General features: G+C 64.4%; 56 protein-coding genes and 1 pseudogene (2 of these 57 only partly in view). 37 read left to right on the top strand and 20 right to left on the bottom strand.

Translation table 11 applies throughout. From position 1 onward, the window contains the following. The 9 genes from AC1DIO_RS18280 to AC1DIO_RS18240 form a co-directional block, all read left to right on the top strand. On the top strand, window positions 1-694 hold the final stretch of the coding sequence (locus AC1DIO_RS18280; protein WP_476853803.1) for a DUF6212 domain-containing protein. 887 nt of this gene lie to the left of the window's left edge; only the last 694 of its 1,581 coding nucleotides appear in the window; its start codon lies off the left edge, out of view; it ends in the stop codon at window positions 692-694. Window positions 695-1,212: 518 nt separating this feature from the next. Beyond that, a complete protein-coding gene (locus AC1DIO_RS18275) occupies window positions 1,213-1,953 on the top strand; it encodes a FadR/GntR family transcriptional regulator (RefSeq protein ID WP_441491230.1) in 741 nt (246 codons plus the stop codon). Then, complete coding sequence (locus tag AC1DIO_RS18270) at window positions 1,880-2,872, top strand: NAD(P)-dependent oxidoreductase (RefSeq protein WP_476853802.1); 993 nt, start codon at window positions 1,880-1,882, stop codon at window positions 2,870-2,872. Before AC1DIO_RS18275 ends, AC1DIO_RS18270 begins: the two co-directional genes overlap by 74 nt. 14 nt (window positions 2,873-2,886) lie before the next feature. Then, a complete protein-coding gene (locus AC1DIO_RS18265; RefSeq protein ID WP_441491228.1) occupies window positions 2,887-3,570 on the top strand; it encodes an amino acid ABC transporter permease in 684 nt (227 codons plus the stop codon). Between the two features lie 5 nt (window positions 3,571-3,575). Then, window positions 3,576-4,244, top strand: coding sequence for an amino acid ABC transporter permease (locus AC1DIO_RS18260; protein ID WP_476853801.1), 669 nt, complete (start codon window positions 3,576-3,578; stop codon window positions 4,242-4,244). Window positions 4,245-4,261: 17 nt separating this feature from the next. Beyond that, window positions 4,262-4,999 (top strand): amino acid ABC transporter ATP-binding protein, encoded by a 738-nt coding sequence (locus AC1DIO_RS18255; RefSeq protein WP_441506783.1) that lies wholly within the window; start codon window positions 4,262-4,264, stop codon window positions 4,997-4,999. 51 nt (window positions 5,000-5,050) lie between these two features. Then, on the top strand, window positions 5,051-5,818 hold the full coding sequence (locus tag AC1DIO_RS18250) for a transporter substrate-binding domain-containing protein (protein ID WP_476853818.1): 768 nt from the start codon (window positions 5,051-5,053) through the stop codon (window positions 5,816-5,818). A gap of 66 nt (window positions 5,819-5,884) precedes the next feature. Beyond that, complete coding sequence (rpiB, locus tag AC1DIO_RS18245) at window positions 5,885-6,331, top strand: ribose 5-phosphate isomerase B (RefSeq protein ID WP_476853800.1); 447 nt, start codon at window positions 5,885-5,887, stop codon at window positions 6,329-6,331. A 12-nt stretch (window positions 6,332-6,343) separates the two neighbouring features. Beyond that, the gene (locus AC1DIO_RS18240; protein WP_441506781.1) at window positions 6,344-7,255 is read left to right on the top strand and encodes a ribokinase; all 912 of its coding nucleotides are present in this window, start codon (window positions 6,344-6,346) and stop codon (window positions 7,253-7,255) included. 204 nt (window positions 7,256-7,459) lie between these two features. On the opposite strand, the gene AC1DIO_RS18235 is transcribed toward AC1DIO_RS18240, so the two are convergent. From AC1DIO_RS18235 to hisD, 7 genes are all read right to left on the bottom strand, one after another. Then, window positions 7,460-8,692 (bottom strand): anion transporter, encoded by a 1,233-nt coding sequence (locus AC1DIO_RS18235; protein ID WP_476853799.1) that lies wholly within the window; start codon window positions 8,690-8,692, stop codon window positions 7,460-7,462. Between the two features lie 5 nt (window positions 8,693-8,697). Continuing rightward, window positions 8,698-8,904 (bottom strand): hypothetical protein, encoded by a 207-nt coding sequence (locus AC1DIO_RS18230; RefSeq protein WP_441491223.1) that lies wholly within the window; start codon window positions 8,902-8,904, stop codon window positions 8,698-8,700. A 178-nt stretch (window positions 8,905-9,082) separates the two neighbouring features. Continuing rightward, window positions 9,083-9,919 (bottom strand): ABC transporter permease, encoded by an 837-nt coding sequence (locus AC1DIO_RS18225; protein ID WP_441491222.1) that lies wholly within the window; start codon window positions 9,917-9,919, stop codon window positions 9,083-9,085. Continuing rightward, on the bottom strand, window positions 9,916-11,085 hold the full coding sequence (locus AC1DIO_RS18220; protein WP_476853798.1) for an ABC transporter permease: 1,170 nt from the start codon (window positions 11,083-11,085) through the stop codon (window positions 9,916-9,918). The genes AC1DIO_RS18225 and AC1DIO_RS18220 overlap by 4 nt, the downstream gene beginning before the upstream one ends. Continuing rightward, a complete protein-coding gene (locus AC1DIO_RS18215) occupies window positions 11,082-12,146 on the bottom strand; it encodes an ABC transporter ATP-binding protein (protein ID WP_441491367.1) in 1,065 nt (354 codons plus the stop codon). The genes AC1DIO_RS18220 and AC1DIO_RS18215 overlap by 4 nt, the downstream gene beginning before the upstream one ends. A gap of 204 nt (window positions 12,147-12,350) precedes the next feature. Then, window positions 12,351-13,403 carry an ABC transporter substrate-binding protein gene (locus AC1DIO_RS18210; RefSeq protein WP_441491220.1) on the bottom strand — a complete coding sequence of 351 codons (1,053 nt, stop codon included), beginning with the start codon at window positions 13,401-13,403 and terminating at the stop codon, window positions 12,351-12,353. A 125-nt stretch (window positions 13,404-13,528) separates the two neighbouring features. Further along, a complete protein-coding gene (gene hisD, locus AC1DIO_RS18205) occupies window positions 13,529-14,836 on the bottom strand; it encodes a histidinol dehydrogenase (RefSeq protein WP_476853797.1) in 1,308 nt (435 codons plus the stop codon). 374 nt (window positions 14,837-15,210) lie between these two features. Between hisD and AC1DIO_RS18200 the strand changes: the two genes are divergently transcribed. Then, window positions 15,211-15,519: a cupin domain-containing protein gene (locus AC1DIO_RS18200; RefSeq protein WP_476853796.1), complete on the top strand. Its 309-nt coding sequence runs from the start codon at window positions 15,211-15,213 to the stop codon at window positions 15,517-15,519. 187 nt (window positions 15,520-15,706) lie between these two features. Here AC1DIO_RS18200 and AC1DIO_RS18195 read toward each other — a convergent pair whose 3' ends face one another. The 3 genes from AC1DIO_RS18195 to AC1DIO_RS18185 form a co-directional block, all read right to left on the bottom strand. Further along, on the bottom strand, window positions 15,707-16,417 hold the full coding sequence (locus AC1DIO_RS18195; RefSeq protein WP_476825608.1) for a formylglycine-generating enzyme family protein: 711 nt from the start codon (window positions 16,415-16,417) through the stop codon (window positions 15,707-15,709). Between the two features lie 311 nt (window positions 16,418-16,728). After that, entirely contained in the window at window positions 16,729-17,205 is a 477-nt protein-coding gene (locus tag AC1DIO_RS18190; protein ID WP_476853795.1) for an NUDIX hydrolase, read from the bottom strand. A 64-nt stretch (window positions 17,206-17,269) separates the two neighbouring features. Further along, window positions 17,270-18,331 carry an NAD(P)H-dependent flavin oxidoreductase gene (locus AC1DIO_RS18185; protein ID WP_476853794.1) on the bottom strand — a complete coding sequence of 354 codons (1,062 nt, stop codon included), beginning with the start codon at window positions 18,329-18,331 and terminating at the stop codon, window positions 17,270-17,272. An 88-nt stretch (window positions 18,332-18,419) separates the two neighbouring features. Here AC1DIO_RS18185 and AC1DIO_RS18180 point away from each other — a divergent pair, with 88 nt between their 5' ends. From AC1DIO_RS18180 to AC1DIO_RS18165, 4 genes are all read left to right on the top strand, one after another. Beyond that, window positions 18,420-19,337: a LysR family transcriptional regulator gene (locus tag AC1DIO_RS18180; protein ID WP_476826867.1), complete on the top strand. Its 918-nt coding sequence runs from the start codon at window positions 18,420-18,422 to the stop codon at window positions 19,335-19,337. Next, window positions 19,321-20,490, top strand: coding sequence for a YbfB/YjiJ family MFS transporter (locus AC1DIO_RS18175; RefSeq protein WP_476853793.1), 1,170 nt, complete (start codon window positions 19,321-19,323; stop codon window positions 20,488-20,490). The genes AC1DIO_RS18180 and AC1DIO_RS18175 overlap by 17 nt, the downstream gene beginning before the upstream one ends. Before the next feature lie 314 nt (window positions 20,491-20,804). Then, complete coding sequence (locus AC1DIO_RS18170) at window positions 20,805-21,644, top strand: amino acid ABC transporter substrate-binding protein (RefSeq protein ID WP_441491212.1); 840 nt, start codon at window positions 20,805-20,807, stop codon at window positions 21,642-21,644. 86 nt (window positions 21,645-21,730) lie between these two features. After that, on the top strand, window positions 21,731-22,447 hold the full coding sequence (locus AC1DIO_RS18165; RefSeq protein ID WP_441506769.1) for a glutathione S-transferase: 717 nt from the start codon (window positions 21,731-21,733) through the stop codon (window positions 22,445-22,447). 157 nt (window positions 22,448-22,604) lie between these two features. Here the strand turns inward: AC1DIO_RS18165 and AC1DIO_RS18160 are convergent. Together AC1DIO_RS18160 and AC1DIO_RS18155 are read right to left on the bottom strand one after the other, a co-directional pair. Beyond that, a pseudogene (locus tag AC1DIO_RS18160) lies at window positions 22,605-23,808 on the bottom strand (NAD-dependent formate dehydrogenase). Window positions 23,809-24,267: 459 nt separating this feature from the next. Further along, on the bottom strand, window positions 24,268-25,302 hold the full coding sequence (locus tag AC1DIO_RS18155) for an IS110 family RNA-guided transposase (RefSeq protein WP_476853792.1): 1,035 nt from the start codon (window positions 25,300-25,302) through the stop codon (window positions 24,268-24,270). A 446-nt stretch (window positions 25,303-25,748) separates the two neighbouring features. Between AC1DIO_RS18155 and AC1DIO_RS18150 the strand changes: the two genes are divergently transcribed. Then, complete coding sequence (locus tag AC1DIO_RS18150) at window positions 25,749-26,042, top strand: HdeA/HdeB family chaperone (protein WP_476776229.1); 294 nt, start codon at window positions 25,749-25,751, stop codon at window positions 26,040-26,042. Between the two features lie 312 nt (window positions 26,043-26,354). On the opposite strand, the gene AC1DIO_RS18145 is transcribed toward AC1DIO_RS18150, so the two are convergent. Both AC1DIO_RS18145 and AC1DIO_RS18140 read right to left on the bottom strand, forming a co-directional pair. Continuing rightward, window positions 26,355-26,990 (bottom strand): hypothetical protein, encoded by a 636-nt coding sequence (locus AC1DIO_RS18145; RefSeq protein ID WP_476853791.1) that lies wholly within the window; start codon window positions 26,988-26,990, stop codon window positions 26,355-26,357. Window positions 26,991-27,340: 350 nt separating this feature from the next. Then, window positions 27,341-28,162 carry a universal stress protein gene (locus tag AC1DIO_RS18140; RefSeq protein ID WP_476776148.1) on the bottom strand — a complete coding sequence of 274 codons (822 nt, stop codon included), beginning with the start codon at window positions 28,160-28,162 and terminating at the stop codon, window positions 27,341-27,343. A 722-nt stretch (window positions 28,163-28,884) separates the two neighbouring features. On the opposite strand from AC1DIO_RS18140, the gene AC1DIO_RS18135 reads away from it, so the two are divergent. Both AC1DIO_RS18135 and AC1DIO_RS18130 read left to right on the top strand, forming a co-directional pair. Continuing rightward, entirely contained in the window at window positions 28,885-29,121 is a 237-nt protein-coding gene (locus tag AC1DIO_RS18135; RefSeq protein WP_476776149.1) for a hypothetical protein, read from the top strand. Window positions 29,122-29,352: 231 nt separating this feature from the next. Then, entirely contained in the window at window positions 29,353-31,692 is a 2,340-nt protein-coding gene (locus AC1DIO_RS18130; protein WP_476853790.1) for a xanthine dehydrogenase family protein molybdopterin-binding subunit, read from the top strand. 39 nt (window positions 31,693-31,731) lie between these two features. Here AC1DIO_RS18130 and AC1DIO_RS18125 read toward each other — a convergent pair whose 3' ends face one another. Then, the gene (locus tag AC1DIO_RS18125) at window positions 31,732-32,367 is read right to left on the bottom strand and encodes a DUF1062 domain-containing protein (RefSeq protein ID WP_441506804.1); all 636 of its coding nucleotides are present in this window, start codon (window positions 32,365-32,367) and stop codon (window positions 31,732-31,734) included. A gap of 892 nt (window positions 32,368-33,259) precedes the next feature. Here AC1DIO_RS18125 and ehuB (AC1DIO_RS18120) point away from each other — a divergent pair. The 4 genes from ehuB (AC1DIO_RS18120) (at window position 33,260) to AC1DIO_RS18105 (ending at window position 37,044) form a co-directional block, all read left to right on the top strand. Continuing rightward, on the top strand, window positions 33,260-34,150 hold the full coding sequence (gene ehuB / locus AC1DIO_RS18120; protein ID WP_476853789.1) for an ectoine/hydroxyectoine ABC transporter substrate-binding protein EhuB: 891 nt from the start codon (window positions 33,260-33,262) through the stop codon (window positions 34,148-34,150). A gap of 93 nt (window positions 34,151-34,243) precedes the next feature. Beyond that, window positions 34,244-34,942, top strand: a complete 699-nt coding sequence (locus AC1DIO_RS18115; protein WP_476853788.1) for a GntR family transcriptional regulator — start codon at window positions 34,244-34,246, stop codon at window positions 34,940-34,942. A 66-nt stretch (window positions 34,943-35,008) separates the two neighbouring features. Next, window positions 35,009-36,265, top strand: a complete 1,257-nt coding sequence (locus tag AC1DIO_RS18110) for a peptidase dimerization domain-containing protein (protein WP_441491201.1) — start codon at window positions 35,009-35,011, stop codon at window positions 36,263-36,265. Window positions 36,266-36,291: 26 nt separating this feature from the next. Beyond that, the gene (locus tag AC1DIO_RS18105; RefSeq protein ID WP_476776153.1) at window positions 36,292-37,044 is read left to right on the top strand and encodes an SDR family oxidoreductase; all 753 of its coding nucleotides are present in this window, start codon (window positions 36,292-36,294) and stop codon (window positions 37,042-37,044) included. Between the two features lie 8 nt (window positions 37,045-37,052). Here AC1DIO_RS18105 and AC1DIO_RS18100 read toward each other — a convergent pair whose 3' ends face one another. After that, entirely contained in the window at window positions 37,053-37,721 is a 669-nt protein-coding gene (locus tag AC1DIO_RS18100) for a GntR family transcriptional regulator (protein WP_476776154.1), read from the bottom strand. Window positions 37,722-37,874: 153 nt separating this feature from the next. On the opposite strand from AC1DIO_RS18100, the gene AC1DIO_RS18095 reads away from it, so the two are divergent. From AC1DIO_RS18095 to AC1DIO_RS18055, 9 genes are all read left to right on the top strand, one after another. Next, a complete protein-coding gene (locus AC1DIO_RS18095) occupies window positions 37,875-38,252 on the top strand; it encodes a RidA family protein (RefSeq protein WP_441491198.1) in 378 nt (125 codons plus the stop codon). A 27-nt stretch (window positions 38,253-38,279) separates the two neighbouring features. Continuing rightward, complete coding sequence (ehuB, locus tag AC1DIO_RS18090) at window positions 38,280-39,182, top strand: ectoine/hydroxyectoine ABC transporter substrate-binding protein EhuB (RefSeq protein ID WP_476776155.1); 903 nt, start codon at window positions 38,280-38,282, stop codon at window positions 39,180-39,182. 27 nt (window positions 39,183-39,209) lie between these two features. Further along, complete coding sequence (gene ehuB, locus AC1DIO_RS18085) at window positions 39,210-40,100, top strand: ectoine/hydroxyectoine ABC transporter substrate-binding protein EhuB (RefSeq protein WP_441491196.1); 891 nt, start codon at window positions 39,210-39,212, stop codon at window positions 40,098-40,100. 24 nt (window positions 40,101-40,124) lie between these two features. Beyond that, complete coding sequence (locus AC1DIO_RS18080; protein ID WP_162768001.1) at window positions 40,125-40,790, top strand: amino acid ABC transporter permease; 666 nt, start codon at window positions 40,125-40,127, stop codon at window positions 40,788-40,790. Next, complete coding sequence (gene ehuD / locus AC1DIO_RS18075; RefSeq protein WP_476776157.1) at window positions 40,763-41,446, top strand: ectoine/hydroxyectoine ABC transporter permease subunit EhuD; 684 nt, start codon at window positions 40,763-40,765, stop codon at window positions 41,444-41,446. The genes AC1DIO_RS18080 and ehuD overlap by 28 nt, the downstream gene beginning before the upstream one ends. Window positions 41,447-41,463: 17 nt before the next feature. After that, on the top strand, window positions 41,464-42,288 hold the full coding sequence (gene ehuA / locus AC1DIO_RS18070) for an ectoine/hydroxyectoine ABC transporter ATP-binding protein EhuA (protein WP_476853787.1): 825 nt from the start codon (window positions 41,464-41,466) through the stop codon (window positions 42,286-42,288). Between the two features lie 82 nt (window positions 42,289-42,370). After that, window positions 42,371-43,369 carry a bifunctional Delta(1)-pyrroline-2-carboxylate/Delta(1)-piperideine-2-carboxylate reductase gene (gene lhpI / locus AC1DIO_RS18065; RefSeq protein WP_441491366.1) on the top strand — a complete coding sequence of 333 codons (999 nt, stop codon included), beginning with the start codon at window positions 42,371-42,373 and terminating at the stop codon, window positions 43,367-43,369. Between the two features lie 62 nt (window positions 43,370-43,431). Then, a complete protein-coding gene (locus tag AC1DIO_RS18060; protein WP_476776231.1) occupies window positions 43,432-44,469 on the top strand; it encodes a trans-3-hydroxy-L-proline dehydratase in 1,038 nt (345 codons plus the stop codon). Between the two features lie 114 nt (window positions 44,470-44,583). After that, entirely contained in the window at window positions 44,584-44,988 is a 405-nt protein-coding gene (locus tag AC1DIO_RS18055) for a RidA family protein (protein WP_441506753.1), read from the top strand. A gap of 366 nt (window positions 44,989-45,354) precedes the next feature. Here AC1DIO_RS18055 and AC1DIO_RS18050 read toward each other — a convergent pair whose 3' ends face one another. Next, window positions 45,355-46,335 (bottom strand): alpha/beta hydrolase family protein, encoded by a 981-nt coding sequence (locus AC1DIO_RS18050; RefSeq protein WP_476853786.1) that lies wholly within the window; start codon window positions 46,333-46,335, stop codon window positions 45,355-45,357. A 248-nt stretch (window positions 46,336-46,583) separates the two neighbouring features. Here AC1DIO_RS18050 and AC1DIO_RS18045 point away from each other — a divergent pair, with 248 nt between their 5' ends. From AC1DIO_RS18045 to AC1DIO_RS18020, 6 genes are all read left to right on the top strand, one after another. Beyond that, window positions 46,584-48,170: an ABC transporter substrate-binding protein gene (locus AC1DIO_RS18045; RefSeq protein ID WP_476853785.1), complete on the top strand. Its 1,587-nt coding sequence runs from the start codon at window positions 46,584-46,586 to the stop codon at window positions 48,168-48,170. Window positions 48,171-48,215: 45 nt separating this feature from the next. Next, on the top strand, window positions 48,216-49,235 hold the full coding sequence (locus AC1DIO_RS18040) for an ABC transporter permease (RefSeq protein ID WP_441491365.1): 1,020 nt from the start codon (window positions 48,216-48,218) through the stop codon (window positions 49,233-49,235). Beyond that, entirely contained in the window at window positions 49,232-50,149 is a 918-nt protein-coding gene (gene nikC / locus AC1DIO_RS18035) for a nickel transporter permease (protein WP_476853784.1), read from the top strand. Before AC1DIO_RS18040 ends, nikC begins: the two co-directional genes overlap by 4 nt. An 11-nt stretch (window positions 50,150-50,160) precedes the next feature. Further along, window positions 50,161-51,030, top strand: coding sequence for an ABC transporter ATP-binding protein (locus tag AC1DIO_RS18030; protein WP_441491187.1), 870 nt, complete (start codon window positions 50,161-50,163; stop codon window positions 51,028-51,030). Continuing rightward, the gene (locus AC1DIO_RS18025) at window positions 51,027-51,797 is read left to right on the top strand and encodes an ABC transporter ATP-binding protein (protein WP_441491186.1); all 771 of its coding nucleotides are present in this window, start codon (window positions 51,027-51,029) and stop codon (window positions 51,795-51,797) included. Before AC1DIO_RS18030 ends, AC1DIO_RS18025 begins: the two co-directional genes overlap by 4 nt. A gap of 92 nt (window positions 51,798-51,889) precedes the next feature. Then, window positions 51,890-52,828, top strand: a complete 939-nt coding sequence (locus AC1DIO_RS18020; RefSeq protein ID WP_476853783.1) for a LysR substrate-binding domain-containing protein — start codon at window positions 51,890-51,892, stop codon at window positions 52,826-52,828. A gap of 30 nt (window positions 52,829-52,858) precedes the next feature. Here AC1DIO_RS18020 and AC1DIO_RS18015 read toward each other — a convergent pair whose 3' ends face one another. The 3 genes from AC1DIO_RS18015 to AC1DIO_RS18005 all read right to left on the bottom strand — a co-directional run bounded on the left by AC1DIO_RS18015 (window position 52,859) and on the right by AC1DIO_RS18005 (window position 56,221). Next, window positions 52,859-54,766 carry a potassium transporter Kup gene (locus tag AC1DIO_RS18015; RefSeq protein ID WP_476853782.1) on the bottom strand — a complete coding sequence of 636 codons (1,908 nt, stop codon included), beginning with the start codon at window positions 54,764-54,766 and terminating at the stop codon, window positions 52,859-52,861. 346 nt (window positions 54,767-55,112) lie between these two features. Further along, complete coding sequence (locus AC1DIO_RS18010) at window positions 55,113-55,826, bottom strand: riboflavin synthase subunit alpha (protein ID WP_476853781.1); 714 nt, start codon at window positions 55,824-55,826, stop codon at window positions 55,113-55,115. A 176-nt stretch (window positions 55,827-56,002) separates the two neighbouring features. Next, window positions 56,003-56,221: a hypothetical protein gene (locus AC1DIO_RS18005; RefSeq protein ID WP_441491182.1), complete on the bottom strand. Its 219-nt coding sequence runs from the start codon at window positions 56,219-56,221 to the stop codon at window positions 56,003-56,005. Window positions 56,222-56,377: 156 nt separating this feature from the next. Between AC1DIO_RS18005 and AC1DIO_RS18000 the strand changes: the two genes are divergently transcribed. Beyond that, a protein-coding gene (locus tag AC1DIO_RS18000) for a MerR family transcriptional regulator (RefSeq protein WP_476853780.1) crosses the window boundary here: on the top strand, window positions 56,378-56,758 show its start. 426 nt of this gene lie beyond the right edge of the window; only the first 381 of its 807 coding nucleotides appear in the window; it begins with the start codon at window positions 56,378-56,380; its stop codon lies off the right edge, out of view.

The following is a 56,758-nucleotide window of genomic DNA, read 5'->3' as shown; positions in this document are numbered from 1 at the left end:
CGGTGTCATGCACGAATACCGGCTTGCCCCGCAAAGCCTGGCGCAGCCGGACGAGCGAGACGCAGCGACCATGCTTGCGATGAAACTATGGGGCGGACTGCCGGGAATCCGGTCTCTTTCATCCGAAGATGATGGCGAATTCCGACATGAAGCAGGAGCGATGATCCCGGTCCCCGACTCCGTCGTCGGCAAGGCGCATCTTACCCGGGAACAATCTGCTGCTTACCCGGTGTTCGGCTATATCGAGCAGGGAAAGGTCCTCCTGCGCCCCCTGAAGACAACGTCATCTGCGGCTGTCATCAGCCTGCCTGCCACGCCGGGCCTGATCGAGATTTCATGCGAGGTCATGATCGACGACAAGCGCTGCCAGACGCGCCGCCTCGGAGCCCGGCTGGTCGTCACTCCGCACGGGATCGGCCCAGACGACGCAGAAAGCGGCCAGAATGTCCTTGCTGCGACCGAATGGACAGAACTGAACGAGCCGCTTGCACCGTCGCGACTGGTTGCACGGCTGCCATTTGCAGAGAACAGACCGGTTGACCTTCATCTGTTCACGCGTTTGCCCGAACCGGGTCCAATCCCACCGCACGGCCGGGTGGTGTTTGGTCGGTTCGAAGCAGAGATTCATGCCGCATCAGCCTGGGGCATGGCCGCCGTGCTGCCTGTCGCAGATGGTCGAACGGCCCGGCTATGAGGCGGCAAAGCTCCTCCGGGCTCCCGGTGCGACACCCCTGCACATCGCTTCGAGACAGCGCGATGGTGCGACACAACCACGTTCCCGAACGCGATCCGGAGGCGCGCAACTCACGCCGTCCGATGCGCGCCGACTGGTGTCAGTCCGCCGCCTGACCCGAACCGACACAGCCGGGCGAAGCGAACGCGGGACCGTGGCCGGCGCGGAGAACCTCCGCGCATGGTCGAGGTCGATCCGRCCGCTGGCCGCCATAGGCGAACGAGGCAGGCCTCACCACAGCGACGGCCCCGCGGCCGGCAGGAAGCTTCCGCAGGGCTGAGCCTTCCACCGAGACGGCAGCCACGATGCGACCATGTCGGCTGGCGTTTCCAACTCGCGTGGTCGCCGCCGCCACGGCACGCCCTCCCCCTCGCCTTTCCCGCGATCGCCGTTCCACAGGCGGCTGCAAGGCCCGGCGTTGACGTCCGGCTCTGGTCATCGTATTGGTCTGACCAGAATAAAAAACAAATGATCTTGGGATGGACGCTCAGGCTGCAGAAGACCCGAAAGGGTTCGAGAAGGTTTTTGCGTTTTTGCGCGAACAGCTTCTCGACGGCACACTCAAGCCCGGCGACAGGTTGATCGCCGAGCGCGAACTCGCCGTGCAACTCGGCGTCAGCCGGCCGATCGTGCGCGAGGCGCTGCGAGCCCTGCATATGCTGGGCATCGTCGAGATCCGCGATCGCATCGGCACGATCGTCAAGCGCCCCGACATCTCGATGCTGAAGGATTTCTTCGCGCTGGCGCTCGCTCAGCAGGCCGACCTGATCGACGATGTCATGGAGGCGCGCATCGCGATCGAATGCCAGGCGATCCGCCTGGCCTGCGAGCGCGCGATGATCGCCGATTTCGAACGCCTGCAGCGCGCGCTCGTCCGCATCGGTGCGACGATCGACGAGGCCGAGGCCGGGAGCCTGGCCGATTACGATTTCCACCGGGCGATTGTGCTGGCCTCGCGCTCGCAGACGCTCGCCGTCCTGCACGATTCGATGTCGACCTTGCTCGCCCGCTCGCATCGCAGCCGGCGCGAGCTGGTGCAGATGTTCGGCTCGATGAAGACCTACCTGATCGACGACCATAAGAGGGTCTTCGACGCCATCGTCGCGCGCGATCCCGATCGCGCCGAAGTCACCTTGCGACGGCATTTTGCCATCGGCGACGAATATCGGCGCCGCGCGGCGCTTGGCGACGGGGACAGCGGCGAACCGGCCACCGGCTAGAGCCTTTCAGAAGAAGAGAAGCGCTATGGGACGAAACGACAAGGGGCACGTCGGCTTCATCGGCCTCGGCACGATGGGGCGGGAGATGGCGCGCAACCTCCTGAAGGCCGGGCACAGCGTCACGGCCTTCGACATCGTCGGCAGCGCCGTCGAAGAACTCGCCTCCGCCGGCGCGGTCGCGGCGACAAGCCCGGCGCAGGCCGCCGCGAGCGCGGATATCGCCATCACGATGCTGCCCGACACGCCGCAGGTCGAGGAGGTCGTCTACGGCGCGCAAGGGCTGCTCGCCTCGCCGCCCGCCGGCCGCCTCATCGTCGACATGAGCACGATCTCGCCTGTCGCCGTGCGGCGCATTCATGCCGATCTCAAGGCGACGGGCACCGATTTCATCGATGCGCCGGTGTCGGGCGGGCCGATCGGCGCCAAGAACGCGGCCCTGTCGATCATGGCCGGCGGCGAGGCCGAGGCCTTTGCCCGCGCCGAGCCCTATTTCAGGGCGATGGGCACGACGATCGCCCATGTCGGTGCGCCGGGAGCCGGCCAGGCGGTCAAGCTCTGCAATCAGCTGATCTGCGGCATCAATATACAGGCGATCTGCGAGGCGATCGCGCTTGGCCGGGCCTCGGGCGTCGATCTCGAGCAGCTCCGCAATGTCCTGCTCGGCGGCTCGGCCGCGTCCTGGATGCTCGAAAAACTCGGCCCGGCCATGATCTCCGGCGATGTCGGGGCGGGCTTCCGCATCGACCTGATGCTGAAGGACCTCAGGCTGGTCCAGGAGCAGGCCCAGGCCCTTTCGGTGCCCCTGCCCGGAACCGCGCTGGTTACCAGCCAGTACATCGAAGCCCGCGCCCATGGCGAAGGCGCCAATGGCAACCAGGCGCTTTTCCGCGTCTATGACCGCATGACGAACAGAGCCTGAGGCGGGCGGCGGCGATGGGCCTGAACCTCGACTTTTCCGTCGTTCTGGAGCGCTGGCCCCTGTTCTGGGACGGCGCGGTCATGACGCTGAAGCTCGCCGCTCTCGCGATCCTGTTCGGCGGGGTCATCGGCACCTTCTGCGCCGTCGGCCGCAACAGCGGAAACCGCCTGATCGCGCGGGTCTGCACGCTCTATGTCGAGGCGATCCGCAACACGCCGTTGCTCGTCCAGATCTTCCTCGTCTATTTCGGCCTCGCCAGCGTCGGCTTCAAGTTCTCGGCCTTTTCCGTCGCGGCCGCCGCGCTCGCGATCAATGTCGGCGCCTATACCGCGGAAATCATGCGCGCGGGCTTCGAATCCATCCCCGTCGGCCAGATCGAGGCGGCCGAGGGCCTCGCCCTGTCGCGCTTCCAGATCTACTGGCATGTCATCCTGCTGCCGGCCACCGAGAAGGTCTATCCGGCACTGACCAGCCAGTTCGTGCTGCTGATGCTGGCCTCGTCCGTGACCTCGCAGATCTCGGCGGAAGAGCTGACCGCCGTCGCCAACTACATCCAGTCTGACACCTATCGCGCCTTCGAGACCTATATCCTGGTCGCGATCGCCTATGTCGTGCTCTCGCTCGTGCTGAGAGCCGGCTTCTGGGCGCTGGGGCTTGCGCTGTTTCCGCGCCGCCGGCGCCTCGGCACGGCGTTGTGACGGCGATGGGTGGGTCTCTCAACGCCAATCACCTGTTGTTCCTCGGCCATGGCGCACTGTGGACGATCGGCCTGTCCACGATCGCCCTGGTCGGCGGTGGTCTGCTCGGCTTCCTGATCGCGCTGGCGCGGGTGTCGCCGAGCCGCACGATACGCCTGCTCAGCGGCGGCTACGTCCAGCTGATCCAGGGAACACCGCTGCTGGTGATCATGTTCCTGGGCTATTTCGGCCTTTCGGCGCTGGGCTTCTCGATCTCGGCGCTGATGGCGGCCAGCGCCTCGCTGACGATCTATGTCGGCGCCTATTTCGGCKAGATCTGGCGGGGCTGCATCCAGTCCGTGCCGAAGCCGCAATGGGAAGCGGCCGAAGGCCTGGGCTTGAGCCGGACGCAGCGGATKATCAAGGTCATCCTGCCGCAGGCGATGCGGATCGCGACGCCGCCGACGGTCGGCTTCATGGTGCAGATCATCAAGAACACCTCGCTGGCCTCGGTCGTCGGCTTCGTCGAACTCGCCCGCGCCGGCCAGATCATCAACAACTCGCTGTTCGAGCCCTTCCTGATCTACGCGATCATCGCGGTGATCTATTTCGCCCTCTGTTTCCCGATCTCGGCGCTCAGCCGTCGCCTGGAGCGACGCATGGGCAATGGTCGCACGAAACTGATGCCGGCTTGACCAGGCAGGAGACGCAGATGACCCAGGACAGCCCGGTCGTTTCCCTCAGGGATGTTCACAAGAGCTTCGGCAGCCTGAAGGTGCTGGACGGCGTCGATTTCTCGGTGGCGCGCGGCGATGTGCTCGTCCTGATCGGCCGTTCCGGTTCCGGCAAGAGCACCGCACTGCGCTGCATCGACCGCTTCGAGACGATCGACAGTGGCGAGATCCATGTCTGCGGCCACCGTGTCGATGCCCCCGACATCGATCTGCGCGCGCTGCGCCAGGATGTCGGCATCGTCTTCCAGAGCTACAATCTCTTCCCCCATCTGACGATCGAGCAGAACATCACGCTGGCGCCGGTCTCGGTGAAGCGGATGGCCAAGGCCGAGGCCCGCGAACGCGCCCAGGCGGTGCTGGCGCAGGTCGGCCTGGCGGAAAAGCTCCATGCCTATCCCGAACAGCTTTCCGGCGGCCAGCAGCAGCGCGCGGCGATCGCGCGCTCGCTCGCCATGCAACCGAAGGTGATGCTGTTCGACGAAGTGACCTCGGCGCTCGACCCCGAACTGACCGGGGAAGTGCTGAAGGTCATCGAAGCGCTCGCTGCGGACGGCATGACCATGGTGATGGTCACGCACGAGATGGGATTTGCCAGGGGCATCGCCGACAAGGTGGTGTTCATGCATGCCGGCAAGGTTCACGAGACGGGAACAGCCTCGATCCTTGCCGCCCCGGCGACGCCGGAACTCGCCCAGTTCGTCGGAACGGGCTTTTAAAAAATCCAAGGCAAGGGAGATCCAGGGATGAAACGCAATGCAATCGCCACCATGCTGCTCGCGGCTGGGCTGGCAACGCTGTCCGGGCACGGCGCACGCGCCGATGTGTTCGACGACATCATGAAGGCGAAGAAGATCCGCATCGCGACGGATCTGGCGATACCGCCGTCCGGCATGATGGACGGCACGATGAAGCCGACGGGCTCGGATGTCGAAACCGCCGAGCTTCTCGCCAAGGACTGGGGCCTGCGGCTCGAATTCGTGCAGACGACCGGCGCGACGCGCATTCCCAATGTGCAGACCAACAAGGCCGACATCATCATCTCGACGCTGTCGGTCACGCCCGAACGCGCCAAGGTGATCGACTTCTCCAAGCCCTATGCCGCCCTGCAATCGGTGGTCGGCTGCCTGAAGTCCGATCAGGTCAAGAGCTGGGACGATCTCAAGGGCAAGACGATCGGCGTGTCGCGCGGCACCACGCAGGACACCACGCTCACTAACATGAAGGAACGCGACCTCAAGCTCGCGCGCTATGACGACGATGCGACCATGGTCACGGCAGCGATCTCCGGGCAGGCCGACTGCATCGCGACATCGGCGACGATCGTCAGCCAGATCGGCGTCAAGGCGCCGGCCCGCGCCTTCGAGCCGAAGGTCTCGATCACCAATTTCGATCTCGCCATCGGCGTGAAGAAGGGTGAGCCGAAGCTGCTCGAAAAGCTCGATGCCTGGGTTCAGGAGAACCTCAAGAACGGCAAGCTCAACGCCATCTACAAGAAGTTCCACGGCACCGAACTGCCCGAGAATATGCGGGGCTGACGTCAGACAGGCCGGCGGTGTGCACGTGCGGCCGCCGGCTCCCACTTCGAAACAAGGATACTACCCATGCGCCTCGTCATTGGCTCGGACCACGCCGGATGGTCTCTCAAGAAGCACGTCATCGACCACATCATGACGCTCGGGCACGATGTGCTCGATGTCGGATCCTTCGATGACCAGCCGGTCGACTTCCCCGACATCGCACGCGAGGTGGCGCGCAAGGTCACGTCCGGCGAGGCCGAACGCGGCATCATGGTCTGCGGCACCGGTGTCGGCGCCTCGATCGCGGCCAACAAGATGAAGGGCATCCGCGCGGCCGTCTGCCATGACGTTCACTCGGCCCATCAGAGCGTCGAGCATGACGATGTCAACGTCATGTGCATCGGTGCCAAGATCATCGGCCCGTGGCTGGCGAGCGACCTGATCGACGCCTATCTGGCGGCAGAGTTCTCCACCGACGAGGACTTCCGCCGCCGCGTCGACAAGCTGCACGCGATGGACGCGGAAGGCTGAGCGAACCCGCCGATGATCCTGGTCTTTGGCTCCATCAACGTGGATCTGGTGGCAAGGGTCGCCACCATTGCGGGACCGGGCATGACGGTGCTCGCCCGCTCCCATGAGCAGCATTTCGGTGGCAAGGGCGCCAATCAGGCGGTGGCTGCGGCGCGCCTCTCGGCGCCCGGCACCTTGGTGATGGCGGCTTGCGTCGGTGCCGATGCCTTCGGGCGGGATTCGACCGAAAACCTCGGTCGCAACGGCGTATCGACGGAGCTGGTCCGTGTCTGCGACACCCCGACCGGCTGCGCCTTCATCTCGGTCGATGCGCAGGCGGAGAATGCGATCACCGTCGCGAGCGGCGCCAATGGCGCGTTGTCCGCGGGGGATGTGCCGGACGCCATGCTCAGGAGCGGCACCGTTCTCGTGCTGCAGATGGAAGTGCCCTTCCCGGCCTCGCTCGACGTGGCGCGCCGCACCCGCCAGGCCGGCGGCCGCGTCATCTGGAACTGCGCCCCGGTTCCTCCCGCGATGACAGGCGACGAGGCCACGGCTCTGCTGGAAGCGAGCGATATTCTCGTCGTGAACGAGCATGAGGCCAGCGACATCGCCCTGATCCTGGGCGTTGCCGCCGACGACATCGCGCAGCTCGCGACGCGCTCCGCCACGACCTGCATCGTCACGGCCGGTGCGCGAGGCGCCTTCGCCTATACGGCCGATGGACAGGTTTGCACGGCAACGACGCCAGCCATCGTGCCAGTCGACACCACGGGAGCCGGCGACACCTTCGTCGGCGCGATTGCGGTTGCCCTTCACGAAGGCTCCCCCCTCGCCGATGCCCTTCGTTTCGGCTGCAAGGCGGCCGCGCTCTCCTGCCTGTCGGCCGGCGCGCAAGGCGGAATGCCAGTCCGCGACGCGCTCCACGTGGTGCGCGCACTCTGAGCGCGCCCTCATGGCAATCGCTTACATCATTGGCTACCCAGCGGCTTCGCGGGAAGCTGCATCATCGTCGGCCGGTAGAGTTCGCCTTTCTTGATATCGTCGTCCTTAGCGGCAAACCCTTTGATAGGCCTGGCGCGCCCCGGTCCGTGTCGGAGATCTGCGGCTTCTCGAAGCGACCCAAGCGGCCCCGACTGCTTTCTGAAGTCAGGACAGCATGTAGAGGCCGATCGCTAGCGTGGCGATGGTCAGTGGCGCGCCGATCTTGAAATAGGTCCAGAAATCGATCGAGATGCCCTCCTTGGCAGCGCGCTCGGCGACGATGAGGTTGGCGACGGAGCCGAGGAGCGTGAAATTACCCGCGAGCGTCGAGGCCATCGCCACGACGAGCCAGGCGCGCTGCGGATCCTGCAACTGCTCGACGAAGGGCTTCAGCACCAGCACGGCCGGGACATTGCTGACGAGGTTGGACAGGACAGCGGTGACCCCGGTAAGCGCCGCGACATTGCCGAGGTCGAAATGCGCGGCCTGGGCCAGGACCTCCTTGGTCAGCACCGCGTGCTCCAGCCCGCGCACGACGACGAAGAGGCCTGCGAACATCAGCAGGAGCTGCCCGTCGATATCGCCATAGACTTTGCGCGGCTCGATGCGCCGCGTCAGCAGCAGCAAGGCCGCCGCGCAGATCGCGACCTTGGCGACCGGCTGGCCGAGGAAGAACAGCACGATCATTGCCAGGGAGATGAGCGCCGATTTGAGCGCCAACCAACTATGGAAATGCGCGGGGATCGAGACCGTCGGCAGCCTCTGGCGGGTGAAGTACTMGCGCGGGTTGAGGAGGAGCACGAGCAGGATCGTGACGATTAGTCCGAGTGCTGCCACCGGCGCCAACGCCGCAGTGAAGGCGCCGTAGGAGATCCCCGAGAGATTGCCGATGATCATGTTCTGGGGGTTACCGGTGATCGTCGCGGTCGAGCCTACGTTCGAGGCGAGCGCGACTGCGATGAGATAAGGCACCGGGTTGCGGTCGAGCGCGCGGGTCAGCGTGATGACGATGGGCGTCATCACCAGGCAGATCGCGTCGTTGACGAGAAACGCCGAGAGCACGCCGGTCGTCACCACGACGGCCGCGAGCAGCAGCGCCGGGTGGTACGCCTTGCCGACGGCCCAGCCGGCTACCATGCGAAAGAAACCCGATAACCGCAGATTGGCGACGACGATCATCATGCCGAGCAGGAGCGTGATGGTGTCGAGGTCGATCGCGCGATAGGCGTCCTCCAGCGAGAGCACGCCGCAGCCGACCATGAGCGCGGCCCCGACCAGCGCCGCCCCGGCCCGGTCGACGCGCAGGCCCGGCATCCGGCCGATGGCGATCGCGACATAGGTCGCGACGAAGATCGCGATCGCGAGGAACTGCGTCGCGTTGAGCCCCCAGCCCGTCATGAAGGTTACGCCGCTCTTTCGCCCGTCATCGCCGGCGCCGGAATGGCGCGGTGGTCGGTCGGCGGCTCATAGCCGCGGGTCTCCGGCATGGCAACGAGATAGAAGACGAGGCCGCAGGCGGGGAGCCTGACGAAGGCCGTTGAGTAACCGGCGTTGACGATGATCACGCCCGCCAGCGAAGCGGAGATCGAGGCGCCGACGCCCCAAGCCATTCGAAGCCCGAAGCAGACATGCCCCAAGCGGGAAATGGCTCCGGCTATCGGGCGCGTCGCCTTTCAACCTCAATAAGCGCATCCGATCGATTCCACGCCATTCCCTTGGCAGAAGGGAGCCGGGAGCTACCAAACGAGCGCAACCAGATCTGGTGGTTTTTGCGACCTGATGCCGGCCTCACGCCTCACTCGGCTGAACCTTCTGCCTCTTGCGCAGCGCCTGGAAGAGCGAGGCGCCCTTCACGGCAAGCAGCAAGGCGAAGGTCAGGATCATGATGATGAAGGCTGCGGCCGCGATCGCCGGGCTGATGTTCTCGCGGAGCGAGGAGAACATCTGACGGGCGAGCGTTGTCTGGTTGGGGCCCGCGACGAAGAGCGTGATCACCACCTCGTCGAGGGAGGTCGCGAAGGCAAAGACCGCGCCGGTCAGAATGCCGGGCATGGCCAGCGGCAGCGTCACGCCGCGGAAGACCTTGACCGGCGAGGCGCCGAGACTGGCTGCGGCACGCTCCAGCGCCGGGTCGATGCTGGCCAGCGAGCTCGCAACATTGACGAGCACGAAGGGCACGCAGAGCACCGCATGCGCAATGATGACGCCGAGATAGCTCGAGGCCAGCCCCATGCGGGCGTACAGGATCTGCATGCCGACGCCGAGCACGACCGCCGGCACCACCATCGGCAGCAGGAAGACCGAGCGCAACAATCCGGAAAACGGCAGGAGCTCGCGCCTGAGCCCAAGCGCGGCAAGCGTTCCGACCACCGTCGCGACGACGGTCGCGCCCGTGCCGATGATCAGCGAATTGACGATCGCACGGGTCCAGGCCTGGCTTTCGGCCAGCGCGCCGAACCAGCGCAGCGAGGGGCCGCTGATCGGATAGACCAGGAAGACGCTGTCGGTGAAGGCGAGCGGCAGGATCGCGACGAGCGGCAGTAGCAGGAAGGCGACGGCGAGCGCGGCGAAAGCGAGCCGCACGGCGTTGAAGGCCGCAGCGCCGGGGCGAGACACGCCGCTCATGTCTGCACCAGCGGCGTGCGCGAGAGCCGGCCGTAAAGGATGTAGAGCACGGTCGTCGGCACCAGCAGGAACAGGCCGAGCGCGCCCGCCATGCCCCAGTTCGCCGTTCCCGTCGCATAGAAGGCGATGACCGAGCTGATCATCTGGTCGCCGGCCCCGCCTGTCAAAGCCGGGGTGATGTAGTAGCCGAGCGCCACCAGGAAGACGAGCAGCGAGCCCGAGAGCAGGCCCGGCATGGCGAGCGGTAGCAGGACATGGCGGAAGGCCTGCAGCGGGGCTGCGCCCAGCGCCGCGGCGGCCGGCATCAGGTTGCGCGGGATCGCGATCAGGCTGGCATAGATCGGCAGCACCATCAGCGGCAGCAGGACATGCGTCATGGCGATCAGCACGCCGGTGCGATTGTAGATCAACGAGAGCGGCGTCTCGATCAGCCCGAGCGCGCGCAGCGTCTGGTTGATCAGCCCGTTATCCTGCAGCAGGATCAGCCAGGCCGCCGTGCGCACCAAAAGCGATGTCCAGAGCGGCAGCAGCACGGCGATGAGCAGCGCATTGCGCTTCCAGCCCGACACGCTCGCCGCCAGCATCGCGAAGGGCAAGCCGATCGCCGCGCAAAGCAGCGTGACCTGGCCGGCAATGACGAAGGTGCGCAGCATGATCGCGCGGTTGACGGCGAAATCGGCTTCGACGGGCTCGATCCGCGCCTCGTCATTGCGCTTGAGGTCGACCGCCGCCAGCAGATTGGCATCCGTATAGGCCGGCATGCTGCGCTTCAGCGCCAGCCAATAGCCCTGCTCGCTCCAACGCGGGTCGAGGGCGACGAGATCGACCGCGTCCGCTTCGCCGGCCTCGCGCACGGCCCGCGCCGTGCGGGGCAGCAGCGTGCGGAAACCGGCCTGCTGGCTGTTCAGCGTGCGCACCGCATCGCCGAAGCGCTCCTGCGGCGTGTCGGTCCGCAGATCCCGGACGAGCGCCGCCTGCAGGGCAGCCGACGGCGGGCCTGCTCCATCCCAGTTCGCGATCGCGGTCGCCGTCTGTGGAAAGGCGAGGCGCACCGTGCCGCCCTGCACCGCCGTGGAGACCATCATCCAGAGCGGCCAGAGGAAGAACAGGCCGAGGAAGACGACCAGCGGCAGGACCAGGAGCAGAGCCTTGAGGCGCGCGCTCATGGCGCCACCAGCGAGCAATCGCCGGGCGCGAAGCTGGCGAAGGCCGTGCTGCCGACAGGTGGTGCCGCATCGCGCCGCCCGGCCCGTGCGACCAGACGGCTCTCCCCGAAAGCGAGATGCAGGCGGATATGATCGCCATGATAGACATGGTCCTCGACCGTCACCGGCAAGGCGTTGGCGGCAGCAGCATCCTGCACGAGATGCAGCATTTCGGGACGAACCGAGACCATCACCTCGCTGTCGGGTTCAAACGACCCTGCCCTGTCGCAGGTCACGCTCCCACCGGATGCGAGCGCCACCGTCGTGGCCTCGCCCTGGCGCTGCGCGACGCGCCCCGCCAGCAGATTGGTCTCGCCGATGAATTCGGCGACGAAGCGCGTCCGCGGCCTGTCATAGAGGCCAGACGGCGTATCGAACTGCTCGATCTTGCCGCGGTTCAGCACCGCGACGCGGTCCGACATGGTCAGCGCCTCGCCCTGATCATGCGTCACGAAGATCACGGTGAGCCCGAGCTCGCGATGCAGCGCGCGGATCTCGAGCTGCATATGCTCGCGCAACTGCTTGTCGAGCGCGCTCAGCGGCTCGTCCATCAGCACGACCTTGGGCTCGTAGACGAGGGCGCGCGAGAGCGCGATGCGCTGCTGCTGGCCGCCGGAGAGCTGCGAGGGCCGGCGGTCGGCGAGATGGCTCAGGCGCACCAGATCGAGCGCGCGCTTCACCCTCGCCTCACGCTCCGCCCTGGCGACGCCACGCATCTTGAGGGGAAAGCCGACATTCTCGGCGATCGTCATATGCGGGAAGAGCGCGTAATTCTGGAAGACGACGCCCATCTCGCGCTTGTGCGGCGGCAGATGCTCGACGCGCCGCCCGTCGACATGGATGCGCCCGCCGGACGGCGCCTCGAACCCGGCGAGCATCATCAGGAGCGTCGTCTTGCCCGAGCCCGACGGGCCGAGAAGGCTGACGAACTCGCCCCGCGCGACATGGAAGTCGAGCGCGTCAACCACCGTGACCGTGCCGAATACCTTGCTGATGGCCTCGAAATGAATGAACGGATCCAGATCTCGCAAATGATCAATCTTCCCGTGAGGATGAGGCGAAGCCCTTGCGGCCGCAGCCAGGCACCGGTCGGAGACGGCGCCAGGCCGGACGGCTGACGGAGGCGCCCCCGGGCGCGATCTGGCGTGCCCGGGGCGCGTCGCATGACGAGCGGCCAGGCGAAGGCGGCTGGTGGCCGCCCTCCCTTACCACCCGATTTGCCGGCCCTACTTGCCGACCCAGGCGTTGAAGCGCTTGGTCAGGTCCTCGATATTGTCGTTCCAGTAGTCGACATCGATCGCGATCGCATTCTCGAGATTTTGCGGCGCGGTCGGCAGGTCCACGGCGAGATCGGCCGAGACGGCAGCCGCGGCAGCCTTGTTGGGCAGGCCATAGGCGATGTCCTGCGGCAGCTTGGACTGGTTCTCCGGCAGGCTGGCGAAGGCGATGAAGTCCATCGCCTGGTCCTTGTTCGGGCTGCCCTTCAGGATCACCCAGCTGTCGACGGCGTAGATCGAGCCCGGCCAGACGGTCTTGAACTTGGTGCCCTCGGTCTTGTTGATGCCGCTGATGCGGCCGTTATAGGCCGAGGTCATCACGACCTGGCCGGATTTCAGCAGCTGCAGCGGCTGCGCGCCCGATTCCCACCAGACGATGTCGGACTTGATCTCGTCGAGCTTCTTGAAGGCGCGGTCGACGCCGCCCTTCTCGCGCAGCGTTTTGTAGACGTCCTTCGGCGCGACGCCATCGGCCATCAGCGCGAATTCGAGCGCATATTTCGGGCCCCGGCGCAGGGCGCGCTTGCCCGGAAAGGTCTTGGTGTCCCAGAAATCCTTCCAGGAGGTCGGCGCCGTCTTCAGCTTCTCGGAATCGTAGGAGAGCAGCGTCGACCAGACGATGGCCCCGACGCCGCAATCGCTCACCGCACTCGGCAGGAACTTGTCTTTGCCGCCGAGCTTGCTCCAGTCGAGCTTCTCGTAAAGGCCGTCGGCGCAACCGATGGCAAGTTCATCGGCCTCGACCTGCACGGCGTCCCAGTTCGGCGTACCGGCCTTCACCTTGGCCTGGACGACGCCGACGCCGCCGTCCCAGGATTCGTCGAGGACCGGCTTGCCGGTCTTTTCTGCGAAGGGCTTGAAGTAGATCTTGCGCTGCGCGTCCTGGTAGTTGCCGCCCCAGGATACGACGGTGAGATCGCGGGCCGACGCCGCGCCGAGGCCGGCGATGACAAGCCCCGCCGCGAGCGCAGTGCTGCCGAGTATGGACTTCAGAAACGTCATGGATCTTCTCCCTGCTTCTGCTGCAGCGATCCCCCCGCCCCTCGCGGTTGGGATCGTCGTTGCCCCTATTGGAGCCCCCTTTATCGCGGTGCGATAGAGGGGTTTCCGGAAAAACTTCGCGTCGATCAGGCTCCGATCTCACGGAGCAGCTGCGCCGGCGCGAGCCGCAGCGCCGCCGCCCGCCGGTGGCCTTCCAGGCCCTCGCTGGCGCTCTGGCGCATGGCCGGCGGGGCGACTGCCGCGACGCCGCGCTCGTCGAGCCATTGATGCGTGCAGGTCTTGAGATAGGAGCCGACCCAGAGCCCGCCGGTGTAGCGCCCGGCCGCCATGGTCGGCAGCGTGTGGTTCGTGCCGCAGCACTTGTCGGAATAGACCACGCTGGCTGCGACCCCGATGAAGATCGAGCCGAAATTGCGCAGCTTTGCCGCCGTGGCATGCGCGTCGCGGGTATGCACCTCCAGATGCTCCGCAGCGATGTGGTCGGAATAGGCCAGCATGGCGGTCTCGTCGGCGCAGACGGCGATCTCGCCATAGTCGCGCCAGGCTGCGGCGGCGACCGGCGCGGTCGAAAGGTCGCCGAGCTGGCGCTCGATCTCGACGAGCACCTTGTCCGCCAGGGTGCGGTCCGTGGTGATCAGGCCGACGCGGGTGCGCACGTCATGCTCGGCTTGCGCCAAGAGGTCGACCGCGATCGTCACGGCATCGCCGGTCTCGTCGGCAACGACGAAGATCTCGCTCGGCCCGGCGAGCTGGTCGATGCCGACCAGCCCAAAAACCTGGCGCTTGGCCTCGTTCACATAGGCATTGCCCGGGCCGACGATCTTGTCGACGGCCGGAATGCTCTCCGTGCCGAAGGCCATCGCGGCAATCGCCTGCGCGCCGCCGATGCGAAAGATCCGGTCGGCGCCGGAGAGATGGCATCCGGCGATCATCGCGGGATGGGCGCCGGGCGGCAGGCAGGCGATGACCTCGTCACAGCCCGCGACCTTGGCCGGCACGATGGTCATGATCGGCGCCGAGAGCAGCGGATAGCGCCCGCCCGGGACATAGGCGCCGACGCGGGCGATCGGGATGATGCGGTGGCCGAGATGCAGGCCGGGCAGCGGCTCGATCTCGAGGGGCAGCAGGGTCTGGCGCTGGGCCTCGGCAAAGGCCCGCACGCGCTCGATCGCGAACTCGGTGTCGGCCCGGGTCTGCGTCTCCAATCCGTCCAGCGCGGCGGCACGCTCCGAGGGCGAGACTTCGAAGGCGTCGATCTCGAGCTTGTCGAACTCGCGGGAATAGTGCCGCAGGGCCGCGTCGCCATCCCGCCGCACCGCCTCCAGAACCGCCTTCACCGTGGTCTCGACAGGAGTGTTGTCGCTCCAGGCGCTGCGCTGGGGCGCCTTGATGCGCGTGATCTGGGCTTCCAGGGCGGGGTCGGGCTTGGACATGCAGGACATTCCGGTGAGCGGGATCGAGCTGGCCAAGCTTCTGCGCGGTGCGGCGACAAGGCAAGGAGGCCAGCAGGGGCGTTGAAGATATTCACCAGCTGGGCTCAGATGCGGCGCTCAGCTGAAGGAGGCCTTCCATGAAGATCGGCGACCGTTTGAGGGAGCTACGGCTCCGCCGTCAGCTCAGCGTCCGCGCCGTCGCCTTGCGTTCAGGGATTTGACACTCGTCGATTTCGCTGATCGAGCGGGACCTGATCAGCCCTTCGCTCGACACGCTGCATGCCGTGCTCGACGCGCTCGGCACGACCATGTCGGGCTTCTTTCTGGATTTTCATGCGGCCTCGCCGCCAAATCCTTTCTGCCGGGCGGCTGAAATGACGGAAATCGGCCGGGCCGACGCGATCTCCTACCGCGTCATCGGAACGGGCTTTCCCAACCGCTCGATGCTGATGCTGCACGAGACCTACGCCCCCKGCGCCGACACGGGCGAGGCCTTCTCCCATTCGGCCCAGGAAGGCGGCCTCGTCATCCGCGGCGCGGTCGAGGTCACCGTCGCGGGCCGGTCATCGGTCCTGCAGCCAGGCGATGGTTATTATTTCGACAGCCGGGAGCCGCACCGGTTCCGGAATGCCTCGGCGGAACCGAGCGAGATCATCAGCGCCATCACGCCCCCAACCTATTGATCCCTGGACGCTGCGGCTCGATAGCCGGGCATGGTCCCAAGGCAGGCGCTCTTCATTGGGTGGGCCTGCTTCCGTTCTCACCCCCTGGATCATCGGACCGGACATCGTATCCAGTCCGATGATCCAACCCTTTGTCTTTGCATCGGCTTTGCCCCGAAAACCGCAATCCACTTTTCGGGCCGATGCTTTAGCTGCCCATCCGTCCGCCTGTTCCCGACACTCCGGCGTTTGCGCAGAGGCGAAAGCCCAGATCGTCTATCCGGAAGGTGGGGTGGCTTCGACGGCGATTGGTTGCCAGGCAACCTCTTTCGCCGTCTGCCCAACCGCCGCCACGGAATATGCGGTAGGCGCCGTAGACCTGCGGGTCGTACTGGTCGGAGCACCACTCCCATACGTTGCCGAGCATATCGTAAAGACCCCAGGCATTGGATTGCTTGCCGCCAACGGGCTGGGGCCGCTCGCCCGAGTTATCGGCGAACCAGGCGATATCGCCGAGGTCGCCATAGCGAGGCCCGCGCGTTCCCGCACGGCAGGCGTGTTCCCACTCTGCCTCGGTGGGAAGGCGATATCCGTCGGCATCGGCGAGGAGATCCGCTCCTTGCGCGTCGTCGTGGATGACATAAGCCGCAGTGAGGCCCCGTTTTCCGGACAGTTGATTGCAGAACGCAACCGCGTCGAGCCAGGAGACGCTTTCGACAGGGCATCTGGCGTCCACATGGGACGAAGGCCAACTCCCCGTGACCTCGGCGTAGAGTGCCTGCGTCACCGGGGCGGCTCCAATCCTGTAGGATTCCAGCGCGACATCCCAGCGCCGCTGGATGCGGTCGTCCCTCAGCGCCACGATGCCGGCCGGGATCGTGAGCATCCGAAGGCTTAGCGTTTCCTGAAACTCGTCCACGATCTCTCGTCAGCAATTGCAGTACGCGGCAATCTGCTTGATGATCCGATCTTCCGCAAACCACCTCGAGCCTGTGTCCGCATCGGCTTTCCCCATAGCCGCAATCCGCTTTTCCAGCAGATGCCCTAACCCTCCTGCCAAGCCCATGAAATCGGCGAGTGTCGGCCGCCCCTTCCACGCAGATGACGAATGCGAGCCGGAGCCCGATCAGCCGGTCGGTTGCTGGGCGGTGTTCACGACCCGTTGAGCCTCAAAGGCATGCCGATAGGCGGGCCGCGCTTCGCTGTTGGCCAGGTGGGCAGTGAGCTCGGCTATCCCTCCAGCAAGGCATTGTCCTGCCGGGCGCCGCCCCAGCCATACTCGGAATAGGAGACGGCCTGGCTGACGTTCAAAAGGGCTTGCCGGACATAGGGAATGGTCTCGGGCGGCAATGATCCGAACGGCCACCAGCCGAGATCGGCGTGCTTTCCGGTTTCCATCAGCCTGGGCGTGCCGTCCCATCGTGCTGCGGTGAAGACGTGACCGACCCAGTCCCGGCCCTCCGTCAGACTGTGAAATGTATGGACGTAGACGAGATCAGCAGGCGCGATGCGCACGCCGACTTCTTCCAGGGCTTCCCGGATCGCCGCTTGKGCGATCGTCTCGCCGGCCTCAAGCCCTCCAGCGGGAAGACTGAAGGCACCGTCCATCCACCCTGTCGCCGTCCTCCGCAGCAAGAGGACCTCGTCGCCCCTGCATAGGGCGACGAAGACGGAGGCTGAGAGGGTGTGACGATCGCGAGCGGACATGGCCAAGGCTACCTGACGGGGTGGACGGTCGCGGCACTCTGAGAATGCCGAGCGACAGCAGATGTCAGCGGCCTGTCATCGCCCCGCTTCGGAGGCGGCCTTCAGCTCGCGCAGCAATGTGGCGACGAGTTCGGCCGCCGGCATGGCGCGGGCGAGCGGAGCGCCCTGCCCGGCCGAAGCCGTGCTCGCCCTTGGCCTTTGCGGCGGCATGGAGGGCCTTTCCTGCGTCATAGGCGATCGGGTAATCCGGCGGCTGCCGGTCAGCCACGCTTTGATGGAGGTCCGTGAAGCGATTGGCGAGGCAGCGCGCCGGCCGGCCCGAGATCAGCGCTGTCAGCCGGGTGTGATAGGCGCCGCGGCCCGCGAGCGCCGCACGATAGGCATCATCAGCAGACGATTCCGGACAGGCGATGAACGCCGTGCCGAGCTGAGCGGCGACAGCACCGAGGTCGAGTGCGGCAGCAATGCCGGCCCCATCCATGATGCCGCCGGCTGCGATGACCGGCAGCGTGCTGTCCGCCACGAGAAGCCGTGTCAGGGCGACGGTTCCCAGGGCGTCATCCGAAGCCGCCGGATCGAACACGCCGCGATGCCCGCCGGCCTCGATGCCCTGTGCCACGATCGCATCGATTCCGGCGGCCTCGATCTGCCTTGCCTCTTCGAGATTGGTCGCCGTGGCGAAGAGTGTGGTGCCCGCCCCCTTCAAGCGCTGAATGGCTTGCGGCGACGGCAGGCCGAAATGGAAACTGACGACTGGCGGCCTCGCCTCGACGAGCATCGAAAGCATGTCGGCATCATCGGCAAAGCTCTTGTAGATCGTGCGCAGCGCCGCCGGAGGCACGGCGCCAAACTCCGAAAAGAGCGGCGACAGCCAGTGCAGCCACGCCGCCTCGCGCTCCGGATCCGGCTTAGCCGGGCCGTGCACGAAGACATTGACGTTGAACGCGCGCCCGGTCCGCGCCTTCAGATCCGCGATCATCGCACGGGCGCCTGCGGCATCCGTCGCGCCGACACCGATCGAGCCGAGCCCGCCCGCATTGGACACGGCGGCGGCAAGGGCGGGGGTCGAAACACCCGCCATCGGCGCCTGCACGATCGGCACCTCAACGCCCAGCTTGCTCAACATCCCGGCCTCCTGCGCTCCGCAACATCGTTGACTTGAATTCTCAAAAAGAGAATACAGATTCAAATTGATTTCTCAATGGAGAATTGAAATGGATTTCGCCGCGCTTGCGGTCTTCCGGACCGTCGCCAGGGAGCAGAGCATCACCCGCGCCGCGGAGCTGCTTGGGCGTGTGCCTTCGAATGTCACGACCCGCATCCAGCAGATCGAGGAGGCGGTCGGCGTGCCGCTGTTCCTGCGCGAGCGGAAGGGCATGACACTGACCGCAGCAGGCCGGACCTATCTCGACTACGCCGACCGGATCCTGAATCTGGCCGATGAAGCCATTCAGGTCGTCAATCCGGCGGGGCCGGCCGGCGTGCTGCGCATCGGCTCGATGGAATGCACCGTCGCAAGCCGGCTGCCCGTGCCGCTGGCCCGCTTCAACCAACGCTGGCCCGAGGTCACGATCGATGTGTCGACGGCGCCGACCCGGCAGCTGATCGACTCTCTCCTCGCCCATCGCATCGATGCCGCACTGATCGCTGTCCCATCGGGCGAGTGGTGGCTAGGCCCGCAGGATCTCGACACGGTGCCGGTCTTCCGCGAGGACCTCGTGCTCGTGCTTCCGCCGGGGCATCCCGAGGTACGGCACGTAGCAGACCTCAAGCCCAAGGCGCTCGCCGCCTTTGCGCCGGGCTGCACCTACCGCATGCTCGCCGAGGAATGGCTGACCGGCTTCGGCACGGTGAAGGGGCGTTTCTCCATCCATGAGGTCCGCTCCTATCACGCCATGTTCGCCTGCACGGCCGCAGGCTCCTGCTTCAGCATCATGCCCCGCTCCGTGCTCGATCTCCTGCGCCATACAGGCGCCGTCGAGGAGAAGGCGTTGATGCGGGTCGATACCTATCTTGCCTGCCGGCCGGGATTTTCGACGCCCGCCTTCACCGCATTCCGCGACCTGCTTGCCGGTTTCTCCGACATCGAGGTTGGGGCCATCGAGGTTCGGGCCGATGCCGGGAGCCCATGAACGAGAGGCCACGATCGCGGCCGCGCTCGTGCTCGTCATCGGCATGGGCTTTGGCCGGTTCGCCTTCACCGGCCTCTATCCGCTGATGATTTCCGATCACGCCATCTCCGTACAGGCAGGCTCCTATGCAGCCGCAGCCAATTATGCCGGATATCTGGCCGGCGCATTGCTGAGCGCGGTCCTGACCGGCATCCCGAGCCGGAGGCTTTGCGCTCTCGCCGTCGTTTCAACCGTCGCCCTGCTCGGCGCGCTCGCCCTGCCATTGCCGGAATGGGCGATCGTCACCGTGCGCGGCCTTGCCGGCATCTCAAGCGCGTTTGCCATGGTGGCCGCCTCGCATTGGCTGATTCACGATCGCAAGCACCATCAGGGAGCGCCCGCCCTCTTCGCCGGCGTCGGCATCGGCATCGTGGTGTCGGCGGAGTTGATCGCCCTTGCGCATCTCAACGCATTGTCGAGCCGGGCGATCTGGCTCACCCTTGCCATAGCGGCAGCGGCTCTCGCGGCTGCTGCCCTGATCCTGCAGCGGCGCAGCGACCGGGCACCGGCGGTGGCGCCCCAGCCGCTGTCGGCGCATGGGCAAGCCGATGGCGCGCAGTTGCTCGCTCCCCTGCGGCTGATCGTGATCTATGGGCTGGCCGGGTTCGGCTACATCGTCACCGCKACCTATCTCCCCCTTCTGGTCGGACAGGTGCTCACGGCCACCGATCCCGTGCATATCTGGGCGGTCTTCGGACTTGGCGCCGTGCCATCCTGCTTCTTCTGGCATGCCATGCACGAGCGCTTCGGCACACGTCGGAGCCTGGCTAGCAATCTGGTGGTTCAAGCGATCGGCGTCGCGCTGCCTGTGCTGCACACGCCCGCAGCCTACGTGCTGAGCGCATTGCTCGTCGGCGGCACCTTCATGGGCACGGCGACGATCGCCATGCCGGCTGCGCGCAAGGTGGCGGCGGCGGTCCGTTTCAACATGCTGGCGCTGATGACCGCCTCCTTCGGCATCGGGCAGATCATCGGCCCGCTCATGGCCAATGCGATCTATGCCCGTACGCAGGCGTTCGACATCTCCCTGAGCATCGCCGCCGCATCGCTGGTTGCCGGCGCCGTTCTGTGCGTGGATCTCCCCGGCAATAGGGCGCAATCGCATCCAGTCTGACTGCGCCGCCGGGGCGATCATCTCTCGGATCGCGTCACGGTCCCGACCCGGCTCCTGCGATCCCCGAAGGATCGAGAACAGGCATTCTTGCCGCTGCGTGACAAGCTGCATAACATGGTGATGTCGGCGAGGTCGTTCTGCTGGATTGTCATGAGGCGCGGCGCATCCTCGATGGAGCACTCATCGGCAAGAAGACACGGCAAGAATACGAGAAGCGATACGCACGCATCGCAAGCCCCGGCCGCCAGAAACGACGTTCTTCGATCCATCCGACCGGCTTAGTGTGCGCCATGACCAAAGGGCGGAACGCGACTATGCAAGCTTTATTGATCGCATTTCTCTGCGTGGCGACATCGGCGGCAAGCCTGGCGGCGGATACCCTGGCGCGGGCCCGCGAGACCGGGACATTGCGGCTTGGCTTCCGGGTCGATGCGCCCCCGTATTCCTATCGGACGACCAGCGGCGAACCCTCCGGCTATATCGTCGATCTCTGCCGCGAAGTCGCCGCCGGCGTGAAGAAGGCGCAGGGTTTGCCTGCGCTCAAGATCGACTATGTCGAGGTCTCGTCCACGGCTCGCCTGGAAGCGTTGCGCGACGGCAAGATCGATATTCTCTGCGATCCGACATCGATGACCATGTCGCGCCGCGCCATGGTCGATTTCTCGCTCCCGACCTTCATCGATGGCGCCGGCGTCCTGCATCGGACCAATGAACTGACGCGGCTCGAGGACCTGCGCGGCAAGAAGATCGGCGTGCTCCGGGGCACGACGACCGAGGAGGTTCTGAAGACGACTTTGACGCAACTCGGGATCGAAGCCGAGATCGTTCCGATGCTGGCTCATCCCGACGGGGTCCGCAGCCTGGCGGCGGGAAAGATCGACGCCTATTTCGCCGATCGCGGGATCCTGAGCTATCACCTGCTCAACAGCGAGAACCGCTCCGGCATGAAGCTCTCCGACCAGTATTTCACCTTCGAGACCTATGCGCTGGCTCTGCCGCGCGGCGATGAAAAGCTGCGCCTGCTTGTCGATGCCACGCTGGCGGAGCTCTATCGCACCGATCGCGTGAAGCAGATCTATGCCCGCAGTTTTGGAAGCTTCCCGCCGGATCAGTTCATCCGTGCCCTCTTCGTCATCAATGGCGTGCCGAAATGAGGGGATTGGGTGCCTGACCTGACAGGTCTCGAGGCTCCGACAAAAGTATTCGCCGGCGGAGACCGATCGCGAAGGAGGCCAGCTCCATGCAGGACTACACGCTCTATTACTGGTCGGTCCCGTTTCGCGGTCAGTTCGTGCGGGCGGTGCTGGCATGGGCCGGCAAGACCTGGCGCGAAGCCGGCGACGGCGAGATCGCAAAGCTCATGGACGAGCCGGTCGAGCTCGTGCCGGTCCCGTTCATGGGGCCGCCGCTGCTGATCGACAACGCGGACGGCTTCGCCATCGCGCAGATGCCCGCCATCATTCTCTATCTCGGCGAGACGCTCGGCCTCATGCCGGCCACGCCGCCCTTGCGGGCGTTGACCATGAAGATCGTCAACGACGCCAATGACGTCATCGACGAAATCACGCTGCAAGGCGGCCAGTCGATGTGGACGCAAGAGCGCTGGCGCGAATTCGTGCCGCGCCTCGAGAAGTGGATGTCGTTCTGGGAAGAGACCGGGCGTCGGCACGGGCTGACGGCAGAGGCTGGTTTTCTCCTCGGCGGCAAGGCGCCGGGCATCGCCGATGTCGTGACCGCAACCTTGTGGACGACGATGGCCGATCGCTTCCCGGTCCTCGCATCGATCCTCGAGGAGACCGCGCCGCTCACGAGCGGGCTCGCGCGCCGCGTCTCCGCCCTGCCCCCCTTGGCCGCATTGGCCGAGAAGGCCCGCAGGGACTATGGCGACGAAACCTATTGCGGCGGTCAGATCGGAATGGCTCTGCGCAAGGTCGCTGGCGAAACCGCGCATCGCTGAAGATGGCGGAGCCGTCTCCCCTCTCCGGAACAACGGCGAAGGCGCGCAAGCTCTCGGAATGGCCAAGGCAACGGCGCCTCAGGGAGCCCGCATTGACCTCGGAAGCCAGCGGCTGTCCGTCTCAGGTTTGCCGCTTGCGGAACAGATTCCGATTGGATCACGTCCTGGTCTTGAAGCGCGCCGCCTCTTCCGAACCATGGGTGGCGTCGCCGGCGCTATAAGAATGCGCGCCAGCGCCCGCGAGCTTGCCGCCATCGACGATCAGATATTCCTCCCGGATCGGCCGGCCTTCGAACCAGCATTCCAGGATTTCGCGCGTGCCTGCGGCGTAGCGGGCTTGGGCGGAGAGCGTAGATCCCGAGATATGCGGCGTCATGCCGTGATGCGACATTGATCGCCAAGGATGGTCCTGGGGGGCCGGCTGCGGGAACCAGACATCGCCAGCATAGCCGCCGAGCTGCCCGCCCTCCAGAGCGCGGGCCACAGCGTCACGATTGCAGATCTTGCCGCGCGCCGTGTTCACCAGATAGGCGCCGCGTTTCATCCTGGCGATCATCGCCTCGTCGAAGAGATTCTCTGTCTCCGGATGCAGAGGTGCATTGATCGTGACGACATCGCAAAAGCCAACCATGGATGCCGCGTCCGCGTGGAAGGTAACGCCAAGTTCCTGCTCGACCGCCAGCGGAAGACGGTGGCGGTCGGTGTAGTGCAGCTTCACGTCGAACGGCTTCAACCGGCGCAGCACGGCGCTGCCGATCCGGCCGGCACCGACGGTTCCGATCTGCATCCCCTCGACATCGTAAGAGCGCGCGACGCAATCGGCGATGTTCCAGCCCCCACGGAGCACCCACTGATAGGAGGGGATGTAGTTTCGCACGAGCGCCAGGATCATCATGACCACATGTTCAGAGACGCTGATCGAGTTGCAGTAGGTCACCTCGGCAACCGTTACACCACGATCCATCGCGGCTTGAAGGTCGACATGGTCTGATCCAATGCCGGCCGTGATCGCAAGCTTCAGTTTGCTCGCCTTGGCAATGCGCTCTTCGGTCAGATAGGCCGGCCAGAAGGGCTGCGAGATCACGATTTCGGCGTCGGGGAGCTCGCGTTCGAAAACGCTGCCGGGACCGTCTTTGTCCGAGGTCACAACCAGGCTGTGCCCGGCGCTTTCGAGAAATTTCCTCAGGCCGAGTTCGCCCGACACACTGCCGAGCAGAACCCCCGGTTCAAAGTCGATMGCCTTCGGCGTGAAGTGTCTGGCCGCCGGGGTAGCGGTCGAGTTCCGGCAGACCGTCCCGCGCATATCCTGCCGGGTAACCGTCGGCTGGATCGTCATAGAGGACGCAAACAACCTTTGCCATTTTATATCTTCCTTCGTCAGGCACGAAGAGGAAGACGCTTGATTGTCACTGCTGCCCGCCAAGACGATGATCATCGGCGGCCCGCTCTGAAGTGTCGGAGGCCAGCTGATCCTGGTGCTTCCTCGATCGGAAAGTTGCGCGCTAGTCCAAATAAGATGGAGAAGCCGGACATGGTTTCAAGACCGGAGGACAGTGGCCTGCCTCCCTGAAAAGTTCTCTAATCGCGCTGGTCAAGTCGACTGATTGTGGGCCGCGTGGGCCGCGTACACGCCGGGTTCATGGTTCTCTCCGTGGTCGATCTCTATGGATCGCCGCATGTTGGCGTCAGAATGGTTGGATCGACCGAAGTGGCCCTCGCAATTGCCGTCGAAGGCACTGCATTTTCAGGGACGGCCTGATCCGCGCCATACGTCCCGGCGGGGACGCATCCGTACAGTCAGCCGAGCAACGCGTGTGCGATCATGTTGCTGCGGAGCTCCAGCGGAAGGGGGTATTAGTCTTCCACATCGCGTGGAGGATGACGGCGATCTTCCGGGCAACGGCGATCCGCGCCTTCTTGAAGCCCGAGACCTTCGCGAGCTTCAGCCCCCACGCCTTCAGCGTCGAGAAGCGCAGGTTTCGCGTCAAGAGTGTCGTGGCTGCCTCGTAGAGGTGCTTCCTCGTCATCCTGTTTCCTTGCTTCGAGATGCGGCCGTTCCGACTAGTCTCGCCGGACTCGTATCGGCGCGGTGTCAGTCCGAGGTAGGCGCCCGCGCTCGATGATCTTTTGAAGCGCGCGGCGTCGTCGAATGAGGACGCGATGGACAGAGCAGTGATGACGCCGACGCCAGGAGCCGTCATGAACAACCGAGCCGTCGGCGTTGCTTTGGCAATGGCCATGAGGCGTCGATCCAGCACCTTGATCTGGTCGAGGATCACAGCACGCGCCTTTATCAGTACCTCGGCAAACACACGCATCTCGGGAGCCGCATCCAACTCGCCGTCGATGATCTCGTCGACGCGGCCGGTGAAGCTGCCGACGCGCTTGCCGAACAGAACCCCGAAAGTGMGCAGCAACMCTCGGATCTCGTTMTCGATCTTAACCCGGGTGCGCACCAGCATCTCCCGGGCGACAAGGATGGAGCGAACCTGGTAGCTGTCGCGGCTTTTGATGCGGACCTCTTTGAACCAGCCTGTGCGCATGATCTGGGCAAGACCTGCAGCATCATTACGATCGGTCTTAACCGGCCGCATCTTCAGAGCCGCATTCGCGTGCCGTGCATCGATGCAGATGATAGGCAGGCGTCGGCTTGTCAGCTCGTTCCAGAGCCAGACGGCCAATGGGCCAGTCTCGAGCCCAACCCTCGTGAGGTTCGGAGCACTGATTGCCAGGCAGTCAGCAATGGCGTCAGGGCATGTCGGCACTTTTCTCTCGGCTAGAATGCGCCCGTTGTCATCGACGACGCAGATCGCCGTCATCGCCTGCGAGACGTCCAAAGCAGCAAAGCATACCATGATGGTTCTCCCTTCCTCGTCGGCTCGGGCCGACGGTTGCTGGATGCCCAGTCTGGTGAACCGCCCTGCGCTCGGCGAGAGGCGCCACCCGCGATTACGCTAAGTGGTCCTCCCGGAGGTATGGCTTTTGAGCCGACGGAGGACTGAAGAAATGGCCTGTCTCTCTTCTTCGGCATAATGGGCATCCTCCAAGGCTCAAAAAGCCTGGTGGATTGGTCGGGACGGAAGAGTCCTGGTTGGAATTCCCCGCGCCGCTGCAGCATGCGACATTGCGGGATGCATACCGGTATCAGCATCGACATTACGGCTTCGGACAGGGCTCGGCTTGAAGCGATCGTCGCTGGGGCCACAAAGCTGTCCCGGTAAATTTGGCGCGACTGTCATATTTCCAACAGGGCACTAGCGCTTCTTGCAAGGCGGGGGACTTCTAGAAGGAGGTCGTGACCATGAAACTCTGTTTTCCGATCGCACTCGCCGCTTCAACTATCGTTTTGGCAGGCCAAGTAATGGCGGCGGAAGTGGACATGTCGAAGCTCACTTGCAAGGAGGTTGGCGCTATGCCTGCCGCGCAGACTATTGGGGTCGCCATGTGGGTGAACGGCTATGTCCATGGCAAAGCCGGCAATGCCATGGTGGACGGTGACAAGGCGCATGCCAATGCCCAGAAGATCGCTGACTATTGCAAAGCGAATCCCGCTGCCACGCTGACGAGCGCGATAGAGGCGGTCGCCAAGTCGTAGCAGCATATTAAATGATGGCCAGCTGAGTGGCCCCATTCCGGGACCACTCTTCTACGATGGTCCGAGGACTGAAACTCTGAAACCCTCACCACCAAAGATCTCAATCTAGTGGATTGATCGGGACGGAAGAGTCCTGTTTGGGTTTCCCCGCGCCGCTGCGGCATGCGACATTGCGGGATGCGTACTGGTATCAGCATCGACATTACGGCTTCGGACAGGGCTCGGCTTGACGCGATCGTCGCTGCGCGCAGTTCGCCCCAGAAGCAACCAGGACCGCGACGCGTGCGCTGATGCCCTACAGGTGTTGGAGATTTACCAGCGCCTACCGTAGTACCCAACAACTGGTCGGTTATTGTAGTATGCGGCGCGGCGGATGCCCGCACGAACGACAGGCCGGCCATAATAGCCGCCGCCATAGTAGCTTCTCCCGTAGTATCCGCCGCCATAATAGCMGCTACCGCCGTAGTAAGTTGAGGCCGGTGTGTTGTAATAGACGGTCTGCGGATAGCCGCTCGCGATTCCCGGATCGCAATATGCACTGCCGGAATATGTGGTGACATAGGAAGCGTCGCCATAGCCGCCATAGGCATTATAGCCGTATGCTGCGGGAGCTGCGTAGCCATAGCCTGAACCGTAGCCATAGCCCGAACTGTAGCCGCTGCCGTAATAGGCAGCACCTGCTGCGAGACCGACGCCCGCTGCGAGCGCCCGACCACCGTAGTAACGGTTGCCGTAGTAACCGCCACGGTATGCCGCCCCACGGTAAGCTCCACGATATCCGGCACGGTACGCGCCACGATATCCAACGCGATAGCCACCGCCAATGGCAGTGCCTCGGTATCCACCGGCGCCGATACCACGGTGTTGGGCTTCGGCATCACGCGCGGTGAAGACGAGACTGCCGACGCCAATCAGAGCGACAACAGGGAGGGCAAGGAGCGTATTCATGACTTCACCTGCGCAAAGCCCACCACTGGATTGCAGACGCGGCTGGGCTTCTCCGCGAGGCAATTCGGTGAATTCCTTAACGGAACGATAACATGTTTGTTTCGATGAGTCCCAGAGGGGCCTCGCCGCGCCGGGCTGCCTTCCTGTGCTGCGACGCCAAGTCCGCAGCGCGCCCAGATCAGCGACGCCTGCGTCTGCGACTTTACCTAAGGGCATGCTGACAATATCCGGGCGTCCCCCGCACTTGATGGCCAAGGGCCGGGATGACGTGCCTCGCCATCAGCGAAGCTCCGAACCGCGCCCTCATGATTGGTTCTGATCGACGCAGCGCCACCMCGACGTCGCCACGATCAATGGCTCATCAAACAGCAGATCGACGCATGATCGAGGAGATCACGCGTGACGCCGCCGAATATCCACTCGCGCGTTCGGCTGTGACCATAGGCACCGGACACCAAGAGGTCCGCGCCTTCCTGCCGGGCCCGGTGTATCAGTTCGTCGGCGATGCGGGCTTCCCGTATCGCGCTGTCCTGGACAAGATCGGCGGTGATGCCGTGATGACGCAAATAGTCCCGCAGGTCTTGCGCGCTCGAACTCTCGGCGCCTTCTCCGGCGGTGACGACGAACACGCCTTCGGCAGTCTTCAGGAAGGGCAACGCATCGCAGACCGCGCGGCGCGCTTCACGCGTGTTCTTCCAGGCAATGACGATACGCTGCGCCGAAAGGCGGTCAGAGGTTGGCGGCACGAGCAGGACGGGGCGCCCGGCTTCCAACACGATCGCCCCGGGATCGACGGCGAAGCGCCAGTCCCGGTGGTCGCCGCTCCCCTGTCGGCCGACGATCAGGAGATCGGCCGCAGAGGCCTGCTCGAGAAGAAATGGTGCCGACTCGTCCATACCGGTTCGCAACGAGGTGCTTTCGCCGGACTTGGCGACCTTGATGAAATTGGCCTCGATCTGCTGCAATTCTTCCGCAGCGATCTCGCGCCATTGCTCGATCAGCGTCTGGGCGGAAAAACCGGCCTCCAAGGGGAGAGCGGGAATGATGCAGCGCGATGCCGAGCCGATCAAGCGCGCATGGAAGCGCTCTGCCAAGCCGACCGCAAGCGCAGTCCGGCTGGCCGCATGTGGGCCGAGATCCAGATTCACCATCAGGCTCGCGTAGGATGACATGACAACGCTCCTTGCAATCGATGTCGCTGTCCCACCACGGCCAAGACAGGTTTGCGTTGACCTACCGCAATAACGGCACGATTTTACTCGTCGGTCAGCTCTATGCGTAGACCTCCTGCCTGTATCGCGTTCCTGCGCGGCCAGCACTTGGCCGGCAGCAACAGACTTGGCGGAGAGAGGCTCAACATGACCCGACGGCGAGCAATCCGAGACGTCACGCGTCAAGCAGTGGCTTGCGGTGACATTGCTCTGTCGCAAAGCCGAGCAGCCACACGTGCAGTAGCATCAGTTGAGGATACCCCACTGTCGGACATTCTGAATCGCGGAGGCGGCAATGAAAACGACAATCAAGCACGGGCCGGAATCCTGCAGGTCGGACCCGCCTATGTTCACGATCGAGACTGTTGAAGATTATAAGATCGCAAGGCGGCGCCTCAAAGCGCTCACCGTGCAGGACGGCAGCAGCTACCGCGAATCGATAGCGCTCACGGAGGCTATTCGGATCTGGGAAGCGGACCACGCTAGCGTGACTGAGCCGCCGGCTCGGGCGCCTTGACCGCGCGGCAACGGAACTCCCTGCGTTCACCGAACCGCCGCGCCACGGCACCGCGAACGCGCCGTCGCCTTCCGGTCGCAGGTCCGCCAATTTTGATTCGTTTGACTCGTCAAGCCCCCATTCCGTCGCTAGCCTAGGAAGCGAGGATCTTGAACGGGAGGTGGCTATGCCGAACGTGACGATTGGCTCCCTGGAAGACCGCAAGGCTGCCGTCCTGAGGGCGGCCGCGCTGCTCCAAAGCGCGATGGGCTCCGACGAAGACCATGAATTCGAGATGCTGACCGAGGCCATCGCCGAGTTCGACATCCTCCAGGAGGCCCTGGCGCCGGTCGAGATTCCGCCCGCCTTCATGCCGTTCATCCGCGAAGTGGCGCGGCAGCGGGCTGCCAACCAGCGTTCCTAGGCACCTGCGCACTTTCGGCAGCGCGGGCCTTTGCGTAGCGCTGCGGCGATTGCCGCGAGAGCAGGCTGCTCCATGGCCGGGCGACGACGCACCCGACGCTTCGTGGGCCGCCGCTGCCCTGTTTCAAAAGCCGACCCCGAATGCCATGCTCGCATCCTTCGCGCCGGTCGCTGCCCTGCGGCAGGACGGGACGGCTGGGGGTTGGCGACACGACATGAATGATACCGGCCTATGAATGATACCGGCGTGGCGACGATCGATGTGGTTTCGCATGCGGCAACAGATCCACGATCGCTGCGTCGTTTCGAAGATGAGCGCTTCCTCACGGGTCGGGGTCAGTACCAGGACGACGAGCACGTGCCCGGCGCCCTGCACGCCGTGGTGCTGCGCTCACCCCATGCCCATGCCGACATCCTTGCAATCGATGCGCAAGCCGCGAAAAGCCTGCCTGGGGTCACAGCCATCTATACCGCAGCGGAGATCGAGGATCTCGGCCCACTGCCCTGCTCGCTCACGCTGAAGGCCGAGCCGCCGCTGATCGTGCCGCCGCGTTTCCCCCTGGCGCGCGGGCGCGTCCGCCATGTCGGGGACCCCGTCGCCTTCGTCGTGGCCGAAAGCGCGGACGCGGCGCGCCAGGCCTGCGAGCTGATTGCCGTCGACTACGAGATCCTGCCTGCGGTCACGGAGCTCGCCGCAGCAGCCGGGCCCGCCGCTCCAGAGATCTGGCCGCAAGCCGCGGGCAATCTCGCCCTGCGCTACCGCCTCGGCGATGACGATGCGGTCGCCGCCGCATTCCGCCGCGCCGCACATGTCGTGACMTGCCGGCTCGTGAACAACCGGATCACGGCTGCCGCCCTGGAGCCGCGGGCGGCGCTCGGGCGCTTCGACGCGGAGAGCGGCCGCTACAGGCTCTCGCTCAGCGGCGCCTCCGTTCACGACATCCGCCGCGAGCTTGGCCTCGTTCTCAAGGTCGGGCCCGAGCGGATCGATGTCGCCTGCCCCGATGTCGGCGGCGGCTTCGGCATGAAGAATGTCACCTATCCCGAATATGCGCTTGTGCTGATCGCGGCGCAGCGCCTGGGCCGGCCGGTGCGCTGGCTTGCCGAGCGGATCGAGGATTTCGCCGGCGGCGCCCATGCCCGCGACAACCTGACGACGGGCCGCCTCGCCCTCGATGCCAGAGGCCGTTTCCTGGCGCTGGCCGTGGAAACCATCGCCAATCTCGGCGCCTATGTCTCCTCGCTCGGGCCCGGCAGTTCGACGACCGCGCCGACGCCCGCCATGGGTGGGCTCTATGACATTCCGGCGATGAGCATGGATGTCCGCTGCGTCTTCACCAACACCGCGCCGGTCGACGCCTATCGCGGCGCCGGCAAGCCGGAGGCGAACTACCTGATCGAACGCCTGGCCGATGAGGCGGCGCATCTGCTGCGGATCGATCCGGCCGTGCTGCGCAAACGCAATTTCATCCGCAGCTTCCCCTATCGAAAGCCCTTTGGCGCTGTCCTCGACTGCGGTGCCTTCACGGGGAATCTCGAGCGCGTGCTGGCGGCGGCCKACCGCGCCGGCTTCCGCCGCCGCCGCGCCGTCTCGCGCCGGCGCGGACAATTGCGGGGCTTCGGCATCGGCTGCTTCCTGGAAACCGCGCGCGGCGGACCGAATGAGGATGCCTGGCTCAGCTTCCGCGCCGACGGCCGGGTCGAGATGGCGGTCGGCACMCAGTCGAACGGCCAGGGGCACGAGACGAGCTTTGCGCAGGTCCTGTCGCAACAGCTCGGCCTGCCGGCCGAGCATTTCCATCTCGTGCAGGGCGACACGGCGCGCGTCCCCACCGGCGGCGGCCATGGCGGCGCCCGCTCGCTGCATATGGGGGGCGGCGCCCTCTTCCTGGCGGCGCGTGCCTTGATCCGGGCCGCCAAACCCGCCGCCGCAGAGTTGCTCCAGGCCCCAACCGAGGCCGTGCTCTTCCAGGACGGCTGGTTCCGTGCGCCCGGCGCCGGCAACGTCGCTCTCGCGACGGTCGCGCGCCATATCGGGGAGACGACCGGCCGGGCGCTCTCAGGCCATGGCGCCCATCGCGACGCCCCCCTCACCTTCCCGAACGGCGCGCAGACGGCCGAGGTCGAGATCGATCCCGAGACCGGCGCAGTGACGCTGCTGCGCTATGTCGCCGTCGACGACTACGGCACCCTGATCAACCCGCTCCTGACAGAGGCCCAGGTCCATGGCGGCCTGGCGCAGGGCATCGGCCAGGCGCTGATGGAGGACATCCGCTACGATCCGGAAGGCGGCCAGCTGCTGAGCGCGACCTTCATGGACTACGCGCTGCCGCGCGCAGCCGACCTACCCTGTTTCGAGCTCTCGCTGGTCGAGCTGCCGACGACGGCCAACCCGCTCGGCGTCAAGGGCGCCGGGCAGGCCGGCTGCATCGGGGCGCCGCAGACGGTGATCCACGCGATCCTCGATGCGCTGCGCCCGCTCGGCGTCAGCCACATCGACATGCCGGCGACGCCGGCCCGGATCTGGCGCGCGATCCAGGAGGCCAGGACGCCCGTAGCGAATGAACCATGACGTCACGTGGGCCTGAGATTTCAGGCCCACGTGACGTCGTTACAGCGGACCGCCCTGCGCCAGGGGTCTCCATGCGTGTTCCCGGTCAGCCTCGGTGGAGAGGTCGATCGTCACCTGCGTACCCGTTCTGATACGCCGCTTCAGGATGTCGGTGCGGTCCGGACTCGTCCGAAGCGCGCCGCCCTCGTGAAGCGTTTGGAGCCGTGCACGCGAGACCCGCAGCTCGGACGCCAGCAGCCGGTCAAGGCGCGTGCTGGTCGGAAGCGTAACCTTCAGGTCGATTTCCAATGTCGTCCAATTCAGGGTGTCGCGCAGGACCTCCTTTTGGATATCAAACTCGGGGAATTCTTCGACGCGCTGCGCCTTGCGCCTCAATGCTTCGAGATTGAAGGTCTCTCTCCGGATCCATTGCGGATCGTTCGCGTGTAGCGCTTCCAGCACGGCAGGATCGATGTCGCGGACATTCTGCCGCTCGAAGATCGGTCGGTTCCATGTCTTATCGCAGCTCAGGCATTTGTAGATCAGCCACGCATCAAGCTTGCGACCGTTGGCGTTGAGCCGGATCTTGCCGCTGGATTGGAAGGCTCTCAAGCCCCCGCATCCGCTGCAGGCAATCCAAGGCTGGGGAGCAGTCTGGGGGATGATGGTCCATCGAACCCGAAATGCATTGCACATAACGTCTTGGTCTTCCGTTCGGAAGTCCACCAAGAGGGTGCATGAGACGACCCTTGCGGGCACGGTGTGGCGATGTTTCGGGCGGCTGAAGAGCTGAGACAGCGGCGCTGCTCATGGCACAAAATAACAATGCCAAACCGGTCTCTTGCCGCCACCCGATGAACACGATCATACGCGGACAGCGCGTTGCTATCCGACAGTACGGGTGAAACTGGATTGAGACCGGTGTTTACTTAGGCAAAGTCGACCTCGGTGCGCCAAAGCTCTTCACCCACAGCGATACCAAATCATCGGTCCGAGATGGAGTCCTCCGGCGCGCCGGGAATCCGAAAGCTGCCAGGTGCGGCTTCCATGCAACTTTGTGGTGCAGAGAGCCGAGATCGCCCTCGCTCGGTCGTCGATACGCGGCCTATCGGCTTGTCACAAGGGCCGGTGGGTCCGGCTTGATGATCGGGATGGCGAAATCCGAGGCACGCCTTCCCTCCAGCTGGCACGGCGCAGGCCGCCCCCGTCCGTCATTGAGCCGAGAGTCCGCGCCCCAGCTAAAGCGGCGGACCTGTCCTCGAGCGCCTTCCAGTTCCGCCCACGGACGGCAATAGCCCGAAGAAGGCCGATTTCACCCGATGCTGACCGGCAGTGCGCCGCAGGTTTGGCACCTCACTGAGAGCTGCGGTCATGGCGCGGGTGATATTCACCGCCCCAACTCCCGGCAAACAGCCCTGCCATGGCCGGTGGCGGCGACCACCGAAGCGCACTGCGTTGACCCTGCAATCAATTGGGCGTAGCAGTAATATGTTACGCCTTACGCCTTAGTGCCACTGCGACGGGAGATCCCGTTAAGGCATGGCGCCTCGCACAGCTTGAAGATTTCTGCCGTCAGGAGATTTCGCACATGCAGATCCGATTTTTGCGGCCGCTTTCCCGTGTACTCGGCCTCGCGTTCCTTAGCGGAATCGCCGTCGCCGGCCTGATTAGCCCGTCTTATGCCCAGAACACCCTTGAGCGGATCAAGAGCCAGAAATCGGTCAGGGTCGGCTTCTCAAATTTCGCTCCGACGTCTTTCGTTGGGCCTGGGGGTGAGATCACTGGCTCCTCCCCCGAATTGGCGAAGGCGTTCTTCAAGAGCCTCGGCGTCGAAAAGGTCGAAGGAGTGGTCGGCGAATTCGGCTCACTGATCGGAGGCCTGCAGGCGCAGCGGTTCGACATGATCGCGGTCGCGATGCAAATCCAGCCGCGGCGCTGCGAGCAGATCGCCTTCGGTGACCCGGAGATGCAGTTGCTTCAAGGATTTGTCGTCAAGAAGGGCAACCCACTTGCGCTGAAGAGCTTCAAGGATGTGGCTGACAACAGGAACGCCCGGCTGGGAATGCTGACCGGCGCCGGGCAAATCCGTTTCGCTGACATTGCTGGGGTGACCAGGGATCAGCAGATTCTGTTCCCTGACTTCGACAAGTCGGTTGCAGGGCTGCAAGCAGGCCGCGTCGAGGCGGCGGCCGGTGCCAGCGTTGCACTGAAATACATTCTGTCGAAGATCAACAGCCCGGAGGTCGAGTTTGCCGAACTCTCCCAGCAACCCGTGGATGAAAAGGGCCAGTCGGTGACCGCCTATGCAGGCATGGGCTTCCRGCAAGGCGATACCGAGCTTCTGGGCGCATGGAACGCCTGGCTGCGCGCGGCCCGGCAATCAGGAGAGGCGCTGAGGATCATGGCGCCATTCGGCCTTGGCGAGAATGACATCGCCCCGGTCAGCGTGACCGCGCAGTTGCTCTGCCAGAACCGATAGGGTCGGGCCTGCCATTTCGCGGGAATGGCAGGCGCACATCAAACCTGAGGCCACGGGGATACCTGGGCTCGTCTTCCCGTGAGGTTGATTTCGATGACGCTCACCTATGCCGCTGCCGAAGGCCTGTCTGGGGTCAGCCTTCGACAGCAGGCGATCCAGATTCTTCGCACCCAGATCCTGATTGGCGCGCTTGCGCCCGGCCGCCTCTATTCGATCGGAGAGATTGCCGAACAGCTCAAGGTGTCGCCGACTCCAGTGCGGGAAGCCCTGCTCCATCTCGCCGGCGAGCGCCTGATCGTCATGGTCCGGAATCGAGGCTTTTCGGTTCGCGAGATCGATGACCACGACCTCGATGAACTGGCCGAATGTCGGCATTATCTCGAAGTGCCGGCAATCGTGAGCCTCACGCAGAAATCCAGGCTCGCCGGACGTGCCCTCCTCGTCGACTTGGCGTCGCAGACCGAGAAAGCGGCAGCCGAGGGCKACCTTCTCTCGTTTCTCACCGCTGACCGGCAATTTCACGTGCTCTTGCTCTCAGAGACGGGCAATTCCCGGTTGGTGGAGATGGTTGCGACCCTGAGAGATCAGACACGCCTCCACGGCCTGACGCGCTTGCGAGGCTCGCACGAACTGCTGTCCTCGGCGAAGGAGCACCGCGCGCTGATCGATCTCATCGAGGCTGGCGATGTCCCGGCAGCCCGGGAGCTCATGGCGCGGCACCTTCGGCATACCCGCGGCCTCTGGGCCGGAACAGCCAGCATTCCCGCGGAACAGAGCGTCGATCGCTGTTGACTTACAGTATGTAACCGGTAACATATTACTAAGATCAAAGCCCGTTGGAGGCTTGCAATCTCGGCCATGGAGAGCAGCTTGTCTGAGCAGAATAGACTTAAGGTCGCCGAGGCGGCCAAAGCGTTGCGCGCAGAAGCGCTCGTGATGCTGAAAGACATGACGGCCATTCCGGCCGATGCGACGACGGGGACCGGCTACCCCGAAACAGTTGCCTATCTGAAGAAGCAGCTCGCCACCTTTGCTCCCACCGAAGAGATCGACGTTCCACAAAGCTATCTCGATGACCATTGGGGAAGCGATCTGTCGCTTTCACGCGAGTATCTGCCGGTGTACCGCGCTGCTCCGCGCGTGCTTGTCACGGCGATGCTGCCGGGTCGAAGCGACGAGATCGGCATCCATCTGAACAACAACTACGATCTTTACTGGGGACCGCGAAAGGAACGCGCCGGCTCGATCGCCCAAATTCTGGCGCTCAAGGCCATCGCCAAGAGCGGTGTGAAGCTCGACAAATCGGCTTTCCTCTCTGCCACGCCCGACGCTTATATCGGCGGGGAGACCGGCGCGGGCTATCTGGTGCAGCAGGGCATGGGTCGCAGCCCGGTCGTTCTGGCCAGCAGCCTGGGCGGCCCGGATATCGTCACGGCCGGCTATAAAGGCCACTTCTGGGCGAAGATCACCGCTTTCGGCAAGGCAACGCATGGTTCGCGGCCAACGGAAGGCGTGAATGCCATCGAAGGCATGATGGCGGTACAGGACAGAGTTCGGAAACTCGCTCAGGAATTTACGGCGATCAAGACGCCCCTGGAGATCGTTCCGGCGCATGCCAACACGCCGACGATCGTCATGTGCCGCATCGCGGCCAACCTGGACGTGACGTTCATCCCGGACGAATGCGCACTCTATGTCGATCGGCGCATGAATCCCGAGGAGAAGCTGGACGATGCGATGGCGGTGCTGAGGGAACTCGTCGCTGACGCTTCGCGCGAGACCGGAATGCGAATGGAGGTCTCCTTCCCCCACACTGTTTCGAGTTCGTACACGCCACCTGAGCATCCCTTGCACAAGGCGCTGAGCGACAACCTGAAGGCCGTCACCGGACGCGAGCCCCGTTCGATCGTCTGGTCGCATTATCTTGGACTTCACTATTTCACGGCGGGCTGGGGCAGCGCGGCCGTCGCATACACCCCCGGCGCCGTCGACCACGGCAAGGTCGTGATCGAGGCGGGCGATCCCACGGTCTCGGATGACGAGCTGATGGCCGCGATCGAAGTGATCGCGCTGACGATCTACGATTTGACCACATCCGGCGCTGTCGACGCCTGACATCGATATCGGCCAAGGAGGCGGATATGCCATCTCTTCAGAAGGTAGCGCTCGTTACGGGCGCCGGATCCGGCATCGGCCGCGCCACGGCGGTAGCGTTTCTCAAGAGCGGCTATCACGTGGTGCTGACTGGCCGCAGGCTCGATGCCTTGCAGGAAACGGCCGATCTCGGCGGGTCGCCCGGGAACGCCTTGTGCGTCTCGTGCGACGTCACGCGGCCTGAGGCCGTGAGGGATCTGTTCGCTCAATGCAAACAGCGCTTTGGCCGGCTTGATGTGCTCTTCAACAATGCTGGCGTCACCCGCGGAGGATCGATCGAGGATATCGCCTACGAGGATTGGATGACGACGGTCTCGACCAATCTCACCGGCCCGTTCCTCTGCACCCAGGAGGCGTTCAGGCTGATGAAGAGCCAGACGCCTCAGGGTGGCCGGATCATCAACAACGGCTCGCTGTCCGCGCATGTTCCGCGGCCAGCCACGGCTCCCTACAGCGCCACAAAACACGCGATAAGCGGCTTGACCAAGACGACCGCGCTGGACGGCCGCCCGTACAACATCGCCTGCGGTCAGATCGACGTCGGCAACGCGTTGACCGAGATCGCGCGTGATATGATCGAGCGCTCCAAGGCAGCAGGCACCTACGCCCAGGCCGAGCCTGTCATGGATGTCGAGCACGTTGCCCAGTCAGTGCTCCACATGGCGAACCTGCCGCTCGAGGCCAATATCCTGTCGATGACTGTCATGGCGACCAAAATGCCATTCGTGGGTCGGGGATAGGAGGAGCCTCAGCCGGCCTCGGACCAACGAGTCTTCGTGGATTCGACGTGGTTGGTGATGATCTTGTGGAGCAGCGCCTCATCCCTCGCCAGGGCAGCATCGACGAGCGCGATATGTTCCTTCGATGCCGCCACGATCTCGCGACTTCCCAATCTGGCCCGCAATCCCCTCAGCCGAGCGCGATCGCGATAGTTCATGATGAGCTCGGTGAGGTGCGGCATGGCCAACGGGGCCAGGAAGGCCTGGTGGAAGCGGCGGTCGCCTTCGACATAGCTGACCAGGTCGTTCGACTGCGCGGCCTGAACAGTGGCCTCGGCGATCGCCCGGGTTTCTTGCGCGTGCTCCTCCCCCATCTTCAGTCCGGCCTCGACCGTGGAGGGAACCTCGAGCAGGAGCCGGATCTTGTGGAGCTCCTCGAGCTCTTCCGGTGTGGTCGCAGGAACGGAGAATCCGCGGTTCTTGTGGATGACGAGGAGATCCTTGCTCGCCAGATCCAGGACCGCTTCGCGAATGGGCGTCGGAGATACATCGAGACCTGCCGCCAGTTGTGCGACCGAATAGATCTCTTCGGGAACGAACTCGCCCGACATGATCTGGGCCAGCAAAAGCTGCCGGACGCGTTCACGCAGGCTGACCGTCTGCGGAATTGAGAATTGGCTTAGACGTAGCTGGGACATCGACAGTCGCCCTTGTGACGGCACGACGCTTGTAGAGACGGGGCTCCGGCGGGTCGAGAAAAATGTTGACGGCTACAGGTAATATGTTACACCTCAGCTGCATCGGACGTGATGTCTGACGCTCTCTTGCTCTCCTTACAAAGGCTTAGGCACATGCGTGAAGCAATCACCCTGCCAGGGCAGCACGCCAAGTATTATTCCGATATCGTGAAGGCGAAGGGGACGCTCGTGTTCCTCGCCGGGCAGGTCGGCTGGGACGAGAACGGCACGTGGGCGCCTGATTTCGCGAGCCAGCTGGAACTTTCCCTCGAGAATATGAAGACCGCTCTGCATGCGGCAGGCGCGACGATCGACGATGTCGTCAAAGTCAACGCCTATCTCGTCGACGTTCGGTACGGCGACGAATTCAACGAGGTCTACGCGCGTTATTTCAAGACCGACCGGCCGGTACGGACCCGTGTCCAGGCGGCGATGCTTGCGCGCGATTGCCTGGTCGAAATCGACGTCATCGCGGTGATCGACGACGCTTGAACGCGATCCATCAGAGGGGCAACGGCAATGGGATTGAAAAACTCGGATCATCTCTCGCGGCGCCTGCTCCTTTGCGGCGCGCTGGCGAGCTGGGCGGTGGTGGGAGCGTCAGCAGCGCTGTCTCAGCCGCAGGACGACAGCCTGGCGCGCATCAAGTCTCAGGGCAAAGTCCGGATTGGCTTCGCCAATATCAATCCCTACGGCTACGTGATGCCCGATGGACGGGTCACCGGGCAGGCTCCCGAACTCATCCGCGCCTTCTTCGCGGATATGGGCGTGTCCTCCCTTGAGCCCGTCGTGACGGATTTCGGTTCGCTGATCGGAGGGCTTGTAGCCAAACGCTTCGATATCGTCGCAACGGGCATGCTGATCCAGCCCGAGCGCTGCAAGATCGTGTCCTTTGGCGACCCCGAATATCAGATCAACCGCGCCTTCGCGGTCAAGAAGGGAAACCCCAAGGGCGTGACGAGCTTCGTCAGCCTGGCAAGGCACGCCGACGCGAAGATCGGCTTGTTGACGGGCGCCGGCGAGATCCGCTTTTCGGAGCTGGCCGGCATCCCCCAGGAACGCCGCCTCCTCTTCCCCGATCTTTCAGCGGCAATCGCGGGTCTTCAGGCCGGCCGGGTTGATGCCGTGGTGGCGTCGACCGTTACGATCCGCGGAGCGCTTTCGCGGGCGAATGATCCGCGCCTGGATTTCGCCGCCCTGTCCGAGCAACCCCGCGACGAATCCGGCAATGAATCGATCGGATACGGCGGCATGGCCTTTCGCAAGGACGACATTTCACTCCGTGAGGCCTGGAATACCTGGCTCGCCAAGGCCCTGAAGAGCGGCCGCGTCACGTCGATCATCGAGCCGTTCGGCTTCGGGCCGGAGACGTTGCCGAAGGAAGGCACCACTGCCGAATACGCCTGCGCGGAACGCAAATAACCGCTCGCCAAGACAAGGGGGAACACCATGAAGATCACGTCCCGGACGGCCCGTGTCGCGAATGCGCTCGCAAGCGCCCTGATCGTCAGCGCTGCGCTGTCGTTCCCGACGATTGCCCATGCCGACAGCCTGTCTTCGATCAAGAGCGAAGGCTATGCGCGGGTCGGCTTCTCGAATTTCACCCCGTGGGGCTATGTCGACGACAAGGGAGAGCTTTCAGGGGTCGAGCCGACGCTCGTCCGAGCGTTTCTCAAGTCGATCGGCGTAGACAAGATGGACGGCGTAGTCACGCAGTTCGTCTCGATCATCCCCGCACTAGATGCCAAGCGACTGGATTTCATCGGCGCCGGCATGCAAATCCGGCCCGGTCGCTGCCAGCAGATCGCTTTCGGCGAGCCGGAATGGGTCAGCACGCAGGGTTTCGTTACAAAGGCCGGCAATCCGTCCAAACTGACAAGCTTGGATGATGTGAAGAGCAATGCCGCCACCCGTCTTGCTGTTGTCGCCGGTGGCACCGAGCGGGAGTACGCCAGGATCAACGGCATCCCTGATGCTCAGGTCGTCATCTTCCCAGATCTGCCCACCGCGGCGTCTGGCATCAAGGCGGGCCGGGTCGACGCCATGATGCAGACCTCGATCACCATCCGCGGCTTGCTGGCGGGCGACAAGCATCCTGAGCTCGCCTATGTCGCAATGTCGAAGCCGCCCCTCGACAAGGATGGCAATCCGGTCATCGGATATGGGGCAGTTGGTTTCCGCAAATCGGATCCGGAGCTTCTCGCCGCCTGGAATGCCTGGCTCAAAGGAGCCAAGCAGTCGGGTGAAATTGTGCGACTGCTGGAGCCGTTCGGCTTCACGGCGGCAGATATCGCACCTGACACGATCAAGACGGCAGATCTCTGCGCCGCAAAGAACTGACCGTCGCATGCTCCAGGATGAATCGTGAACCTCCTGCTTGAAATCAGTCCGGTGTTGCTGCGGGGAGCATACACAACCGTGTTGCTCACGTTGGTATCTGGGACCTGCGCGCTCCTGGTGGGCTTCGCGGTTGGGCTCGCTCGCCTGGCCCGGACCCGGTGGCTGTCCATTCCGCTGGCGATCTACATCGAGGTATTTCGCAACACGTCCTCGCTGGTCCAAATCTTCTACTTCTTCTTCGTGCTCCCTCTCATTGGGATTCGGCTCGAGGCATTCACGACAGGATGCCTCGTGCTGGCACTGAATTTCGGGGCTTATATTTCCGAGGTTGTGCGCTCAGCCATTCTTTCGATTGACCGCGGACAGCACGACGCCACCATCGCCCTGAATATGCCCACCAGCCTGAGCTACCGGCGGATCATCATCCCCCAGGCCATTCCGGTMATGCTTCCTGCCTTTGGGAATTACGCACTGGAATTGTTGAAGGCCACCTCGCTGGTTTCGCTCATAACAATCACGGAGCTGACGTTTTCCGGGGCTCAACTTGTCCAGTATTACGGGCACCCCACCCTCATCTACATGTCGATCTTCGTGATCTACCTGCTTCTGGCCTTGCCTCTAGTTGCTCTCAACAAGGCTCTTGAGCGGCACTCCGGAGGCCAGTGGAAGCCAAAGGTGCCGACGACATGAATTTCAGCCCTCAAATCACGGCGGAACTCCTCCCGGCACTGCTCAGAGGGACTGTCGTCACTCTGTACGCTACGGCCGCTGGCATGGCTGTCGCATTGGCCGTCGGGCTCTTGATCGCCGTCGCCCGCCGTGGCGGCAATCCTGTCGCCGTCCTGATCATCGACAGCTTCGTCACCGTCGTACGCAGCACGCCTCTCCTGATTCAGCTGTATCTGCTTTTCTATGTGCTTCCACTTTACGGGCCGTCGTTCAACCCCTTGTTTACGGGCATCCTGGGCCTGGGGTTGCATTACAGCAGCTACATCTCCGAGGTCTTCAGGGCTGGCATCGATGCTGTCCCCCGCGGGCAGTGGGAAGCCTGCATCGCCCTTCAATTCTCGCGTGTAAAAACCTGGACGAGAATAATCCTACCGCAGGCTTTTCGCATCGTCCTGCCGCAAATCGGCAACTACCTCATCTCAATGTATAAGCATGCGTCCCTTCTCGCCACGATCACAGTGGTCGAGCTTCTCGGAGCGGCATTGAACTTTGCCGGTGAAACGTTCCGATACTTCGAAGCCTTCACGCTTGTCGGCATCATATACTTCGTGATCGGCTTCGCATTTTCACGTCTTGTCCGTTACCTGGAGCAGAGAACGACTTACGGCCGGGCCTGAGTGCAAAGGTCGTTTGTATGCTTCCTGCTCCTTATCGAGTGCTGAGAATGGACCATCAGAGCGCAACTGCCTCCCAAACGCCGCTGGCGGCTGAATTCGTCAATGTCTCGAAGTCGTTCGGTGCATTCACGATCATCGACGATCTGAACCTGCAGATCAGGCCGTCAGAGCGCGTCTCGCTGATCGGCCCGAGCGGCTCCGGGAAAACCACGATCCTGCGTCTTCTGATGACCTTGGAGCGACCCAACGAGGGTGAGATCAAGGTGTTTGGAGACATCCTTTCGGCCGGCGGCGAAGGATCTGCGAAAGCTCGACCGGATCGGGAATTCAGAGCGATCCGCGGCAAGATCGGCATGGTGTTCCAGCAGTTCAACCTGTTCCCGCACATGACCGCGCTCGAAAACGTCATGGAAGCGCCGGTGCAGGTGCTCGGAATGCAACGCCAGGAGGCCCGAGACCTTGCCGAGAGTCTCTTGAAACGGGTCGGCCTGGCCGAAAAGGGCGCCTCCTATCCATCGCAACTGTCAGGTGGCCAGCAGCAGCGCGTCGCGATCGCGCGGGCCTTGGCCATGAAGCCCCAGATCATGTTGTTCGACGAGATCACGTCTGCGCTTGATCCCGAGGTCATCGGTGAGGTCCTCGAGGTTGTCCATAATCTCGCCMACGAGACCAAGATGGCGATGTTGGTTGTGACGCATGAAATGGGCTTCGCCCGTGACATTGCTGATCGCGTGATCTTCATGGAACGAGGAAAGATCGTCGAAGACGGCTCTCCGGGCGAGATCTTCAACGCTCCAAGAAACGACAGAACCAAGGCGTTTCTGAACGCAATCAAGCGATAGCCGACAAAGACATCACAGCAAAACCGGCCTGATTGGACTCATGCAGTCGGGCGACGGCCGTGCATTGCCGCGAGCAAGGGAGATCACAATGTCCTCACCTACGATAATCGGAGCCCCCGAGACCGCTTCGGCTCTCGCCTACCGTCCTCTCATAGATGCATTGGCAACCGGTTTTGCGGCKGGATGTCAGGCGCCGCTGCGCCATCACCACGCGATCGATCAGGCCGGGCAGCCGCAAGCCACGCTGCTCCTGATGCCGGCGTGGAGCCATGATGGCGACGCAGACAGCCTTCTCGGCGTCAAGATCGTGACCGTATACCCCGGCAACGCCGCGAAGGGACTGCCGGGACTCGCCTCGACCTATGTGCTCTATGATGGCTCGACGGGCCAGCAACTGGCGATCATTGACGGGAACACCATTACAGCCCGCCGAACCGTCGCGACAGCGGCGCTGGGCGCCCGGTTCCTGTCGCGTGAGAACGCACGAAGCCTACTGCTGCTCGGCTCCGGTCGGGTTGCCAGCCTCGTCCCCGGAGCGATGCGAGCCGTTCGACCGATCGACAAGGTCGCGGTCTGGGACATCGATGGCGTCGGCGCGCGCCGTCTGGCAGACAACCTCACCGCCAATGGTTTTCAAGCAACCGTCGTCGACAATCTCGAGCATGCGGTCGGCGAGGCCGACATTATTTCGGCAGCGACGTTGTCGACGCACCCTCTCCTTCGCGGTGATTGGGTTCGCCCGGGTACGCATGTGGATCTGATCGGCAGCTTCACGCCGACAATGCGTGAAGCGGACGATCGTCTGATGGCGGCTGCGATGATCTATGTCGATACAAGCGACGCGCTGCACGAGTCCGGCGATCTCATTCAGCCGATTGATGCGGGGGTCATCACCGCTTCCGACGTGCGGGCAACACTGACGGAACTGTGCAGGGGCTCCGCTTTCGGGCGCCAATCCGCCGAGCAGACGACCGTGTTCAAGGCCGTCGGATCGTCATTGGCCGATCTTGTCGCGGCCCGCCTTGTCTACCGTACCTTGAAGGCTCCCGAGCAGCAGATGCGCCTGAACACCGCCTCCTAATGGGTCGCGCGGCCCCATCGGGGCGACCTGGTGAGAAACCCTGTGATCTTCCGAGGAATCCCATGCAAAGCAACCGCGTTATTCATGTTGTCAGTTGTCATGCCGAGGGCGAGGTCGGCGACGTCATCGTGGGCGGCGTTCTGCCGCCGCCGGGCGAGACGATCTGGGAGCAGGCGCAGTTCATCGCCCGCGATCAGGGATTGCGGAACTTTGTGCTCAACGAGCCTCGAGGCGGCGTATTCCGCCATGTCAATCTCCTGGTGCCCCCCAAGGACCCCAGAGCCCATACCGGCTGGATCATCATGGAACCCGGCGATACCCCACCGATGTCCGGCTCAAACTCGATCTGCGTTTCGACCGTCCTGCTCAACAGCGGCATCGTCCCGATGCAGGAACCAATCACACGCCTCATCCTTGAACCTCCGGGAGGGCTGATCGAAGTCGAGGCCGAATGCAGGGACGGCAAGGCCGAGCGCATCCGGGTCCGGAACCATCCCTCCTTCGTGGACAAGCTCGATGCGCAACTCGAGATCCCTGGCATCGGCACGATGGCGGTCGACATTGCCTGGGGCGGCGACAGCTTCGTCATCATCGATGCGCCGTCGCTCGGGCTCGCAATCCGGCCGGACCAAGCCCGTGACATTGCCGAGATTGGCGTACGCGTCACGAATGCAGCCAACGAACAGCTGGGTTTCTCTCATCCGACCAACGGCTGGGACCATATCTCCTTTTGCCAGATGACCGAGCCGGTGACACGAAGGGACGGCGTCATGCACGGCACAAGCGCCGTGGCGATCCAGCCGGGCAAGATCGATCGATCGCCGTGCGGAACGGGGTGTTCGGCGCGGATGGCGGTCCTTAACGCACGCGGCGAATTGGCTGTTGGCGAACGGTTTGTCGGGCGGTCGATTGTCGATACCGAGTTCGATTGCCTGCTGGAATCGGAAGCGGGCCTGGGCGGCAAGCGAGCGATTGTCCCGGTGATTTCGGGCCGTGCCTGGATCACCGGCATCCATCAGCACATGCTCGACCCCACGGACCCATTCCCGGCCGGCTATCGGCTGTCCGATACCTGGCCAATGCAAAAACTGCAGAGATAGCGGAGCGAGCTCTTGCCCGGGGCTTTCTTGAATCCAATCGTAAAGCATTACGCGTAGCACCTTAGTTGCCCGCAAATGGGCATTCCGCGAACCTATGAACAGAGGATACCGAACATGCGCGAGTCGATTACCCTGCCCGGCCATCCCGAAAAATGGCCCTGCTTCTCCGATGTCGTGAAGGCGAAGGGGACACTGGTCTTCCTGGCGGGCCAGGTCGGCTGGGACGACCATGGCGTTTGGGCCGAAGGCTTTGAGAAACAGGCCGAACTTGCGCTCCAGAACATGGAGAGGGCTCTGGCAGCGGCCGGCGCCACGATCGACGACGTCGTCAAGGTCGTCGTCTTTGTGGCCGATGCCCGGAACGGCGACGCGGACTATCGCACCGGCAACAATTTCAACGAGATCTACTCCCGGTTCTTCAAGCGCAACTTTCCGGTTCGCACGCGGGTGCAGACCGGCATGCTCGCGAGAGATTGCCTCGTGGAGATCGATGTCATCGCTGTCATCAGCGACGATTGAACGATGGGCGGCCGATCCAACGCCGCCCACAAGCGTGCGAAAGGGAAGGCAGAGGTCTCCCCTTTCGCCCCGGTTTTGCTTGGACGGCCTTTGCCAAACATGGGCAATAGCGACTAGGCCCTGCTTGCTTCGCCTTGTGGCAGCGAGACTTCCCGACAGTTGGAAAGGGGAAGTCGCGAGAGGCGAAAACTGCGCGAAGCCTGTGTGCCAGACGCGAGACCCCGGACGTGGAAGCCTTGGTGCGCCCCCCTCTGTCCAGCCATGAGGCGTGTGGCCACCTTCATGTGTCCAGCCGGGACGTGGCTGCCCATTCCAGCCTCCTGGACGGGCCAGATACCCGTTGCGGCCGGCGCCCCAAGCGTCGCATCAAGGCCTTGCGCTCGCCCCCCAGATGCGATCGAGGAACCGGTCGGCATAGGGCTGCCAGAGTGCGCGGCCCTCCGGCGTCGGAAACAGCCTGTGCCCGTCTTCGCCGAATGCGTCCAGGAGATGATATTCGGCATCGCCGCCGGCGGAGCGATAGGCCCCTGCCATGCGGGCGGTCAGGGCGCTGTCGAAGAAGCGGTCGTTCCGGGTATAGATCCACAGGGTCGGGATCTTCGATGAACGGCCGAAGGTCGCCGCCGCGTCGACAAGGCTGTCCGGCGCGCAATTGTTGTTCGGCCGGCCGCCGGCATAGCCACCGCGGCCACCGGCGAAATTGATGACGGCGCGCACGCTCTCGGGGCCGCGGCTCGCTGCGGCCAGCGAGCCCCAGCCCCCGGCCGACTGGCCCACGAGCAGGATGCGGTCGGCCCGGATCGTGGGAAGGGTCGCGAAATAGCGCGCGACATTCTGGATATCATCCGCAGTCGCCAGCCCGCCGCGAACGTAGTCCGGCTGGCTGCACGGTCCGTAGGCCTCGGCCCATTCGCCTCCGCGCGGGCCATATCCGCGACGCAGCGGCAACACGACCATGAAGCCACGCGAGACCAGCCACTCCGCCCCCGCCCGGTATTCGGGCGGCGCCATGGTCTTGCGCGCAGCCGCATTCGCGGGCGAGCCGTGGCTGACGACCGCGAGCGGGAACGGGCCGGGCCCGACCGGACTGAACACGCGCGCCGGCAGCAGGATCTCGGCCCCCTGCGCATCCCGGCCCACCGGGACGAACCAGGCCTGCTCGCCGGGGCGCTCCAGATCGGCCGGCAACCGGCCCGGCCGGGGATGCTCGACCGCCTCCCAGGGGTTTGACGGCTGCGCCTGAGCCGGAGGGGCAAGCCCCAGCGCCAGGGTCGACGCCGCAACGGCACATTTCAACGGCAGCATCCAATCCCCGACAGAGGCGACGCTCGATGCAAACAGAGACATATTCGCGTTCCATCCCTAGATAATTTTCCAAACTGAAGTATCTTGCAGTATGAGAGTCAAGCGATATCGCAAATATGCGGGGTGTATCGAATACTTATTGCAATGTATTCGAAAATGTATTGAGTTTATGCAATTAACCCATAACTGTTATCTTGATACCGCTCGTCTTTTCAAACATCCTGCCCTCAAGAATATCGTGATCGAGGCGGCCCTTCCGCTGATGTCGATCCGCATGGGGAGCGTTCGCTATGTTACGCAGATTGACCCGAGCCGCTCTCGCGGGCTCGTTCCTGCTCGGCCTTGCCGTGGCTCCGGGACAGGCCGCGACGCCCAAGGACGTATTCGTCATGGCGAGCGACCTCATCACGTTCGATCCGGCTGCAGCCAACGAGTCGTTTCCCAACGAATTGTTGCGGCAGATGTGCACGCCGCTGCTCTCGCTGGATCACAAGGATCCTTCGAAAGTCGTMGCCGGTATCGCCGAGACATGGTCGAGCTCCCCGGACGGGAAGACCTGGACGTTCGCGCTGCGGCGCGGCATGGTTTTCCCGTCTGGCAATGCGGTCACCTCGTCGAGCATCGCCTGGGCCATGCGCCGGTCGATCAAGCTCAACCTGGTCAGCGCGAGCCTGATGCGCGACTGGGGGCTCACCTCGCCGGATCAGATCGCAACACCGGACGACCACACGCTCGTCATCACCCTCGCCAAGGATCTGGCGCCCTCGGTGACGCCCTTTGCCTTCACCAACCACCGCATGGGGTCGGCCCTCGACCGCGACACGATCATGGCGCGCGAGAAGGACGGCGATCTCGGCGCCGGCTGGCTGAACACGAATGTCGCCTGCTACGGCCCCTACCGCCTGAACACGCTGCGCGCCCAGGAAGTCGCGATCCTGGAAGCCAATCCGACCTACTGGAAGGGCGCGCCGGCGATGAAGCGGATCATCGTGCGGCATGTCCCGGAACCGGGCGCGCAGAGGCTCCTGCTCGAAAAGAACGACATCGACTACGCCAAGTCGGTCGAAGCCTCGTCACTGGCGGCCATGGTGGCCAATCCGGAACTGCGCTTTCAGTTTCAGCCGCGCCTCGACAGTGTCTATCTCGCGCTGAACCAGAAGGACCCGATCCTCAGCAACCCGAAGGTCATCGAGGCCTTTCGCTACCTGATCGATTATCAGGGGCTGAAGGAGACCGTGCAGAAGGGGCGCGCCGAAATCCGCCAGAGCTTCGTGCCGGCCGGCGTGTTCGGGGCGCTGCCGAAGGGCGAGGACCCCTATCGGCTGGACATCGCCAAGGCAAAGGCCCTCCTCACCGAGGCAGGCTATGGCGACGGCTTCAAGAAGACCGTCCTGACGATGACGAATTACCCGTTTCCGGATCTCGCGCAGAACTTCCAGCAGAATGCCGCGAAGGTCGGCGTGACGCTGGATATTCGCACCATGGCGACGGCGCAGCTCTACACCCTGATGCGCAGCCGCGACTTCCAGATGCTGATGGCGGTCTATGATTACGATTATCCCGATGCCAACGATATGGCGCTGCGGATGGCGTATAACCCCGACAACAGCGATGCCGCGAAGGCGACGAATTTCCTGGCCTGGCGTGCCGCATGGGCGCCCGACGCCTGGTTCAAGCAGCAGGTCGAGGCCGCGCAGGTGGAGCGCGACCCCGCCAAGCGCACCGCGCTCTATGCCGAGATGCAGCGCCGCCACATGCGCGAGGCGCCGATCATCGGCATCTTCCAGCGGCTGGGCGCGATGGCCCTGCACAAGCGGGTCAAGCGCTTCGAATATAACGGCTCGGAGTTCTTTTACGACACGATCGAGAAGGAGTGAGGCGTGAGCTCCCTGACCGGTCTCGCGCCGCGCCGAAACGCCCGCCTGCGCCTGCCGCGCTGGGCAGCGCCGGCCCTGCGCGGCGGGCTTTCCGTCGCGCTCACCCTGCTTGGCCTGCTGGCCCTGACCTTCTTCATCGGGCGCGTGCTGCCGTTCGACCCGATCGCCGCGGTCGTCGGCGAGAAGGCCGATGCCAGCGTCTACGAGAACGTGCGCATCAAGCTCGGGCTCGACCAGCCGCTCTACATCCAGTTCGTCATGTTCCTGCGCGACATGCTGAGCGGCAATTTCGGGCGGGCGATCTTCACCGGCAATCCCGTCGCCGACGATCTCAGACATGTCATTCCCGCGACGGTCGAGCTTGCCACCGTCGCCATCGTGATCGGCAGCGGGCTCGGCATCCCCTTCGGCGTCGCCGCTGCGGTCTATCGGGGAAAACCGATCGACCACGCCGTGCGGCTCCTGTCGCTGATCGGCCATTCCGTCCCGATCTTCTGGCTCGGCCTGATGGGGCTGATCGTCTTCTATGCCTGGCTCGGCTGGGTCGGCGGCTCCGGCCGGGTGGATATCTTCTATCTCGACGCCGTGCCGAAGCGGACGGGGCTGCTGCTCGTCGATTCAGCACTGGCGGGCGACTGGGACGTGTTCGTCAGCGCCGCGCGGCACATCATCCTGCCGGCTCTCCTGCTCGGCTATTCCTCGATGGCCTATATCAGCCGCATGACCCGGAGCTTCATGCTCGATCAGCTGAGCCAGGAATACATCACCACGGCGCGGGTCAAAGGGCTCTCGCGGCGGCGCGTGGTCTGGGGTCATGCCTTCCGCAACGTGCTGGTCCAGCTCGCCACGGTCATTGCGATTTCCTATGGCGGGCTGCTCGAAGGAGCGGTGCTCACCGAAACGGTCTTCGCCTGGCCCGGCTTCGGTCAGTACCTGACGACCGCCCTGATGATCGGCGACATGAACGCCGTTCTCGCCTGCACATTGATCGTGGGTCTGGTCTTCATCTGCCTGAACCTGATCACCGATCTCCTTTACCGCTTCCTGGATCCGCGCACCCGATGACGGCTCATTCCTTCGAGCGCAACGCTTCGTTGCGATCCTGGCTTCTCGCCGAGGCACCGCAATCGGGCTTCCAGGCCTGGATGCAGAGCTTCTACCTCGCCTGGCTGCGCCTGGCCGCGAACCCCCTCGCCGTCATCGGCGTGGTCGTCCTGCTGGTGATCGGGCTGGTCGCGCTGATGGCGCCGTGGATCGCCACCCACTCGCCCTTCGACCAGGTCCTGGCCGAACGGCTTCAGCGCCCGAGCGCCGCGCATTGGCTCGGAACGGACGAGCTCGGCCGGGATGTCTTCAGCCGCATCGTCTATGGCGCCCGCACCACGCTCTACATCGTCGGCCTCGTTGCCGTGATCGTCGGGCCGATCGGCCTGTGCATCGGCGCGACGGCCGGTTATCTCGGAGGCTGGGTCGAAGCGCTGCTGATGCGGATCACCGACATCTTCCTGTCCTTCCCGAGCCTGATCCTGGCGCTGGCCTTCGTCTCCGCCCTGGGCCCGAGCCTGCACAATGCGATCATCGCCATCGCGCTGTCCTCCTGGCCGGGGATCGCCCGTCTCGCCAGGGCGGAAACCCTGACGATCCGCTCCAGCGACTATGTCGATGCCGTCCGCGTCATGGGGGCCTCGACACCKCGGATCATCTTCAAGCACGTCATGCCGATGTGCCTGCCCTCGGTCGTCGTGCGGGTGACGCTGAGCATGGCCAGCGTCGCGTTGACCGCAGCCGGCCTCGGCTTCCTCGGCCTGGGCGCCCAGCCCCCGACGCCGGAATGGGGCGCCATGCTCTCGACGGCGAGACAATACCTGCTCGAGCACTGGTATCTCGCCGCCATGCCCGGCCTGGCCATCCTGACCGTCAGCCTCGCCTTCAACCTGTTCGGAGACGGGTTGCGCGACATGCTCAACCCGCGCTCGTGAGGGAGGGGACGATGTCCGGGACCACAAAGAGCCCCATCCTCACGGTCGAGGACCTGCGCGTCGGCTTTCCCGGCCCGCGCGGCCTTGTGGAGGCCGTGCGCGGCATCAGCTTCGAGGTCGGCCGGAACAAGGTCGGCATCGTCGGCGAGTCCGGCTCCGGCAAGTCAATGACCGGGCGGGCGATCCTCAACCTGTTGCCGTCGGGAGCGACCTCCACCGTCAAGTCCATGAAACTGGGCGAGACCGAGCTCGCAGGCCTGAGCGAAAACGAGATGCTCGGCATCCGCGGCAAGCGCGTCTCGATGATCCTGCAGGACCCGAAATACTCGCTCAACCCAGTCATGCGGGTGGGGCATCAGATCGCCGAAGCCTTTCGCGTGCATCATCGCGCCTCCCGCGCCGAAGCGAACGAGCGGGCGCTGGAGATGCTGGCGGCGGTCCGCATCCGCGATCCCAAGCGCGTCTTCGCGCTCTACCCGCACGAGGTCTCGGGCGGGATGGGCCAGCGCATCATGATCGCCATGATGCTCATTCCCGAGCCCGAGCTGATCATCGCGGATGAGCCGACCTCGGCGCTCGACGTCACCGTCCGGCTCCAGGTCCTGGCCATTCTCGACGAGCTCGTCACCACCCGCGGCATCGGCCTGATGTTCATCAGCCATGACCTCAACCTGGTCTCGACCTTCTGCGACGAGGTCTTGATCATGTATGCCGGGCGCATCGTGGAGCGATGCCCCGCCGCGGACCTTCACCAGGCGAAACATCCCTATACGCGCGGGCTGCTGGCCTCACTGCCCCGGCTCGAGGACGGCCATAAGCGCCTGCGGGTGCTGGAGCGCGACCCGTCCTGGCGCAACGAACCCATTCCGGCGGAAGCATGATCGAAGTCAGCCATTTGCGCGTCGCCTTCGGCGCGGGTGAAAACCAGTCCGTCGCCGTCGACGACGTCTCCTTCTCGATTCCCGAAGCGACCGTCTACGGGCTCGTGGGCGAGTCCGGCTGCGGCAAGACGACAATCCTGCGGTGCCTTGCCGGCCTCAACCGGCAATGGTCGGGGACCATCAGGATCGCCGGCAAGACCGTGGGACCGGTGCGCGATCTCGCGTTCTACCGGATGGCCCAGATGGTGTTCCAGGATCCCTATGGCTCCCTGCACCCACGGCACACCGTCAACACCATTCTCTCGGAGCCGCTGGTGGTGCACGGCATCGCCGGCATCGGCCCGCGCGTCTCCCGCGTGCTTGCCCAGGTCGGTCTTGGCGAGAGCTACCGCTACCGCTACCCGCACCAGCTCTCCGGCGGCCAGCGCCAGCGCGTGGCGATCGCGCGGGCTCTCATCCTCGAGCCCCGCATCCTGTTTCTCGACGAACCGACCTCGGCTCTCGACGTCTCCGTCCAGGCCGAGGTTCTCAACCTGCTCCGCGACATCCAGGTCGAACAGGGCCTCACCTGCGTCCTCGTCAGCCACGACCTGCCCGTCGTCGCCAATCTGTGCAACCGGCTCGCCGTGATGAACCAGGGCAAGCTGATCGAGGAGCTCGGCGTCGCCGACCTGATGTCGGCGCGCGCCCATAGCGGCTACACGCAGAGGCTCATCGCAGCCAGTGCCGGCTATGATCGTGCGCTGGTCGGCCTCGATGCGGACTAGCCCGGCCGTGGGGCGGACGGAGGTGGATGTCGACGCGGCATCGCCCTGGACGCGGCCGGGCGCTGCGACCMTGTCGCGTTAGGGAGGACGCCATGGAGGTCAAATGGTTGGAGGATTTCCTCAGCCTTGCGAGCACGGCAAGCTTCTCCCGTTCCGCTGCCGAACGCCATGTCACCCAGTCCGCCTTCAGCCGCCGCATCAGGCAACTCGAGGATTGGGTCGGCTTGCCCCTCGTCGATCGGGCCTCCTATCCGGTCCGGCTGACCTCGGCAGGCGAGAATTTCCGCGGGACCGCGCAGGAGCTGTTGCAGGACCTGTATCGCGCCAGGGACAAGCTGCGGGAGAAGCAGGGCCTGCGTGCAAACACCCTGTCCTTCGCGGCGCTCCACACGCTGTCGCTGACCTTTTTCCCGCAATGGCTGCGGCGCATCGAGCCCCGCTTCGGCGGGCTGCGGACGAGAGTGAGCGCGGACAATAACGGGATCGATTCCCTCGTGACCTCGCTGCGGGAAGGCGGCAGCGATTTTCTGCTGATCTACTCGCATAGCGCGGTGCCGGTTTTCATCGGGGACAGCGACATCATCCATATGCGATTGGGCGACGAKCGCGTCGTCCCGGTTTCGGCCCCCGACGCCAGCGGTCGCCCGCTTCACCGGATCGAGCCGGGAGCGACCCCGGCGCGGCACCTCGCCTATGGCGCCGGATCGTTCTTCCATCACGTGCTGGCGGATCTCTTCGCGAGACGAGCGCTCGAACGCATCACGATCCACGAGAACACGATGTCGGAAGGCCTGAAGGCGATGGCTCTGGCCGGTTGGGGGCTGGCCTGGATACCGGAGAGCATCGTGCGGCTCGATCTTGCCAGCGGGCAACTCGTGCGCGCCGCCGATGCCAGCTGGGACCTGACGGTCGATATCCGGCTCTATCGGTCCTTGTCGAATTCCCGTCCGGTCGTTGAGCAATTCTGGCGCACCGTCAGCGAGGACGAGCAGGACGCGGTCAGTGCAAAGCCGCAACTGGTCCGCTGCTAACGGGTAAAGGCAGCCGCTTGCCCATGCCCGTCAGATCTCGATCTCGGTTCCGAGCTCGACCACCTGCTTGGTCGGCACGCCGAAAAACGCAGCCGAGCGCTCGGCATTGCGCTGCAGGAAGGCGAACAGCGTTTCCCGCCAGACCGCCATGCCGGCGATCTGCTTGGTCGGGATGATCGTCTCGCGGCTGATGAAATAGGTGATCTGGGTGGGGTCCACTCCGGGCAGCCTGCCCTGTTCGCAGGCCATACGAAGTCCGTCGGCGATGCTCGGATACTGCATGAAGCCGAAATGCAGGATGATCCGGGTGATGCTCTCATGGAGTTCGATCACCTCGACGCGGCCATCCTCCTCGACGCGGGGGACCTCTGCGATGACGACCGTGACCAGCAGGATGCGCTCATGCAGGACGCGGTTGTGCTTGACGAACTGCGTCAGCGCGAGCGGCACGCCATGGGGAGCCGAGGCCATGAAGACGGCGGTTCCGGGCAGCCGCGAGCAGCAGGTCGCGACCGCGCTCTCGATCAGCTCCTCCTCCGGCTGGCGCAGATTGCGGCGGGCGCGCTCGACCAGTTTGACGCCGCTGCGCCAGGTCAGCATCACGAAGGCGGCCGCGGCCGCAAGCAGGAGCGGGAACCAGCCGCCTTCGAACAGCTTGGTCGTGTTCGCGGCGAAGAAGATGCAGTCGATGACGAGGAAGAAGCCGTTGACCGCAATCACGATCAGCGGCGGGTAGCCCCAGTGCAGCGCAACGAGCGCGGCCAACAGGGTGGTGATGGCCATCAGCAGGGAGACGGCGATGCCATAGGCGCCTGCCAGCGCATCGGACGAGCCGAAGCCGATCACCGCGCCGAGCGTCGCCGCCGCCAGCAGCCAGTTCACCAGCGGCACATAGATCTGGCCGATCTCGTGGCTTGCCGTGTGCTCGATATGCATGCGGGGCAGGAAGCCGAGCTGGATCGCCTGCTGCGTCAGCGAGAACACCCCGGAAATGATGGCTTGCGAGGCGATCACGGTCGCCACTGTGGCAAGGGCGACCAGCGGATAATGCGCCCAGTCCGGCGCCAGCTGGTAGAATGGATTATCCAGCGCGGCGCTGTCGGTGATCAGGAGTCCGGCCTGACCGAAATAGTTCAGCACGAGCGCCGGCAGGGCAATGCCGAACCAGGCGAGCCTGATCGGCAGGCGGCCGAAATGTCCCATGTCGGCATACATGGCTTCGCCGCCGGTGACGGCCAGGAATGCCGCGCCGAGAATGGCGAAGCTGACATGGAAGTCCTGGTGGATCAGGAAATTGACGGCGTAGAGCGGGCTCAGCGCCACAAGCACGCCGGGCGCCTGGGCGATGCCGTGGAGGCCAAGCAGCGCGATGATGATGAACCAGCCAAGCATGACCGGACCGAAGATCGCGCCGATGAAGCCTGTGCCCTTCTTCTGGACGGCAAACAGGCCGATCAGGACGACCACGGTCAATGGCACCACGACATGCTGCAGCGCCGGCGCGTCGAGCTTCAGGCCTTCGACGGCGCTCAGCACCGAGATCGCCGGAGTGATGGCGCCGTCGCCGTAAAGCAGCGCCGCACCGATCAGGCCGACGATCAGGAGATAGGCGCGCCAGCTCCCCGGCTCGGCGTTGCGGGCCGAGAGCAGGGCCAGCATGGCGACGATGCCGCCCTCGCCGCGATTATCGGCACGCAGGATCAGCAGCGCGTATTTCATGGAGATGATCAGGATCAGCGCCCACAGGATGAGCGAGACGATGCCGAGCACCGCATCCTGGCTGAGGCTGCCGCCCTGGGTCGCCGCCCTCGCCGCTTCCCGCAAGGCATAGAGCGGACTTGTTCCGATATCGCCATAGACGACGCCGAGAGCGCCGAGCGTGGCGGCGACCGGCAGGGCAGCGGGCGGTCTCGTTACCTGAGCGCTGTGGGCAGTCATGGTTCGATCCCAGCTGCAACCCAATACATAATCTGCGAGCATTGGGGGCAAATTGCTAGGGGGCGAGGATGCCGGTCGCGCGGGGCGGAAGGACCATCGTCGTCCCGCAGGCCAGGCGCCCGTCGAAAGGGCTGCGCTTCCTCGCCATGCGGGATGCCGTGCGCCCTGTTCTGGTCCTCACGATCGGCCAGAACGAAGGTCAAGCTGGACCAGGACCATGGGGCAGCGTCTGAGCCACCCAGACGCCTTCAGGAGGGCCCGGTCCTGGCCGGTTCAGATGAAGACTGACGATATCGGTTGGCGTTCAGGCAGAACGAGCTCCACAAGGCGCAGAGGCCGCGCCCCCTCAGTGACGGGGAGGCAACAGGGCCGATGGCGTCACCAAGTCCTGCAGAGCCAGGCCACGTTCCTTCAGCAGGGCCTCGAGCAACGGGCGCAGCTCGCCGAGGCTTTCCGCGACGGTGTCCCGCACCGTGTCGACAACCACCTGAGTCCCCCGTTCGATCTCGACATTGACCGCGTCACCCTCTCGCTTGGCGTCGAGATTCGTCACCCGGCGCGTCTCGGGGATAAGCCAGATCTCGAACCAGCCCTCGGCCTTGTTGCACTCCGAGACCGTCAGGCTGCATCCGTTGATGGCGATGTAGCCTTTCGGGAAGATGTACCGCTCGAAGGGCCGAGGGATGGAGAACCGGATGGCCTTGTTGCCTCCGTATTCCTTGATGAGGTCGATCCGCGCTGCGAAGTCGATATGGCCCGAGAGAGGGTGCCCACCGATCTCTGCGCCATCCTTCGCCGCCCGTTCGACATTGACCATGCTGCCCGGCCCACAATCCCCCAGCGTGGTGACCGCGAGGCTCTGGAGCATGACGTCGAAGAGCACCCGCTCAGTGGACATGATCGTCGTTGCCGTCAGGCAGACGCCATCCACGGCGACGCTGGCCCCGATGCCGAGCCCTTCGGTAAACCCTGCGGGGAAATCGAGCGTGAAGGTCCGGATGCCATTGTCGTCCTCAATGGCTGCAACCCGCGCTACGGTTTGAACAATGCCGGTGAACATCGCTGTCCTCATCCTCTCGAGCCGCGCCTTATAGCGCTCGCCGGATGCGGCAGGCCAGTCGATCAGGGCAAGGCCTGCGAGCGTCCGCGATGGGTCGGAGTTGGCTGTCGGCCGCTTTGACCAGGACAGCCCGGATGAACGGGCGCAGGGGCGATGGACCATGCCGGTCCGAAGGCTCAGCGCCGCCGCGCTGGGAGCGAGCGGGCAACGTAGCCCAGAGCAAACGTCACCATGGCGACCGCGAGCCCGGAGCAGATCAAGCCAGCCGGAGTGATCCGCGCCCGTCCCTGCAGGGTGATGTGCTTGCCGACACGCAGGTCGAACTCGGATCTGATTTCCTCGGGATGAGTCGGAGCCTCGTCGGCAACGGGGTTCCCGGCGCTGGCATTGGTCATCAGGCGCTCCACGTCTGAATGGCAAGGGTCGGATCGTGCCATGAAGCCCGATGACATCGCCAGCCCGGAGACTGGAAGGCCGAGGTCGGGCCGCCATGGCGCAGGCTCCTTCGGGCGCTTGACCTCGCCCCAAGGGCTGACTCTAGAGATGGGTTCATGAGCGATTCCTATCTTCTTGCCGGACGTTTCGGCGCCGCCACGCGGCTGTCTCCGAAGGCGTTGCGGCTCTATGCCGAACAGGGCCTGCTCGTGCCGGCCTACGTCGATCCGCAGACCGGGTACCGCTATTACGCCCCCGAGCAGGCGCCACGGGCGCGACTGATCGCGAGGCTGCGGCGGCTCGGCCTGCCGGTGGCGCGTGTCGGGCAGCTTGTCGCGCTTGCACCCGAGGCGCGCGCCGTCGAACTGCAGGCATGGCTCAGCGCGCAAAACGAGCTTCTGGCAGAGCAGACCGAGGGTGTTCGGGCGCTTGCCCGACACGCCGACGGTGGTGAACCCGCTTTGGCCTTGGCGATAAGCTTGCGCGAGATCGAGGCC

The sequence above is a fragment of the Allobosea sp. 05T439 genome (assembly GCF_056396005.1).
This window is presented reverse-complemented; position numbering and strand designations above follow the sequence as displayed.

What these genes read in the sequence shown, in the direction of transcription:
- AC1DIO_RS18010 (WP_476853781.1), bottom strand. Translation starts at nt 55,826, where the DNA reads ATGTTCACCGGCATTGTTCAAACCGTAGCGCGGGTTGCAGCCATTGAG.
- rpiB (WP_476853800.1), top strand. Translation starts at nt 5,885, where the DNA reads ATGCGCCTCGTCATTGGCTCGGACCACGCCGGATGGTCTCTCAAGAAG.
- AC1DIO_RS18150 (WP_476776229.1), top strand. Translation starts at nt 25,749, where the DNA reads ATGAAACTCTGTTTTCCGATCGCACTCGCCGCTTCAACTATCGTTTTG.
- AC1DIO_RS18185 (WP_476853794.1), bottom strand. Translation starts at nt 18,331, where the DNA reads ATGTTGAGCAAGCTGGGCGTTGAGGTGCCGATCGTGCAGGCGCCGATG.
- AC1DIO_RS18165 (WP_441506769.1), top strand. Translation starts at nt 21,731, where the DNA reads ATGCAGGACTACACGCTCTATTACTGGTCGGTCCCGTTTCGCGGTCAG.
- hisD (WP_476853797.1), bottom strand. Translation starts at nt 14,836, where the DNA reads ATGTCCAAGCCCGACCCCGCCCTGGAAGCCCAGATCACGCGCATCAAG.
- AC1DIO_RS18225 (WP_441491222.1), bottom strand. Translation starts at nt 9,919, where the DNA reads ATGAGCGGCGTGTCTCGCCCCGGCGCTGCGGCCTTCAACGCCGTGCGG.
- AC1DIO_RS18180 (WP_476826867.1), top strand. Translation starts at nt 18,420, where the DNA reads ATGGATTTCGCCGCGCTTGCGGTCTTCCGGACCGTCGCCAGGGAGCAG.
- AC1DIO_RS18110 (WP_441491201.1), top strand. Translation starts at nt 35,009, where the DNA reads ATGGAGAGCAGCTTGTCTGAGCAGAATAGACTTAAGGTCGCCGAGGCG.
- AC1DIO_RS18105 (WP_476776153.1), top strand. Translation starts at nt 36,292, where the DNA reads ATGCCATCTCTTCAGAAGGTAGCGCTCGTTACGGGCGCCGGATCCGGC.
- AC1DIO_RS18250 (WP_476853818.1), top strand. Translation starts at nt 5,051, where the DNA reads ATGCTGCTCGCGGCTGGGCTGGCAACGCTGTCCGGGCACGGCGCACGC.
- AC1DIO_RS18220 (WP_476853798.1), bottom strand. Translation starts at nt 11,085, where the DNA reads ATGAGCGCGCGCCTCAAGGCTCTGCTCCTGGTCCTGCCGCTGGTCGTC.
- AC1DIO_RS18265 (WP_441491228.1), top strand. Translation starts at nt 2,887, where the DNA reads ATGGGCCTGAACCTCGACTTTTCCGTCGTTCTGGAGCGCTGGCCCCTG.
- AC1DIO_RS18095 (WP_441491198.1), top strand. Translation starts at nt 37,875, where the DNA reads ATGCGTGAAGCAATCACCCTGCCAGGGCAGCACGCCAAGTATTATTCC.
- AC1DIO_RS18140 (WP_476776148.1), bottom strand. Translation starts at nt 28,162, where the DNA reads ATGTCATCCTACGCGAGCCTGATGGTGAATCTGGATCTCGGCCCACAT.
- AC1DIO_RS18030 (WP_441491187.1), top strand. Translation starts at nt 50,161, where the DNA reads ATGTCCGGGACCACAAAGAGCCCCATCCTCACGGTCGAGGACCTGCGC.
- AC1DIO_RS18170 (WP_441491212.1), top strand. Translation starts at nt 20,805, where the DNA reads ATGCAAGCTTTATTGATCGCATTTCTCTGCGTGGCGACATCGGCGGCA.
- AC1DIO_RS18210 (WP_441491220.1), bottom strand. Translation starts at nt 13,403, where the DNA reads ATGACGTTTCTGAAGTCCATACTCGGCAGCACTGCGCTCGCGGCGGGG.
- AC1DIO_RS18230 (WP_441491223.1), bottom strand. Translation starts at nt 8,904, where the DNA reads ATGGCTTGGGGCGTCGGCGCCTCGATCTCCGCTTCGCTGGCGGGCGTG.
- AC1DIO_RS18025 (WP_441491186.1), top strand. Translation starts at nt 51,027, where the DNA reads ATGATCGAAGTCAGCCATTTGCGCGTCGCCTTCGGCGCGGGTGAAAAC.
- AC1DIO_RS18100 (WP_476776154.1), bottom strand. Translation starts at nt 37,721, where the DNA reads ATGTCCCAGCTACGTCTAAGCCAATTCTCAATTCCGCAGACGGTCAGC.
- AC1DIO_RS18055 (WP_441506753.1), top strand. Translation starts at nt 44,584, where the DNA reads ATGCGCGAGTCGATTACCCTGCCCGGCCATCCCGAAAAATGGCCCTGC.
- AC1DIO_RS18275 (WP_441491230.1), top strand. Translation starts at nt 1,213, where the DNA reads ATGGACGCTCAGGCTGCAGAAGACCCGAAAGGGTTCGAGAAGGTTTTT.
- AC1DIO_RS18240 (WP_441506781.1), top strand. Translation starts at nt 6,344, where the DNA reads ATGATCCTGGTCTTTGGCTCCATCAACGTGGATCTGGTGGCAAGGGTC.
- AC1DIO_RS18135 (WP_476776149.1), top strand. Translation starts at nt 28,885, where the DNA reads ATGCCGAACGTGACGATTGGCTCCCTGGAAGACCGCAAGGCTGCCGTC.
- AC1DIO_RS18050 (WP_476853786.1), bottom strand. Translation starts at nt 46,335, where the DNA reads ATGTCTCTGTTTGCATCGAGCGTCGCCTCTGTCGGGGATTGGATGCTG.
- AC1DIO_RS18255 (WP_441506783.1), top strand. Translation starts at nt 4,262, where the DNA reads ATGACCCAGGACAGCCCGGTCGTTTCCCTCAGGGATGTTCACAAGAGC.
- ehuB (WP_476776155.1), top strand. Translation starts at nt 38,280, where the DNA reads ATGGGATTGAAAAACTCGGATCATCTCTCGCGGCGCCTGCTCCTTTGC.
- AC1DIO_RS18060 (WP_476776231.1), top strand. Translation starts at nt 43,432, where the DNA reads ATGCAAAGCAACCGCGTTATTCATGTTGTCAGTTGTCATGCCGAGGGC.
- AC1DIO_RS18015 (WP_476853782.1), bottom strand. Translation starts at nt 54,766, where the DNA reads ATGACTGCCCACAGCGCTCAGGTAACGAGACCGCCCGCTGCCCTGCCG.
- ehuB (WP_441491196.1), top strand. Translation starts at nt 39,210, where the DNA reads ATGAAGATCACGTCCCGGACGGCCCGTGTCGCGAATGCGCTCGCAAGC.
- AC1DIO_RS18005 (WP_441491182.1), bottom strand. Translation starts at nt 56,221, where the DNA reads ATGACCAATGCCAGCGCCGGGAACCCCGTTGCCGACGAGGCTCCGACT.
- AC1DIO_RS18125 (WP_441506804.1), bottom strand. Translation starts at nt 32,367, where the DNA reads ATGTGCAATGCATTTCGGGTTCGATGGACCATCATCCCCCAGACTGCT.